The sequence below is a fragment of the Flavobacterium omnivorum genome, from assembly GCF_900099915.1.
Lineage (GTDB): Bacteria > Bacteroidota > Bacteroidia > Flavobacteriales > Flavobacteriaceae > Flavobacterium > Flavobacterium omnivorum.
Window position 1 is genome coordinate 168226 of sequence record NZ_FNDB01000003.1, and the last position, 57671, is coordinate 225896.

General features: G+C 33.9%; 54 protein-coding genes, 3 tRNA genes and 2 pseudogenes (1 of these 59 running past the window's edge). 28 read left to right on the forward strand and 31 right to left on the reverse strand.

Translation table 11 applies throughout. The features are described from left to right. The first annotated feature begins 194 nt into the window (after positions 1-194). Complete coding sequence (locus BLS90_RS04450) at positions 195-1403, forward strand: BaiN/RdsA family NAD(P)/FAD-dependent oxidoreductase (protein ID WP_091255718.1); 1209 nt, start codon at positions 195-197, stop codon at positions 1401-1403. 83 nt (positions 1404-1486) lie between these two features. After that, entirely contained in the window at positions 1487-2227 is a 741-nt protein-coding gene (locus BLS90_RS04455; RefSeq protein ID WP_091255720.1) for a peptidase associated/transthyretin-like domain-containing protein, read from the forward strand. Between the two features lie 53 nt (positions 2228-2280). Here the strand turns inward: BLS90_RS04455 and BLS90_RS04460 are convergent, their stop codons facing one another. From BLS90_RS04460 to BLS90_RS04470, 3 genes are all read right to left on the reverse strand, one after another. Further along, positions 2281-2757, reverse strand: coding sequence for a TspO/MBR family protein (locus BLS90_RS04460; protein ID WP_091255721.1), 477 nt, complete (start codon positions 2755-2757; stop codon positions 2281-2283). Between the two features lie 258 nt (positions 2758-3015). Further along, a complete protein-coding gene (locus tag BLS90_RS04465) occupies positions 3016-3729 on the reverse strand; it encodes a LytR/AlgR family response regulator transcription factor (protein ID WP_091255723.1) in 714 nt (237 codons plus the stop codon). 3 nt (positions 3730-3732) lie between these two features. Continuing rightward, a complete protein-coding gene (locus BLS90_RS04470; RefSeq protein WP_091255726.1) occupies positions 3733-4779 on the reverse strand; it encodes a sensor histidine kinase in 1047 nt (348 codons plus the stop codon). A gap of 203 nt (positions 4780-4982) precedes the next feature. On the opposite strand from BLS90_RS04470, the pseudogene BLS90_RS17060 reads away from it, so the two are divergent. From BLS90_RS17060 to BLS90_RS04510, 7 genes and pseudogenes are all read left to right on the forward strand, one after another. After that, positions 4983-7382: pseudogene (locus tag BLS90_RS17060) on the forward strand (outer membrane beta-barrel protein). Positions 7383-7482: 100 nt separating this feature from the next. Continuing rightward, positions 7483-8586, forward strand: a complete 1104-nt coding sequence (locus BLS90_RS04485; protein ID WP_091255731.1) for a diphosphomevalonate/mevalonate 3,5-bisphosphate decarboxylase family protein — start codon at positions 7483-7485, stop codon at positions 8584-8586. Between the two features lie 41 nt (positions 8587-8627). Continuing rightward, the gene (locus tag BLS90_RS04490; RefSeq protein WP_091255734.1) at positions 8628-8822 is read left to right on the forward strand and encodes a hypothetical protein; all 195 of its coding nucleotides are present in this window, start codon (positions 8628-8630) and stop codon (positions 8820-8822) included. Positions 8823-8878: 56 nt separating this feature from the next. Next, on the forward strand, positions 8879-9817 hold the full coding sequence (locus BLS90_RS04495) for a mevalonate kinase family protein (RefSeq protein ID WP_091255736.1): 939 nt from the start codon (positions 8879-8881) through the stop codon (positions 9815-9817). Between the two features lie 132 nt (positions 9818-9949). After that, positions 9950-10873 carry a geranylgeranylglycerol-phosphate geranylgeranyltransferase gene (locus tag BLS90_RS04500; RefSeq protein ID WP_245705044.1) on the forward strand — a complete coding sequence of 308 codons (924 nt, stop codon included), beginning with the start codon at positions 9950-9952 and terminating at the stop codon, positions 10871-10873. 290 nt (positions 10874-11163) lie between these two features. Further along, positions 11164-12072, forward strand: coding sequence for a pseudouridine synthase (locus tag BLS90_RS04505; RefSeq protein WP_091255741.1), 909 nt, complete (start codon positions 11164-11166; stop codon positions 12070-12072). A gap of 83 nt (positions 12073-12155) precedes the next feature. Continuing rightward, positions 12156-12518 (forward strand): nuclear transport factor 2 family protein, encoded by a 363-nt coding sequence (locus BLS90_RS04510; protein ID WP_091255743.1) that lies wholly within the window; start codon positions 12156-12158, stop codon positions 12516-12518. Positions 12519-12598: 80 nt separating this feature from the next. On the opposite strand, the gene BLS90_RS04515 is transcribed toward BLS90_RS04510, so the two are convergent. Then, complete coding sequence (locus tag BLS90_RS04515; protein WP_091255745.1) at positions 12599-14746, reverse strand: M3 family metallopeptidase; 2148 nt, start codon at positions 14744-14746, stop codon at positions 12599-12601. Positions 14747-14927: 181 nt separating this feature from the next. On the opposite strand from BLS90_RS04515, the gene BLS90_RS04520 reads away from it, so the two are divergent. Beyond that, entirely contained in the window at positions 14928-16691 is a 1764-nt protein-coding gene (locus BLS90_RS04520) for a DUF885 domain-containing protein (protein WP_091255747.1), read from the forward strand. Between the two features lie 448 nt (positions 16692-17139). On the opposite strand, the gene BLS90_RS04525 is transcribed toward BLS90_RS04520, so the two are convergent. After that, positions 17140-18018, reverse strand: coding sequence for a hypothetical protein (locus BLS90_RS04525; protein ID WP_091255749.1), 879 nt, complete (start codon positions 18016-18018; stop codon positions 17140-17142). Positions 18019-18363: 345 nt separating this feature from the next. Here BLS90_RS04525 and BLS90_RS04530 point away from each other — a divergent pair, with 345 nt between their 5' ends. Continuing rightward, a complete protein-coding gene (locus tag BLS90_RS04530) occupies positions 18364-18594 on the forward strand; it encodes a hypothetical protein (protein WP_091255751.1) in 231 nt (76 codons plus the stop codon). Between the two features lie 56 nt (positions 18595-18650). After that, positions 18651-20369 (forward strand): tetratricopeptide repeat-containing sensor histidine kinase, encoded by a 1719-nt coding sequence (locus BLS90_RS04535; RefSeq protein WP_091255754.1) that lies wholly within the window; start codon positions 18651-18653, stop codon positions 20367-20369. A gap of 669 nt (positions 20370-21038) precedes the next feature. Here the strand turns inward: BLS90_RS04535 and BLS90_RS04540 are convergent. The 3 genes from BLS90_RS04540 to istA form a co-directional block, all read right to left on the reverse strand. After that, on the reverse strand, positions 21039-21233 hold the full coding sequence (locus BLS90_RS04540; protein ID WP_091255757.1) for a hypothetical protein: 195 nt from the start codon (positions 21231-21233) through the stop codon (positions 21039-21041). A gap of 196 nt (positions 21234-21429) precedes the next feature. Next, positions 21430-22167 carry an IS21-like element helper ATPase IstB gene (istB, locus tag BLS90_RS04545; RefSeq protein ID WP_091255760.1) on the reverse strand — a complete coding sequence of 246 codons (738 nt, stop codon included), beginning with the start codon at positions 22165-22167 and terminating at the stop codon, positions 21430-21432. Positions 22168-22185: 18 nt separating this feature from the next. Continuing rightward, positions 22186-23733: an IS21 family transposase gene (gene istA, locus BLS90_RS04550; RefSeq protein ID WP_091255762.1), complete on the reverse strand. Its 1548-nt coding sequence runs from the start codon at positions 23731-23733 to the stop codon at positions 22186-22188. Positions 23734-23916: 183 nt separating this feature from the next. On the opposite strand from istA, the pseudogene BLS90_RS04555 reads away from it, so the two are divergent. From BLS90_RS04555 to BLS90_RS04565, 4 genes and pseudogenes are all read left to right on the forward strand, one after another. Continuing rightward, a pseudogene (locus tag BLS90_RS04555) lies at positions 23917-25770 on the forward strand (type I restriction enzyme endonuclease domain-containing protein); the annotation flags it as partial. A gap of 37 nt (positions 25771-25807) precedes the next feature. After that, on the forward strand, positions 25808-26284 hold the full coding sequence (locus BLS90_RS04560) for a hypothetical protein (RefSeq protein ID WP_091255765.1): 477 nt from the start codon (positions 25808-25810) through the stop codon (positions 26282-26284). Between the two features lie 89 nt (positions 26285-26373). Then, a complete protein-coding gene (locus BLS90_RS16775; RefSeq protein ID WP_175455432.1) occupies positions 26374-26529 on the forward strand; it encodes a hypothetical protein in 156 nt (51 codons plus the stop codon). 30 nt (positions 26530-26559) lie between these two features. Beyond that, the gene (locus tag BLS90_RS04565; protein WP_091255767.1) at positions 26560-26757 is read left to right on the forward strand and encodes a hypothetical protein; all 198 of its coding nucleotides are present in this window, start codon (positions 26560-26562) and stop codon (positions 26755-26757) included. A gap of 81 nt (positions 26758-26838) precedes the next feature. Here the strand turns inward: BLS90_RS04565 and BLS90_RS04570 are convergent. Then, a tRNA-Leu gene (locus BLS90_RS04570) sits at positions 26839-26920 on the reverse strand. 108 nt (positions 26921-27028) lie between these two features. On the opposite strand from BLS90_RS04570, the gene BLS90_RS04575 reads away from it, so the two are divergent. From BLS90_RS04575 to BLS90_RS04595, 4 genes are all read left to right on the forward strand, one after another. Next, positions 27029-28417 (forward strand): dipeptidase, encoded by a 1389-nt coding sequence (locus BLS90_RS04575; RefSeq protein WP_091255769.1) that lies wholly within the window; start codon positions 27029-27031, stop codon positions 28415-28417. Between the two features lie 392 nt (positions 28418-28809). Further along, on the forward strand, positions 28810-29235 hold the full coding sequence (locus BLS90_RS04585) for a toxin-antitoxin system YwqK family antitoxin (protein ID WP_091255774.1): 426 nt from the start codon (positions 28810-28812) through the stop codon (positions 29233-29235). Between the two features lie 10 nt (positions 29236-29245). Continuing rightward, complete coding sequence (locus tag BLS90_RS04590) at positions 29246-29620, forward strand: BlaI/MecI/CopY family transcriptional regulator (RefSeq protein WP_091255776.1); 375 nt, start codon at positions 29246-29248, stop codon at positions 29618-29620. Next, positions 29617-31080: a M56 family metallopeptidase gene (locus BLS90_RS04595; RefSeq protein WP_091255779.1), complete on the forward strand. Its 1464-nt coding sequence runs from the start codon at positions 29617-29619 to the stop codon at positions 31078-31080. Before BLS90_RS04590 ends, BLS90_RS04595 begins: the two co-directional genes overlap by 4 nt. 185 nt (positions 31081-31265) lie before the next feature. Here the strand turns inward: BLS90_RS04595 and BLS90_RS04600 are convergent, their stop codons facing one another. The 5 genes from BLS90_RS04600 to BLS90_RS04620 all read right to left on the reverse strand — a co-directional run bounded on the left by BLS90_RS04600 (position 31266) and on the right by BLS90_RS04620 (position 36096). Beyond that, positions 31266-32564 carry a tyrosine-type recombinase/integrase gene (locus tag BLS90_RS04600; RefSeq protein WP_091255781.1) on the reverse strand — a complete coding sequence of 433 codons (1299 nt, stop codon included), beginning with the start codon at positions 32562-32564 and terminating at the stop codon, positions 31266-31268. Positions 32565-33024: 460 nt separating this feature from the next. Then, a complete protein-coding gene (locus tag BLS90_RS04605; RefSeq protein WP_091255783.1) occupies positions 33025-33702 on the reverse strand; it encodes an SDR family NAD(P)-dependent oxidoreductase in 678 nt (225 codons plus the stop codon). Positions 33703-33874: 172 nt separating this feature from the next. After that, entirely contained in the window at positions 33875-34681 is an 807-nt protein-coding gene (locus BLS90_RS04610) for a hypothetical protein (RefSeq protein WP_091255785.1), read from the reverse strand. 153 nt (positions 34682-34834) lie between these two features. Continuing rightward, a complete protein-coding gene (locus tag BLS90_RS04615; protein ID WP_091255787.1) occupies positions 34835-35509 on the reverse strand; it encodes a DUF4304 domain-containing protein in 675 nt (224 codons plus the stop codon). A gap of 329 nt (positions 35510-35838) precedes the next feature. After that, entirely contained in the window at positions 35839-36096 is a 258-nt protein-coding gene (locus BLS90_RS04620; protein ID WP_091255789.1) for a hypothetical protein, read from the reverse strand. 70 nt (positions 36097-36166) lie between these two features. Between BLS90_RS04620 and BLS90_RS16780 the strand changes: the two genes are divergently transcribed. Further along, positions 36167-36331 carry a hypothetical protein gene (locus BLS90_RS16780; protein ID WP_175455433.1) on the forward strand — a complete coding sequence of 55 codons (165 nt, stop codon included), beginning with the start codon at positions 36167-36169 and terminating at the stop codon, positions 36329-36331. Here BLS90_RS16780 and BLS90_RS16785 read toward each other — a convergent pair. The 3 genes from BLS90_RS16785 to BLS90_RS04635 form a co-directional block, all read right to left on the reverse strand. Next, positions 36328-36468 (reverse strand): hypothetical protein, encoded by a 141-nt coding sequence (locus BLS90_RS16785; protein WP_175455434.1) that lies wholly within the window; start codon positions 36466-36468, stop codon positions 36328-36330. The genes BLS90_RS16780 and BLS90_RS16785 overlap by 4 nt on opposite strands. A gap of 1288 nt (positions 36469-37756) precedes the next feature. After that, positions 37757-38572, reverse strand: coding sequence for a CPBP family intramembrane glutamic endopeptidase (locus BLS90_RS04630; protein WP_091255794.1), 816 nt, complete (start codon positions 38570-38572; stop codon positions 37757-37759). A gap of 365 nt (positions 38573-38937) precedes the next feature. Then, complete coding sequence (locus tag BLS90_RS04635) at positions 38938-40308, reverse strand: saccharopine dehydrogenase family protein (protein ID WP_091255795.1); 1371 nt, start codon at positions 40306-40308, stop codon at positions 38938-38940. 187 nt (positions 40309-40495) lie between these two features. Here BLS90_RS04635 and BLS90_RS04640 point away from each other — a divergent pair, with 187 nt between their 5' ends. The 3 genes from BLS90_RS04640 to BLS90_RS04650 all read left to right on the forward strand — a co-directional run bounded on the left by BLS90_RS04640 (position 40496) and on the right by BLS90_RS04650 (position 43850). Continuing rightward, a complete protein-coding gene (locus BLS90_RS04640; protein WP_091255798.1) occupies positions 40496-40882 on the forward strand; it encodes a DUF423 domain-containing protein in 387 nt (128 codons plus the stop codon). A gap of 80 nt (positions 40883-40962) precedes the next feature. Then, positions 40963-42564: a phosphoenolpyruvate carboxykinase (ATP) gene (gene pckA / locus BLS90_RS04645; RefSeq protein ID WP_091255800.1), complete on the forward strand. Its 1602-nt coding sequence runs from the start codon at positions 40963-40965 to the stop codon at positions 42562-42564. 185 nt (positions 42565-42749) lie between these two features. Next, positions 42750-43850, forward strand: a complete 1101-nt coding sequence (locus BLS90_RS04650; RefSeq protein ID WP_091256075.1) for a DUF4407 domain-containing protein — start codon at positions 42750-42752, stop codon at positions 43848-43850. Positions 43851-43933: 83 nt separating this feature from the next. Here BLS90_RS04650 and BLS90_RS04655 read toward each other — a convergent pair whose 3' ends face one another. The 5 genes from BLS90_RS04655 to ruvC form a co-directional block, all read right to left on the reverse strand. After that, entirely contained in the window at positions 43934-44644 is a 711-nt protein-coding gene (locus BLS90_RS04655) for a PH domain-containing protein (protein WP_091255802.1), read from the reverse strand. 67 nt (positions 44645-44711) lie between these two features. Then, positions 44712-45083 (reverse strand): MmcQ/YjbR family DNA-binding protein, encoded by a 372-nt coding sequence (locus tag BLS90_RS04660; protein WP_091255804.1) that lies wholly within the window; start codon positions 45081-45083, stop codon positions 44712-44714. 10 nt (positions 45084-45093) lie between these two features. Then, complete coding sequence (locus BLS90_RS04665; RefSeq protein WP_091255806.1) at positions 45094-45882, reverse strand: cyclase family protein; 789 nt, start codon at positions 45880-45882, stop codon at positions 45094-45096. A gap of 87 nt (positions 45883-45969) precedes the next feature. Further along, a complete protein-coding gene (gene hemW / locus BLS90_RS04670) occupies positions 45970-47148 on the reverse strand; it encodes a radical SAM family heme chaperone HemW (RefSeq protein WP_091255808.1) in 1179 nt (392 codons plus the stop codon). 62 nt (positions 47149-47210) lie between these two features. Continuing rightward, on the reverse strand, positions 47211-47765 hold the full coding sequence (ruvC, locus tag BLS90_RS04675; RefSeq protein WP_091255810.1) for a crossover junction endodeoxyribonuclease RuvC: 555 nt from the start codon (positions 47763-47765) through the stop codon (positions 47211-47213). A gap of 23 nt (positions 47766-47788) precedes the next feature. Between ruvC and BLS90_RS04680 the strand changes: the two genes are divergently transcribed. Together BLS90_RS04680 and BLS90_RS04685 are read left to right on the forward strand one after the other, a co-directional pair. Continuing rightward, the gene (locus BLS90_RS04680) at positions 47789-48763 is read left to right on the forward strand and encodes a lysylphosphatidylglycerol synthase transmembrane domain-containing protein (protein WP_091255812.1); all 975 of its coding nucleotides are present in this window, start codon (positions 47789-47791) and stop codon (positions 48761-48763) included. 7 nt (positions 48764-48770) lie between these two features. Continuing rightward, on the forward strand, positions 48771-49871 hold the full coding sequence (locus BLS90_RS04685) for a glycosyltransferase family 2 protein (protein WP_394331022.1): 1101 nt from the start codon (positions 48771-48773) through the stop codon (positions 49869-49871). A gap of 143 nt (positions 49872-50014) precedes the next feature. On the opposite strand, the gene BLS90_RS04690 is transcribed toward BLS90_RS04685, so the two are convergent. Both BLS90_RS04690 and BLS90_RS04695 read right to left on the reverse strand, forming a co-directional pair. Beyond that, positions 50015-50491, reverse strand: coding sequence for a hypothetical protein (locus BLS90_RS04690; protein ID WP_091256079.1), 477 nt, complete (start codon positions 50489-50491; stop codon positions 50015-50017). A gap of 42 nt (positions 50492-50533) precedes the next feature. After that, a complete protein-coding gene (locus tag BLS90_RS04695; RefSeq protein WP_091255814.1) occupies positions 50534-50926 on the reverse strand; it encodes a hypothetical protein in 393 nt (130 codons plus the stop codon). A gap of 42 nt (positions 50927-50968) precedes the next feature. Between BLS90_RS04695 and BLS90_RS04700 the strand changes: the two genes are divergently transcribed. Beyond that, the gene (locus tag BLS90_RS04700; protein WP_091255816.1) at positions 50969-51469 is read left to right on the forward strand and encodes a DUF456 domain-containing protein; all 501 of its coding nucleotides are present in this window, start codon (positions 50969-50971) and stop codon (positions 51467-51469) included. Positions 51470-51999: 530 nt separating this feature from the next. Next, positions 52000-52857: a class I SAM-dependent methyltransferase gene (locus BLS90_RS04705; RefSeq protein ID WP_245705045.1), complete on the forward strand. Its 858-nt coding sequence runs from the start codon at positions 52000-52002 to the stop codon at positions 52855-52857. Between the two features lie 6 nt (positions 52858-52863). Here BLS90_RS04705 and BLS90_RS04710 read toward each other — a convergent pair whose 3' ends face one another. From BLS90_RS04710 to BLS90_RS04740, 7 genes are all read right to left on the reverse strand, one after another. Beyond that, positions 52864-53565: a DUF3291 domain-containing protein gene (locus BLS90_RS04710; RefSeq protein WP_091255819.1), complete on the reverse strand. Its 702-nt coding sequence runs from the start codon at positions 53563-53565 to the stop codon at positions 52864-52866. Positions 53566-53643: 78 nt separating this feature from the next. After that, positions 53644-54285 carry a carotenoid biosynthesis protein gene (locus BLS90_RS04715; protein WP_091255821.1) on the reverse strand — a complete coding sequence of 214 codons (642 nt, stop codon included), beginning with the start codon at positions 54283-54285 and terminating at the stop codon, positions 53644-53646. After that, positions 54282-55742, reverse strand: coding sequence for a 1-hydroxycarotenoid 3,4-desaturase CrtD (crtD, locus tag BLS90_RS04720; protein ID WP_091255823.1), 1461 nt, complete (start codon positions 55740-55742; stop codon positions 54282-54284). Before crtD ends, BLS90_RS04715 begins: the two co-directional genes overlap by 4 nt. Positions 55743-55893: 151 nt before the next feature. Then, a complete protein-coding gene (locus BLS90_RS04725) occupies positions 55894-56352 on the reverse strand; it encodes a sterol desaturase family protein (protein ID WP_091255824.1) in 459 nt (152 codons plus the stop codon). Positions 56353-56700: 348 nt separating this feature from the next. Next, a tRNA-Asp gene (locus BLS90_RS04730) sits at positions 56701-56774 on the reverse strand. 274 nt (positions 56775-57048) lie between these two features. Next, positions 57049-57122: transfer RNA gene (locus tag BLS90_RS04735), tRNA-Asp, on the reverse strand. Positions 57123-57208: 86 nt separating this feature from the next. After that, positions 57209-57671: the final stretch of a DUF58 domain-containing protein gene (locus BLS90_RS04740; protein WP_091255826.1), read on the reverse strand. Its footprint extends 464 nt past the window's final position; only the last 463 of its 927 coding nucleotides appear in the window; its start codon lies beyond the right edge, outside the window; the stop codon is at positions 57209-57211.

Here is a 57671-nt window from a genome sequence, read left to right on the forward strand (position 1 = left end):
AAGCTCTCAACCATTAAGTGAATTAAGGCTATTAAGAGCAAACGTAAACATATGAATAAACTTAAAAAGCTTAACTCTCTTAATGGTTGAAAAATTAATTAGATTTCAAGATAATTACGTACATTAAGACTATTGAAAATTAGCTAAAACTCAGTAATAAACTTAAAAATCTTAACTCTCTTAATGGTTAAAAAATGAATCAGAATTTCGATATAATGATAGTAGGCGGCGGCGCTGCCGGATTTTTTACAGCGATTAATATTGTAGAGAAAAATCCAAAACTGAAAGTTGCAATTTTAGAACGAGGTGCAGAAGTACTACAAAAAGTTCGCATTTCCGGCGGTGGAAGATGCAACGTGACGCACGCTATTTTTGAACCGAATGAATTGGTAAAATTTTATCCGCGTGGCGAAAAAGAATTACGCGGTCCTTTTCATCAGTTTTGCTCTGGCGACACGATTGAATGGTTTGAGAATCATGGCGTACAACTCAAAATTGAAGCGGACGGACGCATGTTTCCTGTTTCGAATTCCTCACAAACGATTATTGATTGTTTCCTGAATGCTACCCAAAAACTGGGAATTGCAGTACTTACGGGACAAAGTGTACAATCTATTTTCAAGAAAGAAAATGAATGGAAAATCGAAACCCAAACTGAAAATTATCTTGCCGAAAAGCTGATTCTAGCTACCGGAAGCAATCCTAAAATCTGGGAAATGCTGCAGTCTTTTGGGCATGCTGTAATTACTCCAGTCCCTTCCCTATTTACGTTTAATATAAAAGATTCTAGAATAAAAGAATTACCTGGTGTTGCAGCTTTAGCAACCGTAAAAGTAAAAGATACCAAACTTACTTCCACGGGACCTTTATTGATCACGCATTGGGGAATGAGTGGTCCCGCAATTTTGAAACTCTCCGCTTGGGGAGCCCGAATCCTGCATGACAAAAATTATCAGTTTACCATTTTCGTAAATTGGTTGAATGACGCAGACAAAGAAGATGTGGAGAAAAAACTAAAAGCATTAAAGCAAGAACACGCTAAAAAAGCAGTTTCCAAAAAATCCCCTTTCGAATTAACCAATAGATTATGGGAAAATCTGGTGCTCGCTTCAGAAATTGAAGCCGAAACGAAATGGGCTGATTTATCAAAATTACAGCTACAAAACTTAACAAATCAACTCACAAATGGCACTTTTCAAGTCAACGGAAAAAGTACGTTTAAAGAAGAATTTGTAACTGCAGGCGGAATCGATTTAAAGGAAATCAACTTCAAAACTATGGAAAGCAAATTGCATGAAAACCTCTATTTTGCTGGGGAAATTGTTAATATTGACGCCATTACCGGGGGATTCAATTTTCAAAATGCATGGACAAGCGGGTTTATTGTGGCAACTTCAATTTAAATTTAATTAACAAGAGTTTAAAACTTCAGTAAGTTTTATTTAAGAAGATTCTGATAACTTTACCATCGTATTATCAGATCTTTATGAAAACAAAATTACTCGTTTCTATTTGTACATTTATACTTTATCAAAGTGGTTTTGCACAAGCAAGCGAACGCATTCAAGGACAAGTGCACTTTGATAAAACCGCCGCAACCAAAGTTGAGGTAATCAATGCTACCACCAAAACCGTTACTTTGACCGATTCTGAAGGAAATTTTACAATTAATATCGAAATCAATGATGTTTTGGTATTTGTTGCTAAAAATCATGAAATAAAAGAAATAAAAATTTCAGTCGCAGTCTTAAATCAAGATACTCTTAAAGTCACATTATCTTCTAAAATTGAAGAACTAAAAGAAGTAGTCGTGCAAAACATGCCGTCCATAAAGCTTAGTAAAGATGTGAAATGGGAACAAGCAAAATTGGATCAATACGCATTGGAGAAAAATGCAAAAAAATTGAAAAATCTAGGTGTCTACGATGGCACTATTGAAAACGGCATGGATTTAATGAGAATTGGCGGAATGATTTTTAAATTATTTAAAAAGGAGAAAGAGGTAGCTGCTGATAAAGGCCCACTTTTAGCTTTTACTGACGCTGCAAAAACGAGATGTAAAGCTGATTTTTTTACCGAAACCTTACAGCTAAAGCCCGGACAAATTGATAATTTTTTGGCTTTTTGTGCCAAAGACCCAAAAGCCGATAGTATAGCGAGCGAAAGAAATGAACTGACGTTAATGGAATTTATGAGTACAAAAATTTTACACTACAAACCCAATTAACCGTTGCATCCAATTAATATGAAAAACTTTTGCCTGAAACTAAAACCTACCAACTACCTATTCAACCACCAAATACTTCCATTTAAAACTGCGGCAAAACTGACCCACGCCAAATATGGAATGAATAAATAGCCTGCAATTTTATTGATTTTGGAAAACTGAATATATGTTTCAAAAATCATCAACCACAACACAATAATTTCTAATCCGGCTAACATCGGGTTGTGTAATCCAAAGAATAAATACGACCACAACGCATTTAGTGCTAATTGTATAGCAAATAAAATCAACGCTTTTTTCACTGCTTCTTTCTCAACTTCTATTTGGTTCCAAACTAAACCTGCTGCAACACCCATCATCATATACAACATGCTCCAAACGGGTGCAAAAATCCAATTGGGTGGATTAAAACTTGGTTTAATCAGCGTAGGATACCAAGTAGTAATCGCAGAGCGAGTTACGTTTCCTGAGAAATAACCAATAACAAGACACGTAACAACAACTGCTAATATTCGGGTGATTTTATTCATTTTTATATTTCTAATAGGAGCCAAATTTAATCAAATCTTCACTATGATTCAATAAAATGAAAAAAGCTTTCAATAGACCGGCAATATAAGCAAAATTGACACTGATTTTAGGAATTTATTCTAACTAAAAAAGTTTAAAAAAAAACGGTATCGATATACTCCATAAAAAATTTGACAACGAATTAAATTGAGAGTAAAAATTATGAAGAACAAAAAATAGAAAGAAGTCTCTTTTAGCTCAAAAAAACCTTGTAAACTTTACAGTTTTTTTTGTTGAATGATTTCAAATAATTCTTTTTTGTAGGTATCGCCAATAGGTATGCTTTTTCCGTTAATAAAAACACTTAATGAATCCGTTTTCGTGATATGACGTAACGAAACAATAAATGATTTATGCGTTTTGACAAAATCACTAGTTGGTAAAAAATCCTCAATACTTTTTAAGGTATTGTTAGTTATTACTTGTCTGTCCTTTAAATGGATGGCTACATAATTTTTTAGCCCTTCGATATAGCAAATCTCATTGACGTTCACTTTGTCAAAATTATTTTTTCCGTCGGTTTTGACAAAAATAAAATCATCCACCTCTTTTGGAACCTCTTTTACCTCAGCTTTAAAACTATTTTTCACTTTTAAAACAGCCTCGTAAAAACGTTCAAATTCAAATGGTTTTAATAAATAATCAACGGCATCCACTTCGTAGCTTTGTATGGCAAACTGCGGATAAGCAGTTGTAAAGATAATTTTTGTTTTCCCTTTCACGAGTTTAGACAATTGCAAGCCTGTTAAATCTGGCATTTGAATATCCATGAAAACGAGGTCGATACCTCCTTCTTCTATTAGCGAAAGCGCAGTAAGTGCATTTGTGGTAGAAGATATCAATTCCAGAAAAGGAACCCTAATCAAATATTTTTCTATCAATCGGATAGCAGGCGGTTCATCATCAACAATAAGGCATTTTATTACTTTCATAATTTATATTTTAAAGGGCAATTGAAGCAAGGTTGTAAATACATCATTAGAATTAGTGTAAAGTAAAACAAAATCCTCTTTATAAATCGCACTCAATCTACGTTCTAAATTGTCTTTTCCAATGCCAGTATTCGTATACTTTTCTGAAGATGATATCCTATTTGATGTTTCAATAATCACTTCACGCTCTGTAATTTGTATTTTAATTTTAGCTGGAAAGGCCGCACTATTAATCATGCCATGTTTGAAAATATTTTCGACAAAATGTATAAAAACAAGCGACGGCACTCTTTGTTCGCCAACAATTCCCTCAACGGTGTATTCTAAAAATAAAGTATCTTCAAATCTTTTTCGGTGCAAATAAATATAATCTTCTATGAATTTTATCTCTTTGCTGAGGGGCATAAATTCATTTCCAGCTTCATACGTTACATACCGAAGGAGTTGAGATAACCGATAAATATCTTTGGCCACCTTAGGTTGCACATCAATTAGGTCAGTGTAAAAAGTATTTAAGGTATTGAACAAAAAGTGAGGTTCAATTTGTGATTTAAGCAAATTCAATTCTGCTTTGTTGTAGTCGAGTTCTAGCTTGTGCAGTCGACTTTGGTTGGCCGCAAATTCAAAAAAGTAATACACTACGGCACTATACAAAATTGATTTTATAGCAAAAATCGAGTTATCAAAAGTGTAAAACCAAAACTTTCTTGATTCCTCGAAATAATTGTGTTTCCCAGTAAAATGATACAAAATTACTTCCTCAAGCAAGTATCGAACACGTCCAAAAATAATGATCAGGTATAGTACACCAATAGCAAATCTCCAATAGTGTTTCTTTCCTAAAGTGTATGGACATATAATATAATAATTAACAGCATACGTTGTAAATGTTGCCGTGTACATAATGATTTGATTGTAATTTAAGGGGAGTTGAAAATTCCTAAAGAATCCTTTCCCACCCCCATACACATAATCCGAAAAAAGGTCCATCAATACAATAATGAGCACGAGCCCAATATGAAAGTACCATTGTTTTTTATTTACATCCATGAATCGAATTTACGCATTCTTGTTTTACTTATTATTATTTTTTGGATGAACGCCTGATTTCTCTGTACGAACAGGTTTTTTTTGACCAAAACAATAAAAAAATTCTTATTTCAGGTTTCATGTAATAGAAAACCGCGATGGTGTAAATCGACTTTTTGCCTTTGTAATCTCATATACATTTGCTGATAACAAAACCAAACAACATGAAAACTACAATCGCCTTTTTATTATTTTTTAACATTAGTACACTGTTTGCGCAAAGCGCAAAAATTACTGGAATAGTTACCACAAAAAAAAGCACCCAGAAAGTAGCCTTTGCAACTGTTTCCCTTTTTGATGTAAGTAACAATTCTTTTATTTCATACACCACAACTGATGAAAACGGAAAGTATGAAATGCCTCTAACCAATACAGCATTCTACATCAAAATCGAGTTGTTAGGTTTTAAAACGGTACAGTCAAAAACCGTCCCATCGACTACTAAAAATGTAACGCAAAATTTTGATTTAGAGGAAGATTCAGTAGCGCTAAACGAAGTAGTAGTGCTGCAAAAAAAGAGCGTTATAAAACTCAGCAGAGACAAGATGATTGTAGATATTGACAAGGCAGGTTTTGGCAATGGCAATGACGGACTGGAAACGTTGAGTAAATTGCCTGGTGTACAATTAGACAAAGATGAGAATGTAGTTTTTAGAGGCAACGCCAACCTTCAAATTATGATTGATGGCAAACCATCTCTTTTATCAGGTGAGGAGTTAAAACAATATCTTAAATCAGTTGATGGCGCCAACATTAAATCGGTTGAAATAATAGCAAATCCTTCAGCAAAATATGATGCCTCGGGAAGTGCAGGAATTTTTAATATCGTTCTAAAAAAATCAGCCGCTACTGGTTTGACTGGAAATCTAAGAACCTCAGTAGGGTATGCTGAGTTTATCAGAAATAATAACGGATTAAACCTATACAATAATACCGAAAAATGGAATCTAAAATTTGGCATGAATTACGGCTATGTAGAAAGTGTAAATCGCAGAACGATAGACCAAACTGTAGTAACGCCAACAATTACCACTACTTTGCAACAAAAAAATGATTGGCTACCGGTTTCAAACAATTATTCAGGAAATTTTGGAGCAGGATATAAAATAAATAAAAATGCGAGCTTGGGTGCGTCCGCTAATTATTCCTTGTACAAAAGTGATGAATTTACAAAAGGACGAACCAACGAATTTGATGACACGGTGTACAAAAGATACACCATCTTAAACACTCAAAACGACTTGGTGAACAATACACTAACGGGAACTGTATTTTACAATTTTGCATCTGATAGTTTAGATACCAAGATAGATGCTCAAATAAATTATGCTAATTATAAAAATGATAACGACCGCATAACGACCAACTCCTACTTCACATCGGATACGAATGAAATGTACCGCAACACCGAAGATGTTAAATATCAAAACCCTACAAATTTCAATATTATCAGTGCGCGAGTAGACTTCGAAAAAAAGATCAATGACAAATTCAACTTTGAAACCGGTAGCAAACTGAGTTACGTAAACAATGACTACACCATTATTTTAAAAGATAGAAATGATCAAGGAGAATACATTACCAACACGAATAGAAGCAATCAATTAATTTACAAAGAATCCATTCTATCGGGCTATGGCATTACTAATTTCACCAAAGGGAATTTTGACATTTAAGCCGGACTAAGAGCAGAATATATCAATTACAATGCAACCTCATTAACCTCAAATAACACCAACAAAGACAATTATTTATCGCTTTTCCCTTCCTTCAGTATTAACGGAAATTTCAAAAACGATCAATTCAAATTTTCATACAGCCGCCGTATTCAAAGACCACGTTACTTGTACTTAAATCCTTATTTTGAATATATTGACACCTATAATGTATCTGTAGGGAATCCAAATTTAACACCTCAATTTACAGATGCATTTGAAGTGGTGTGGATTAAAAAACAAAAAACGTCACTTTCTCTTTTTGCTAATTTCTCGAAAGATGAAATGTACCAAATCATTGATTATGATACTGATACCAAAATAACTACTTTGTCCTATGACAATATCGGAAAGTCAAAAACTATCGGATTATCACTCAATACCAGCATTACCTTTAAAAAATGGTGGGAAGCACAACTCAGCAGCGAGCTTACATATGGTCAAGCAACTTCTGATTTAGAAAACTACAAATTTAACGATAGCGGCGTCTCCTTTTCGGGAGCGTTAAATCAATCATTTACTTTGGCTAAAGATTGGAGTGCGACTTGGAATAGTTTTTACAGCCAAAATGGCGCTTACGGAAACACGACTTTCAAACCATCCTATGACATGTCATTTACGATGAGAAAAGACTTTTTTGACAAAAAAATTCGCCTAAATTTGAGTGCTCAAAATGTATTGAGAAAAAGCCAGTGGATACAAAGCACCAAACAAGATAACGTAACTACTAATTGGGTCAATTGTTGGGAAACTCGCAAAATAACGGTATCCCTTACGTACAATTTTGGAACAGCAAAAAAGAAAGAAGTAAAAGAGGCCGACCTGAATGAGGAGCAAAACAGATTGTAAGGGTTAATCATTCCGTTTTACTCAAAAAAGGGTGACGATTTCAAAAAACTACGAATCAGTGGTGGCAAAAAAAAGTATCTTTGCGTAAATTTTATCATTCATGATTTCACCAAACGATTTTATTCCATCAAAATATACGCATTCGGTTGAAAGTGGTTTTTTTCAGTGGAGCGCACCCAGCAACATTGCCCTTGTAAAATATTGGGGAAAAAAAGACAATCAAATTCCAGCTAATCCATCGGTGAGTTTTACCTTGAATAATTGCAAGACGATTACTAAATTGGCTTTCGCCAAAAAAGAGATTTCGACTGCGCTCAATGTGGCTGGTAATAATTTCTCTTTTGATTTGCTTTTTGAAGGAAAGCCCAAAGAAGATTTCAAACCTAAAATTCAAAAATTCTTGGAGCGAATAGAAATCTATTTGCCGTTTTTAAAAGACTATCATTTTACGATTGACACGGAAAACACTTTTCCGCACAGTTCTGGGATTGCTTCATCGGCATCTGGAATGGCAGCTTTAGCCATGAATTTGATGAGCTTAGAAAAAGCATTAAATCCGGAAATGACCGATGATTATTTCTTTCAAAAAGCGTCTTTATTAGCGCGACTGGGTTCTGGAAGCGCTTGCAGAAGTGTAAAAGGACAAGTAGTGGTTTGGGGCAATCATGCAAATATCTCTGGAAGTTCTGATTTATTTGGAGTTGAATTTCCAAATGTTATTCATGCTAATTTTAAGAATTTTCAAGATACCATTTTACTGGTTGACAAAGGTGAAAAACAAGTTTCAAGTACCGTTGGTCATGACTTGATGCACAACCATCCTTTTGCCGAAAGGCGATTTGCACAAGCACATGAAAATTTAGACGCACTGATTACTATTTTTATAAGTGGCGATTTAGACGCTTTCATAAAAATAGTTGAAAGCGAAGCCTTGACTTTGCACGCCATGATGATGACTTCAATGCCTTATTTTATATTAATGAAGCCAAACACCTTACAGATCATAAATGCGATCTGGAAATTTAGAAATGAGACTAAAATTCCGGTTTGTTTCACATTAGATGCCGGTGCAAATGTGCATGTTTTATATCCCGAAAATGTTGCCGAAACAGTTTTACAATTTATTAAGAACGAATTAGTTGGCTATTGTCAAAATGGGCAGTACATTTGTGACGAAATTGGAAATGGCGCTGTGTTGATTTAACCTATTTTTTCCCTATCTTTATTTTTTAAAGAGCTAAAATTATGGATATTCAATCAGAGAAATTAGAATTGATTAAAATGCTGTTAGAAACTGACGATACGACTATAATCGAGGCTGTAAAAAATATTTTCAAAGCACAAAAAAAAGATATTTGGAAAGATTTATCTCCTGAACAACAAGAAGAAATTGATCTTAGAATTCAAGAAGCAAATCGCGGAGACCAAGTTGATTTATAAAAATTATAAAATAAATACCTAATTATCAACCCCAAATTGTTAATTTAAAATATCATATGAAAGGACCTTTGTTTTACTCAAAAATATTACTCTTTGGAGAATACGGAATTATTCGTGACTCAAAAGGGCTTTCAATTCCCTATAATTTTTACAATGGCGCGCTTAAGAAAGAAGAAAATCCTTCTGCCGAGGCAATAAAATCAAATGCAAATTTAAGGCGTTTTGTAACTTATTTGGAAACTTTACAAAAAGAGCAACCTAGCTTGGTTACTTTTGATTTGACAACTTTAAACAGTGACATTGAAACAGGAATGTATTTTGACTCCAGCATTCCGCAAGGATATGGCGTAGGAAGCAGTGGTGCACTAGTTGCCGCTATTTATGATAAATACGCACACAATAAAATCACAGTGCTAGAAAATTTAACACGTGAAAAATTATTGCAATTAAAAAATATATTCTCCCAAATGGAGAGTTTTTTCCACGGAAAAAGTTCTGGTTTGGACCCATTGAACAGTTATTTGAGTATTCCAATTCTGATTAATTCGAAAGACAATATTGAAGCAACTGGTATTCCAACACAAAGTTTTGACGGAAAAGGTGCCGTATTTTTGTTAGACTCCGGAATTGTAGGTGAAACGGCTCCGATGGTAAACATATTCATGGAAAATCTAAAAGACAAAGGTTTTCGTGCGATGTTGAAAAATCAATTTGTAAAATATACGGATGCTTGTGTAGAGAATTTCCTTGGCGGAGATATGAAATCTTTGTTCATGAATACCAAGAAATTATCAAAAGTGGTTTTGAATAACTTCAAACCAATGATTCCAGAACAATTCCACGGAATTTGGCAACAAGGAATTGACAGCAATGATTATTATTTAAAATTATGTGGCTCCGGTGGTGGCGGTTACATCTTAGGTTTCACTGAAGATTTAGAAAAAGCCAAAGCATCGTTGAAAGATTATAAACTAGAAGTGGTATATCAATTCTAATTCCTTTTTCTCGAAAAAAGAAGAATACACTCAAATAAACTTTAAAAAATTTACACCTTCCTGCCCTGCCTGCACTAGCCAGGTTCGTGGCTAACCAAAACAGTAATGAACAGAAAGAACAAACTTTTATTGATGAAAATTATAAGTTTGTTCTCGGTGGTTCGCGGATATAATATTCCAATAATTATTCTAGCGCAGTATCTCTCCGCGATCTTTATCCTTGCTCCCGACAAAAGAGCGCTGGATATTCTACTTGATTTCAATTTATTTATACTCGTTTTTGCCTCTTCGCTTACCATTGCTTCGGGATATATTATTAATAATTTTTATGATAGCCAAAAGGATTTAATTAACCGACCTAACAAGTCCATGTTAGATCGATTAGTAAGCCAGAAAACAAAACTAAGTGTGTATTTTACGCTTAATTTTATTGTGGCTTTGATGGCATTATTCGTTTCTTGGCGCGTTTTTTTATTCTTTTCAGGATATATCTTTTTCATCTGGTTTTATTCTCATAAAATAAAAAAATACCCTATTGTAGGAAATCTTACTGCGGCAGTATTGGCAGTTTTGCCTTTTTTTGCCATACTTCTTTACTTTTACACCCGTATTCCCTTTGAAGATATAGAGAATTACAAAAGACAACTTGGAGTTATTTTTTCGCATGCCAGTTTTTTATTTTTATTACTGTTGATTCGGGAAATGATAAAGGACTTAGAAAACCTAAAAGGGGATTTAGCCAATGATTATAAAACGATTCCTATTGTTTACGGCGAAGAGAAATCAAAAATAACCATCACGGTATTGACCATTCTGACTGTTTTACCCGTTTACGCTTTGATTGATATTTATGATGTGGGTTATATGGATATTTATTTTTATTCTTGTCTCATTATCCTAATCTTCTTCTTGCTTTACTTATGGAAATCCAATGCGAAACCACAGTTTTTGCTGCTTCACAACGTATTGAAATTTCTTATTGTTGCCGGAGTATTTTGCATTGTCTTGATTAACCCAAGTGTTTTATGGCACGGAAAAAGACTGTTGATGGTTTAATGTTGCCTTTTCCCAAATTATAAAAAGGATAAAAAACCATTCTCGAAATTCTCCTATATTCCCTGACAGGTTAGCCCCGATTGTAACGGCATCCTTTTTCTTTTTCCTTTAAAAAGAAAAAGATAGCGTGGAAAGCGGGACATCGAAGATTCAGCGCAGCTAAATAGCTCTAAAAAATCAAAAGAATCATATTAATTAGCTTATTAACTAGACAGTTAGCGTTTTTATAATTGGTGGTTATTGATTGTCAAGTATATAAATAGTATCTTTGCACAAATTATTGGAATATTATGAATAACAAGGAAGGCAATAATAAGAAAAGTGGTCCTAGAGCAGCTAGCTCAAGACCAAGTTCGAATAAGCCAAAACCTGCCATGCAGAAGCGCGCTCAAGGGCCGAAAAAAGTTAAAATTACTACTAAAGTTGCCGATATCGCTACTGATAAAGTAGAGAAAAAACCAAATCAAGCACCAAAGAGACCGAAAGTAAAAGACGAAATTCGTTTGAATAAATACATCGCTAATTCTGGTGCGTGCTCGCGTCGTGATGCGGATATTTACATTCAATCCGGGACGGTGAAAGTTAACGGAATTCCTGTTATCGAAATGGGGTACATGGTAAAACCGGGTGATGTTGTGAACTTTGACGGGTCTACTTTGACACCGGAGAAAAAAGTATACATCTTACTGAACAAACCTAAAAACTTCACCACTGCGATGGACGAAGGTCAGGAATATCGTAATGTATTAGAATTGGTTAAAGGTTCTACTACTGCAAAAATTGGCGCAGTCGGAAGAATGGACAAGAATACAACTGGTTTGTTATTGTTCACGAATGACACGGATATGATTCGTAAATTTACGTTACCAAGTCAAAAATCATCAAAAATTTACCAAGTTTCATTAGATAAAAACTTGAAATTTGAGGATTTAGAAAAAATAAATAAAGGTTTGACGCTTGACGGACATCGCGTTTTTGTGGAAGATGTAAGCTATATTGAAGGCGAAGCGAAAAGTGAAATTGGATTGCAATTAAGATCAGCTAATGTGAAAGTGGTTCGTAATATTTTTGAACACTTTAGTTATGACGTATTGCGTATTGACAGGGTAGCTTTTGCTGGTTTGACTAAAAAGAATTTGCCAAGAGGAAACTGGAGATTGCTTACTGACCAAGAAATTATCAATTTGAAGAACGTTTAATATTTCTTTGAAATTATAAAAATGAAATCCCATCCGTTATACGGAATGGAATTTTTTTAATTAAAAATTCAATCCTAATAAGTATGACACCAGAAAAATTACAATCAATTGCTTTTAAATGGTTTGAAACTTTCAATAATAAAGAATTAGAAAAATTATTATCTTTATATGATGAAGATGCCGTTCATTTTAGTCCAAAACTAAAAATATATAAACCGGAAAGTAACGGTTTTGTTACCGGTAAAGAAGCATTACGAGAATGGTGGAAAGATGCTTTTGAGCGTTTACCAAGCTTGAATTACCAAGTAAAATCGCTAACTGCCAATGGCGACCGCGTTTTTATGGAATACACAAGAACAGTTACTGGTGAAGAAGATTTATTGGTAGCGGAAGTATTGGACATTAGAGAAGACAAAATAATTGCTTCCCGAGTGTATCACGGATAAAAACCGATTTTGATTAAAAACAAAAAACCCTACGACAATCTATATATGTCGTAGGGTTTTTATTTTAGAAGAAAATATACTTATCCTTTTATTTTTTTAAGGGGTTCTTCTTTTTTGTCCAAGCCACGTTTTCTCAACAACGGCTCGATACTTGGCTCGGCGCCACGGAAACGTTTGTACAAAACCATAGGATCTTCGGTTCCTCCTTTTTCCAAAACATTCTCACGGAATAATTTTGCTTTTTCAGGATTGAACAAAGTAGTTGTTTTGAACGCTTCAAAAGCATCGGTATCTAGAACTCCTGACCAGATGTAACTATAATATCCTGAAGAATATCCTCCAGAGAATATATGGCTGAAATACGTGCTGCGGTATCTTGGAATAATAGATGAAATCAAACCAATTTTTGTCATTGCTGCTTTTTCGAAAGCGTTTGCATCAACAGTTATGTCTTTGGTTTGAGAATGGTATTCTAAATCCAATAAAGAAGCTGCAAGATATTCCGTTGTGGCAAAACCTTGATCAAAAGTCCCTGCTTTTTTCAATTTATTCACTAGCGTTTCTGGAATCACTTCGCCAGTTTTATAATGCTTTGCATACATTTTTAAAACCTCGGGTTCAGCCGCCCAGTTTTCCATAATTTGAGAAGGAAGTTCTACGAAATCTCTTGGAACACTTGTTCCTGCTAAACTTTTGTACGTCACATTCGATAATAATCCGTGTAAGGAATGTCCGAATTCATGAAAGAAAGTCGTCACTTCATCAAAAGTTAAAAGTGCCGGAGCAGTTGCTGATGGTTTTGTGAAATTACAAACAATAGAAACTACTGGAGCCACACGCTTTCCGTCAACAGTTTTTTGAGTTCTATACGAGGTCATCCAAGCGCCGCCACGTTTCGATTCACGCGGATGAAAATCCATGAACAAAACACCCAGATGCGTACCATCTTTTTCTAAAACCTCCCAAACGGTCGCGTCTTCGTGGTATTTTGGAACATTAGTTAATGCTTTGAATTGAATTCCATATAATTTTTCGGTTACCTGAAAAACACCTTTTCTAACATTATCTAAACTGAAATACGGTTTCAATTCCTCTTCGTCAAGATCAAAACGTTCTTTTCTAATTTTCTCCGTGTAATATCTCCAATCATACGGTTTTACCGCACCTTTAATTCCTTCTTTAGCCATCATTTTCTGAATGTCGGCGGCTTCTGTTTTGGCTATTTCCAAAGCTGGTTTCCACAAATCATTCAACAATTTGTTCACATTCTCGGGTGTTTTAGCCATCGACTCTTCTAAAATATAATTGGAATGCGATTTATAGCCTAACAATCTCGCTTTTTGTCCACGAAGATTTGCTAAATCCACTGCATTCTTCTTATTATCAAATTCATTATCTTGATTCCCTCTCGTTTGGTAGGCATTCCAAATCTGCTTGCGCAATTCTCTGTTAGAACTGTATTGCAAAAACGGCATTACACTGGAATTCGAAAGGGTAAAAACCCATTTTCCATCTTTGCCTTTTGCTTTAGCATCAACAGCCGCAGCGTCAATTAATCCTTGTGGCAATCCGGCCAAATCTTTTTTATTATCAATAACTAACTCATATGAATTGGTCTCCGCCAAAATATTCTGACCGTATTTTAAACTGGTCAACGAAAGATCTCCGTTTAATTTACGCAATATTTCTTTGTCAGCATTTGATAAATTGGCTCCACTTCGAACAAAATCTTTGTACGCATTATCTAAAATTTTAGCTTGTTCTAAATTTAAGCCTAATGCTTCTTTTTTGTCCCAAAGCAATTTTACTTTCGCAAATAATTTCTCATTCAAGTAGATATTATCTCTGTGAGCCGAAAGATTTGGCGCTGTTTCTTTGGCAATATTCTGAATTTCTTTATTGGTATTAGCCGAATTCAAATTAGAAAAAACCGTATTCACATTCGACAATAATTCCCCTGCATTTTCCATGGCAAGAATCGTATTTTCAAAAGTGGCAGGCTGCGTAGTATTTGCAATAGCATTAATCTCCGCTTGATGTTTACTAATTCCTTCTAAAATAGCAGGTTTAAAATGTTCATTTTTAATTTTGTCGAAAGGCGGCACATTAAACGGCGTGTCGTAAGCTTGAAAAAATGGGTTCATAGTCGTGTTTTCTTTTTTCTCTTGTGCTTCAATTGTTAGCATATTCCCAATGACTAACAAAATGAAAAAGGATTTTTTTCTCATTTGAGTTTAATTAATTAGAATCGTAAATTTAGCCGAAATCTATTCAAACCAAGAACTATAGCGGCGCCTTAACTTAATTTTATGAAAAAGAAATAGTACTTTACTAAACCTATACCTAGTCTACTATAGAAAATTAAAAAAAAAAGAATAAATTAGCTAAATCTATAATCAAACATTCATTATGAGAAAAATAACCATTCTTTTCTTTACAATAACAGCTTCTTTGCTGCTAGTTAATTGCAAATCCGAAGATAAAAAAGAAGATTTTACAAGTTTAACAAAAAACTATTTTGACGACAAAAATGCATTAGATCCTTTGGGAGCAACACAAAGTGGTCAAAACCAATACAACGATCAGTTGCAATTTGAGATGACGGATAGTTTTAGAAACTCGCAAGAAGCTTTTTTTGACAAATACCAATCTGCGTTAAATCACATTGATCAAGAAAACTTATCCGAGGAAGAAAAAAACAGTTACGAAATCATCAAATGGGAAGTTGAAATTGGTACAGATTTATTAAAACAACCTACCAATTTGCTTCCAGTTCATCAATTTTGGGGTACACACCTCACTATGGGTCAGTTTGCGGGAGGAACCAGCGCACAACCTTTTAAAACAGAAAAAGACTATACCAATTTCCTGAAAAGAATGGATAAATACGCTGTTTGGATCGATTCAGCTATGGTTTACATGAAAAAAGGATTAGACAAAGGCGTTGTGTTACCAAAATCATTAACGGTGAAACTGATTCCACAATTTGCAGAAATGGCTACGCCAAATATTGAAGACAATTTATTTTATTCGGCAATAAAATTAATGCCTGCTTCTTTCCCTGACAGCATCAAAGAAGATTTAACAGCAAAATACACGGCGACAATCAATACCAAACTGATTCCGCAATACAAGAAAATGGCTGATTTTCTGAATAAAGAATATCTTCCTGCCTCTAGAACAACCAGCGGAATAGGAAGTTTACCTTTTGGAAAAGAGCTATATGCAGCTTATGTAAAACAATGGACTACTACTAATATGACTCCAGAAGCCATTCACGAATTAGGACTAAAAGAAGTAGCACGACTGACTGCCGAAATGGAAAAGGTAAAAACGCAAGTAGGCTTCAAAGGCACATTATTGGAATTCTTTGAGGAAGTTCGAAATAAAAAGGAGTTAAAACCTTTCACCAAACCAGAAGAAGTTATTGCTAATTTCCAAAGCATTTACACCCGCATCAAACCGAATGTAGATAAATTATTCGCCTTGCAACCTAAAACGAAATTTGAAATCAGACGCACCGAAGCTTTTAGAGAGCAAACGGCTAGTGCGGAATACAACCAAGGAACGGCTGATGGCACGCGTCCCGGTATTTTCTATGTTCCAATTCCCGATGTAGCGAATTATAACATGTATGGTGATGAAGATTTGTTTTTGCATGAAGCGATTCCGGGACATCACTTTCAAATATCCTTACAACAAGAAAACGAAAGTCTTCCTGATTTCAGAAAATTCAATTGGTTTGGAGCTTACGGCGAAGGTTGGGCTTTATACACAGAAAGTTTAGGAAAAGAACTGGGATTGTATCAAGATCCGTATCAGTATTTTGGAATGCTGGGCAATGAAATGCACCGTGCGGTTCGATTAGTTGTTGACACCGGATTACATTCCAAGGGTTGGACCAGAGAGCAAGCTATTAAATATTCATTAGCAAACGAAGCCGAAAGTGAAGCGAGTATTATACCTGAAATAGAGCGTTACATGGCGATTCCAGGACAAGCCTTGTCTTATAAGATTGGCCAGTTAAAAATCATGGAGCTTCGCAAAAAAGCAGAAACTAAAATGGGAACTAAATTTGATATTAAAAAATTCCATGAAAAAGTATTGGAATCTGGAGTCATGCCTTTAGCATTATTGGAAAAGAAAATTAATGCATGGATAGAAAACAAATAATTCTTGTAAGTAGATACAAACAGAGCTTCTCAATTGAGAAGCTTTTTTTATGTGCGGATCACAGATCTTAAAAATTCCTTAAGGTATCCAAAAAGCTCAGGCCACCTTCTGAATACTGTATTTTCACTCTTATTGGATATACAATTACATCCATTAGTTCAATTACAGAAGAAATCGATTTATCTTGATGAATTTCTTCGAAAAATTTTCAATACTGTTTAGTTTCTCAAATATAATTTCAAAGGAAATTTCAATTTTAATCGTAAAGTGAAGAAAGAGACATTATTTAAAAGCTGATTTTTAACTCTTTTAAACCTAATAAAAACTTTTAATGCCATTGAATTTTACTTTGCTAAAGATATCCGATAAGACAAACGACAATTTCGTTCCATCGGACAAAAAATAAACAACCATACAGAGAGCGTTTGAATATTTCATTAGTGCAGACTTACTTCACGTACTTATCTATCATATATTGGGTAATCGGTTTTAACGTTTTATCATTTTCAGGATGAAAACCTGGGCCATTAAAAAAATCAAGATGGTCTCCATTTTTACAATACCATAAAACGGGTTTGTTATGCTTAAAAAAAGTTGTTGTGTCCGTTACCGCAATTTTTTTAAAACCTAGCATATTTTCATTTATCGGTAGTTTGGAGTACACGTTTACAATCCCGACTTCTTCAGTTTCACACTCCACCACTTCATAATGGTCTTTTTGCCATTGCATACATGTTTTTTTTAAAAAAACCCAATATCCGAAACCAACTAGGACTAAAATCAGAAGCATTGCTGGAATCATTTGCTGCGTCTGTAAAAATCGCATTTGCTTTTTCACCAAGAACGATGGTTGAATTATTCCATCATTCTCCCTGTTGTCATTTATAGCCCTTTTACCTTCTACGGTAACTTGGTGCACAACACTATTTTCATAATTATCTATAAGACTAAACTCTTTTTTTGAAGATTCGGTTTTTGAAAATTTAAGATAAGGTCTAGGATTAAAACCAACCAATATTGCCGCAATATTCACTGCTTCAATATCAGTTAAATCTGTTTCTCCTTTAAAAAAGGTTTCAATAGGCCTGAATCTATCTGTTTGATCTTTTAATTTGTTGGAGCAATTTGGAAGAAAATCAAATTGAAAAAAAACAGAAAAGCTTTTTAAATCGTCAGCGCTTGCCTCATTTTTAAATAACTCGGCACACAATTTCCTCAATTTAGCGCGAGAAGGATTTAGCAAAAAACTGGAATGACTTCCCCTTTTTTCTGTCTCATACTTCAATTTAATAGCTGCTTTATAATCTTCTAAAGTATTTTTCACCATAAGCTTAAAGGAATTTTTAGGAATTTTTAGGAATCCTTCGTCATACTGGGAATCATAGGAATTTCATATCAATTTTACTTCAGAAGCATCAGTACTTTGCCTCAGAATTAGTTGTTGTTCTATTTCGCGATACGAACAAATGTACAAAACTACTTCTATAAAAGTGACGCCATACCGAACAGAATTTTTATTCCGGGAAGTATAATCAAACGGTTCTGTACTAGCTCACTTTACTTCCCGAAACCAAAACAAACTGCTCTCATTTTACTGGTTTGGCCACTGCTAATTATTCGATTACAGTTATCGAACGGCCAAACCTATGTCTAATTTTTAACAATTACAATCATGAAAAAAATATTTTTTACAGCTGCTTTTGCAGTATCGGGCTTAGTTATGGTATCCTGTGATGCTGATGCTATTGATAGTACAACATCTCAAGCAAAGGAATACGCAATTCAAAAAGAAAATCCAAAATCAATGGGAAATGGCAGTATTTCTATTCTTAACACAAGCACGGCTAGCGCAAATGGCGGCCCCGGTGATGACGTAATTATTATACATCCGCCAAAAAATTAATAATAAAAAGTTTTTGTTTTATAATTAAATACTAATTTCGGGGAAAGTTACTTTATATGGTGCGTTCCCCGATCTTTATTTTACTACTCTTATTTTCAATTGTCTCTTGCCAAGAGGGTACAGAAACAATTTCTTCCAATCTTAAAAAGAATGAAACTGCAAATAGTGTCTTAGCTAAGAAGTTATCCGGTTTAGGCGACACTTATTACATGGATAAAAAATTTGATAAGGCATTCTATCATTATATGAAATCGAAAGATTTGTTTGAAATAGAAAAAAACGATGCTTTTGCCGCTTATAATTTAATTCAATTAGCGAGGATTCAACAAACATTTGGTGATTATAATGATAGTGAAGAAACCTTAACAGAGGCTTTACCCTTTATAAAGAATAATATTGAATATCAAATAGCAGCAAATAATCTATTTGGAATCTCTTCAAAAGAACTAAAAAATTATGAAGACGCCATTTTCTTTTATAATAAAATTTTAAAAACGGTAAACGATCCATTATTGAGAGTGACTCCTGTTAATAATATTGCAACGGTTTATATAGAACAAGAAAAGTATAGAGAAGCAGTAGCATTTTTAGAGCCCATTTCAAAATCTACTATTTTAGATACTATCCCTCATAAAAAAGCTATAATTATTGACAATCTGGGATTTGCTTATTATAAAGACAATGCTCTAGCAAAAGGACTAGCCCTAATGAATCAGGGATTAGCAATTAGGAAAAAAATTAACGATTCTTATGGAAGTATAGAAAGCTATTTGCATTTAGCGGATTTTTATAAAGATCGAGATCATCAAAAATCGAAGGAGAATGCATTGCAGGCTTATGAGGTAGCCACAAAGTATCAAAGTATCGACGAACGATTGGAGGCATTGGAATTTTTAATGTCCTATAATATGGAAAAAGGGGTGAATAGTTATGCCGCAGTGTTTGTAAATCTCAATGATAGCATTAAAACCATACGAAACAATGCTAAAAATCAGTTTGCTAAAATTAAGTATGATTCCAGAGAAGCGACTTTGGAAAATATAAAATACAAGGGACTAAGAGCTGAAACCCTTTTGCAACTTGAAACGCAAAAAAACGAAAAGTACTTGCTTAGTTTTGGATTAGTTGTACTACTTGGCGGAATCGGTTTTCTTATCCACTATTTTAAAAATAAAAGTAAACGAGAGCTATTAATCGCAAGTTACAATACTGAAACTCGGATTTCAAAACAACTCCATGATGAACTCGCTAATGATGTTTTTTATGCTATGACTTTTGCCCAAACGCAAGATTTATTAAACCCTATAAAAAAAGAAACGCTGTTAGACAATCTTGATAAAATATATGTTAGAACACGAGATTTCTCTAAGGAGAATAGCACTATAGAAACAGGAGAAAGTTTTGAACGCAATCTAAAACAAATGCTTAGTAATTATAAATGTGACAGCGTTGAAGTTATTATAAAAAATGGAAATTCAATAGATTGGTCAAAAATCGAAAACGAAAAAAAGATCGCATTGCAAAGAGTATTGCAAGAGCTCATGGTTAATATGAAAAAATACAGCCAAGCCAATTTTGTGATCATTGGGTTTGATAGCGATCAGAATAATGTGATAATTGACTATTCAGATAATGGGCTAGGCTTCACGGAAAAATTAATTTTAAAAAATGGACTGCAAAATGCAGAAAACCGCATTCAGGCAGTAAAAGGAATACTTATGTTTGATTCTCAAATCAATAAAGGATTCAAAGCTAAAATTTTACTTCCTAAATAATACAACACAAATAGGTTCACAAAAGTTTTAAATACTGATGAAATCGCTTTTAATGATGTGGGTTCAGCTCAAATACTCCAAGAACTTGATGTTCCCGCAATTCAATATGCAAAATATTGTGATGAAGCTTTGTTAAAAATTAAAAGAGCACATATCGAGGTACTCCTTTTCAACTGCGATGTAAAAATGCTGATAAATTAACCTTTTGCCGTTTGCAATTTTTTTCCTGCTTCTTTTTATTTACTACGTTTATTCTTCATACCCTGTTCAATTTCCTTAACTTGTGTATCAAAGTCGGCAGACGACAAAGTCTATTCATTATATCGAAAGTTGTGTCGATTCTGAAAACACGACCTTTGAAATCTAACTTTATAAGCCCGAAATCATATAACCTAAAAGTTCTCCTTTCTAGAATAATTTAAATTTAAATAGGTGTTCTAGGGCACAGGTTTAAGAAAGAGTGTTGTTTTTAGGAAAACATCCAAAACAAAAAAGACTTAAAAAACTGAATACCAGCTTATTAAGTCTTAATGTTTGTGCGGATAATAGGTTTTCAATTGCTCATTTTTATTAATCTTAATTTATTAGTAATAGTTATTGTTTGAATTTCCTTTTTTAATTGAACAATTAGGTTGTGGAGGACTTCTTGTTCTTTGATTACCAATCATCTTATGCTATTTTTAATTTTGATCTTTCCCAAGTATAGTTACCACCTCGTTCATCAAATTTTAAAGCATCATAATTCATTTGTTGAATAGCCGCATCACAACCAACTTCTAAAATAGGTTCACTGTAAAAATGTTTTCCAGTTGTATTGTCAAAAAAACGACCTGCCGGATCAACCATTACATAACTTCCCTTCATTTGATGATTAGTTTCGGATACTATTTTAGTAATATTTGCAAATTCCAGTGATATTGACCACCCAATTCCAATTTAAAGTGAGCACCTGATTCCAATTCAAAGTGACCACCCAATTCCGGAGCAAAATGACCACCCCATTTTTCATTAAAAACTACTCTTTTTCATCTGTTAATTAGTATTCAAATATAGTTAAATATTAGCCTTTGTTTAACCCTCTTTTTTTTCTCATAGATTCTCCATGTAATTCGAGTCGATGGGATTGATGTATGAGTCTATCCAAAATGGCATCGGCAATAGTTTTTTCGCCAATTATATCATACCAACCCTGCACTGGGATTTGTGAGGTTACAATAATGGAACCATTATTATGCCTGTCTTCAATGATCTCCAAAAGGGTAATTCGGTTGTGACTATCCAATGCTTGGAGTCCAAAATCGTCTAGTATAATAACATCTTGCCTTTCTATTTTAGCCAATTCTCGTAGGTAAGAACCATCTGCTTTGGCCATTTTTAATTTAGCAAACAACTTAGATGTATTAAAATAACTCACTTTAAAACCCTGTATACAGGCTTGATAGCCTAATGCAGTGCCTAAATAACTTTTGCCTACACCAGTACTTCCAGTGATTAAAATATTTTCGTTTTTTTCTACAAATTCACATTCTGCTAAACGCAGAACCATGTTACGATCTAGATTACGGGTTTGGTCAAAATTGATGTTTTCAATATTTGATTTGTAATGGAATCGGGCATTAGTGATACTGCGAGCAATACGCCGATTGTGCCTTTCATCCCATTCGGCATCAATTAGCATCGATACAAACTGATCGAGTGTGTAATGGTCTGTTTTTCCGCTTTCAATAGCTGTTTTAAAAGCATTGAACATGCCATAAAGCTTCATTTGTTTCATTTTTGTTACTGTGGATTCATTCATGATTACTTGGTTTTTAATTTAATTATAATACTGTTTTCCTCTTATGTTACCGTGAACCGGGAGTTCTTGCTCGGGTTCTTGTTCAAAATCAATATGGTCTAAGTTGTTTTCTAATATATTTTGTATGGTCTTAAAATTGTAAATTTTAAAATCAAGTGCCCGCCTGCAAGCATTTATTAATCGCTGCTTCCCCACCTTTTTCTCGAAATTTAGTATTCCTAAACAACTTTTATAGGCTTGTTCAGGATGGTTTCTACTTTCAATAATCTGTAAAATATATTCCCCTACAAAGGCATCAATGCTATTTGCCCAATCAATGAAGCGAGCAGCACTCCACTGGGCTACAAATTGATGCGTACTGGCCAAATGTTCTGGAGTTGTATTATAGATGTAAGGCTTGTAATTTCGCGCGTGAACAGCTATTCGGTTGTATTTGTAATAGATCTCTACGGTTGATTTGGTATATAATAGTTTCGCTTTTTTCTTTATATATTGATAGGGAACGCTGTAGTAATTTTTGTCCTGACTCAATTGAACATGTCCATTTTGCATCACTGTTGCAAAGGATTGGTATTTGATTTCAAAGCGTTCTTGTGGTAGTGGACGTAGTTTTTGTTGCTCGTCTTCTAAAAATAATTCTATACGAGAGTAAGGACGTCCTGTGAGTTTTCGGCTATTGTGAGCATCCAATAAATCCCATATCTGCTGGTTTAATTCTTCCAGAGAAAAGAATTTGGTTTCTTTTAGATTTACATAAATCCTTCGGTACAATATCTTAACGGCTCCTTCAACCAATGACTTATCTCGTGGTTTATACGCCCTAGCAGGCAAGATTGTGGTTTGGTAATGTTCGGCTAAATCAGCCAAGGTCTCATTAATTGTGGGTTCAAAACGACTGCTTTTTATTACTGCAGATTTTAGATTGTCGGGGACAATAGCCTCAGGAGTACCCTCGAAAAAGCACATAGCATTCTCAACAGAACTAACAAAATCTTCCTTTTGTTGGCTCATAGAAGCCTCTGCATAGGTGTATTGACTGGCTCCCAATATGGCTACAAAAAACTGTACTTCTTTGATTTCTCCTGTGTCTTTATCAATGATAGAGAGTGTTTTTCCAGCATAATCTACATACATTTTATCACCAGCTTTGTGATTCATATGCATTACCGGATTGACCCGTTTGCCCCATATTTTGTAGTGATGGCTAAATTGTGAACTCTTGTAGCCTTCAGGGTTTAGGGCAATATATTGCTCCCAAAGGTGCTGAATGGTAACGCCCACTTTTTTAAGTTCCCGTTCCATTTTAGGGAAAAAAGCATAAAGAATCTGCATCTTGGTACTTATTGATTCCACGGTAGTATGTGAAAACAAAAGTTCTAGTTCTGCATCTGTTTTTTCATTAAGGACTTCTAAACTTAATCCAAGGACTTCAAATAAAGAAATATACTTCTTTACTGTATTCCTAGAAAGGGATAAGTAGCTACTTATGAATAACTTACTCTTGCCGTTACAATAGAATTTAATTACTTTTCTAATTTTACTCATGTCTATTAATTTGTTTGCCATAATCCGTATTTTTTTAACGAATGTATGGTGCTAACAACATGAAAAAGTAAGTAGTTTTTAATGCTCAATTTTACCCCAAAATTAGGTGGTCATTTTGAACTGGAATAGGGTGGTCAGTTTACTCTGGAACTGGTGGTCAATTTGCACTGGAATTGGGTGGTCAATTTGACCGGTTTTTCCACCAATGCAACTTATGTAGGTTTCACCGGAACACCCATTGATGCCACTATTGATGTATTTGGAGAAGTTGTTGATGCTTATACCATGACCGAATCGGTAGCAGATGAAATCACGGTACGCATTGTTTATGAAGGACGTGCTGCCAAAGTTTTATTGAATAACCGTAAACTTCAAGAAATTGAAGAGTATTATAATCGCTGTGCAGAAGAAGGCAGTAATGAACATCAAATAGAAGAAAGTAAAAAAGTGATGGCGCAAATGAATGCGATCATCGGAGATCCAAAACGATTACAGGATTTGGCTGAGGATTTTGTAACACATTACGAGAATCGAATTGCCGAAGGAGCTACAATAAAAGCAAAAGCCATGTTTGTTTGCAGCAGCAGACCCATTGCTTATGCGTTATATAAAAACGTTTTAGAACTAAGACCAGAATGGGGAGAAATAAAAGTAGCTGATGATGGTGTAATCCTGACGGATAAAGAGAGAAAAGAGATCAAACCGATGGAGCGCATGAAAATGGTCATGACTCGAGGAAAAGATGATCCTGAAGACATGTATTATTTATTGGGTACAAAAGAGGATCGAAAAGAAATGGACCGTCAATTTAAAAACGAAAAATCTAATTTTAAAATAGCTATTGTTGTTGATATGTGGCTAACTGGTTTTGATGTTCCGTTTTTAGACACTATGTATATTGATAAACCAATACAACGACACAATCTAATCCAAACCATTTCACGGGTTAACCGTAAATTCGGAGAAAAAAATAAAGGTTTGATCGTGGATTATATCGGCATCAAAAAACAGATGAACTTGGCTTTAGCCCATTATAACAAAAAGGATTCTGATGTTTTTGAAGACATCGAGCAATCTATTGTAGTAGTAAAAGACCAATTAGATTTATTACACAAACTATTTCATAAATTTGACAATAGTAGGTATTTTAACGGCACACCGCTCGAACAACTCAATACTTTGAATAAAGGTGCTGAATTTGCACAAATAACACAAGAAATAGAAAAGCGTTTTATGTATATCGTAAAACGTTTAAAAGCCGCCTATGACATTTGTTCCGGAAGCGATGCTTTTACCCACGCTGTTAGAGATGAGATTCATTTCTTCCTCGCTGTCAGATCCATTGTATTCAAACTAACCAAAGGAGTTGCTCCTGATACTGCCCAAATGAATAATAAGGTTCGGAATATGATTCAGGAAGCAATTGAGAGTGAAGGAATAGAAGAAATCTTTAAGTTGGGAGAAACAGGTGAGAAAGAAGTTGATATATTTTCGGAGGATTATTTAGCCAAATTGGACAAAATTAAACTCCCGAACACCAAAATTAAATTACTGCAAAAACTGTTAGCAAAAGCCATTGAAGACGTTCAGAAAATCAATAAAATAATGGGGATCGATTTCACAAAGCGACTTCAATTTATTGTTGACAAATACAACGAAAGAAAAGAAAGCGATGTATTAAACAGTATCGTATTGGAAGATTTCACCGATGAGATTATTGATTTGTATTTTGCCTTAAAAAAAGAGAAAGACTCTTTCAAAGATTTAGGAATTGACATTGAAGAAAAAGCATTTTACGATATTTTAAAAGCCTTGGCAATTAAATATGATTTTGTATATCCTGAAGACAAACTCATTATACTTGCTCAAAAAGTAAAAGAGGTCGTAGACGACAAAGCTAAATACACCGACTGGAGTAAACGTGATGATATCAAAGCTGAATTAAAAGTAGGCTTAATTATTTTATTGGCTGATAATGGGTATCCGCCGGTTGATCGAGATGAAGTTTACAAAGAGATTTTTGAACAGGCAGAGAATTTTAAGAAGTATAGAGCGTAGAATAACATTAGACTTTTAAAGCAAAAAATTGAGAAAAATGAGCAAATTGAGTGACAATCAAAAATTAATTTTAAAAAAGTTTATAACTCACTTTCTTCCAAAAAGAGGTAACAACAGAAAATATACGACAAATGAAATTGGGTATGTTCAAAGAACATTGGACAAAGTATTTATTCAAAATTTTGGATTTAATTTATCCAGCAAAGATATTCTGGACGAATTTGAAGAGTTAGGTTATACTATATTTACAAAAAAGGGACTTTGGGACAATGAAACTAAAATAGTCAAGCCTTACAAAAAAGGTTCGCTAATCAATTCAATTGACTGCTATTCAGGATATGATGCTTCATTTGTTTATATTGATATTGATCAAGCAAAAATAAAGCAACTAATGATTTCAACAACTAGTTCCAAACTTAATACAAGTGAAATCAAACTCGAGAAAGAAGAAGAAATGAAAAAAGAATTACATTTTTTTAAAAAAACTACTTTATTAATTGCTGGATTCAATTGAAAAAATAAACATTATTTCTGTTGACAATAAAGAATTTATGAATCTTGATCAAACTGCAATTTTTACCGGTCTTTGTAAATCTGTGGTTTATGAATAAACGCATTATCTCTAATTTTAAAATTACAAAACGATTATTTTTTAAAAAATCTGATATTGTTAAATGGATAACTTCATCAAAAGTGACGACAAAAGAAGAACTAAACCAACTGGCAGATGGATATATTTTTAAAAATCCTTTGAGTTAAATCTTAGAGTCACATTTAAAAATAGAAGAAATGAAAGCAGAAGACGTATTTAATATTGCCATTCATCTTTCGGATTATGAACTTCAAAGATTGAATAATTTAATCGTGGATAAGTTAAAATTGAAAACTGAAAAAGTATTAAAGAAACTCTTTAAAACACAAGAACAAGAAGAAATGATGATTCATTTAATAAAACTTTGTTTTTCAAAAGTAAAAAATAAAAAATAATATTCCCGGCATTATTTCGGCAAAAAAAGAAACAAAAAATCCCTAAAACGTTGATTATAAACGTTATAGGGATTTTTAAAGTGCGGATAATAGGACTCGAACCTACACGCCTTGCGGCACCAGATCCTAAGTCTGGCATGTCTACCAATTTCACCATATCCGCGAAATTCTGAGTGCAAATATAAGCATTACTTCTTAAGTTCAAAGGAATTTCTTCAAAAATTATTCACTCAGTTTTTCGTACTTTTGAGATATAAATAAAATTCAAATAATGGAAAATATTAAAGCATACGTTCAAGAACACAAAGATCGCTTTATCAACGAGTTAATCGAATTATTAAAAATCCCATCCGTGAGCGCAGATCCTGCATTCTCGAAAGATATCATCAATACTGCTGATGCCGTAAAGGCCAGTTTAGAGAAAGCGGGCTGTGATTTTGTCGAAATTTGTGATACTCCAGGCAACCCAATCGTTTATGGCGAGAAAATTATTGATCCCTCCTTACCTACCGTTTTGGTTTACGGACATTATGACGTACAACCGGCTGACCCAATCGAATTATGGACTTCTCCCCCTTTTGAACCCGTAATAAAGAAAACCGAAATTCATCCCGAAGGCGCCATTTTTGCAAGAGGTTCTTGCGATGACAAAGGCCAAATGTACATGCATGTCAAAGCATTAGAATACATGATTCAATCCAACACTCTGCCTTGCAACGTGAAATTCATGATTGAAGGTGAAGAAGAAATTGGATCCAAAAGCTTGAGCTGGTTCGTAGAACGCAATCAGGAAAAACTAAAAAACGATGTGATTTTAATTTCAGATACCGGAATGATTTCGAATCAACAACCGTCTATCACCACTGGTTTACGTGGCTTAAGCTATGTAGAAGTTGAAGTTACGGGACCAAACCGCGACTTGCATTCTGGATTATACGGAGGAGCCGTTGCCAATCCAATCAATGTGTTGGCTAAAATGATTGCCTCGCTTCATGATGAAAACAACCACATTACCATTCCTGGTTTCTATGATAATGTCGAAGAATTATCCTTAGATGAAAGAGCTGAAATGGCCAAAGCGCCTTTCAATCTTGAAAATTATAAAAAAGCATTGGACCTTAATGACGTTTATGGAGAAAAAGGCTACGTAACAAACGAAAGAAACTCCATTCGTCCTACATTGGATGTCAACGGAATCTGGGGTGGTTACACCGGAGAAGGTGCTAAAACCGTTATTGCGAGTAAGGCTTTCGCTAAAATCTCGATGCGTTTGGTTCCAAATCAAGATTGGGAACAAATCACTGAATTGTTTACCAAGCACTTCACCAGCATCGCTCCTGCTGGCGTAACTGTACTTGTAAAACCACACCATGGCGGACAAGGTTACGTAACCCCAATAGACAGCATTGGCTACAAAGCCGCAAACATGGCGTATACGGAAACCTTTGGCGTTCCCGCCATTCCAGTGCGTTCTGGAGGAAGTATTCCAATCGTGGCGTTATTCGAAAAAGAGTTAAAATCAAAAACGATTCTTATGGGATTTGGATTGGATAGCGATGCTATTCACTCACCAAACGAACACTTCGGAATATTCAATTACTTAAAAGGGATTGAAACCATTCCGTTGTTTTACAAATATTTCGTGGAGTTGTCAAAATAAATTCCTTTCCTTAAATACTAAATCCGCTCTAATAGGGCGGATTTTTTTTGGGCGTTCCCCGCTGAAAATAGTGGGTCAGGCTGTCCGTTCTCAATCTTTTTATTTTTTGAAATAAAAAAATAAAAAGGATTTCCACTTCCATCCTTAACGCAAATTCGAAAATTATCCCATTGGTATCTATTTTAAAATCTGCGAATCTGCGGTTATAATCTTTTAAAATTAAACCAAAACAGGCAGATAGTGCACAATCCCGTAAGCTATTTGAAACCAAAAAAAAGGAATTTCACTAGAATCACTAACGCAAGCCACTGAATGACACTATATTTTTTATAAAAACTTGTTTATTTCAATTTTTATTCTACATTTGTAGAGCAATGTTTTAATCTGTAGAAATGAAAATTCAAAACCAGTATTCAATCATCATCATTCTTTTGTGTATAAATCTCACTAGCTGCAAAATTAATCAAACCAAAAACGGATTAAAAACAGGAAAATGGATTCAGACGGAAAAATTCATGAACACCGAATCCATTGCAACAGGAAGATACAAAAAAGGAGATAAAACAGGAATTTGGAAAGAATTCCTCAGCGATAAATTACTTTCAAAAGAAAAGTATAAAAAAAACAGTTGCCACGTCATCAAATATCACAATACTGGTAAAATTCAACAAATAGGTATTTCACATAAAGCCATTGTAAATTCAAAAATAGAATGGCTGCCCACAGGAGAATGGACATTTTATGACTCCGAAGGCGTTTTACTAGGAACAAAAATCTATGAAAAAGGAATACCCATTCAAGAAATTTACACCAAATAAAAAATAAAACATGCAACAACTCACGAACGCCGAAGAACAAGTAATGGAACACCTTTGGAAACTCGAGAAAGGCTTCATGAAAGACTTGCTTGAAGCCTATCCAAAACCAAAACCCGCAACCACAACCATTGCTACATTATTGAAAAGAATGATCGACAAGCAATTTGTAGCCTACACTGAATTTGGGAACTCACGGGAATATTATCCTTTGGTCAAAAAAACGGATTATTTCTCGAAACACGTCAACGGATTGATTAGTAATTTTTTCAACAATTCGGCATCACAATTCGCCTCTTTCTTTACCAAAGAAACCAATTTATCGCAAACGGAACTGGAAGAACTCAAGAAAATAATAGACAGTGAAATTCTAAAAAAGAAAAAATGAGCGACTTTCTAATCAAATCGACAATTACTTTATTTGTGCTACTGGCAGTGTATTATTTGTTTTTGGAAAAAGAAAAAATACACGTTTTCAATAGGTTTTACTTGCTATTCAGCCTTGTTTTTTCAATGGTGATTCCATTCATAACTATTGAAGTGATTCAGGAAATAGCACAACCTACAGTCAATCCGGGAACTATCCGAATACTGCAAGGAAGCGCTGTAATCATGGAGGAAACAAACTATCTGGCAATAGGATTATGGAGTTTGTATGCTGTAGTAACACTCGTTTTGGCGGTACGTTTTTTCAGTAATATCATCAAGATTTCGTCTAAAATGAAGTCGAATACACCAATTGATTATAAGAATGCTAAACTGATTTTGGTTCCAGAAAAAACGCTGCCTCACACTTTCCTGAATACTATTTTCATCAACGAAACGGAGTACAACAATCGTGAAATTGAAGCTGAATTGTACACGCACGAACTCACGCATGTAACCCAAAAACACACGTTGGATATTTTATTCATCGAACTATTGAAAACCGTTTTTTGGTTCAACCCTATTTTTATTTTTTACAAAAAAGCCATACAACTCAACCACGAATTTCTTGCTGACGAGAAAGTAGTGACCTCCTATAACAATGTTCCGTTCTACCAATCTTTATTACTATCGAAAGCAAACGAGAACCAAACTTTTTACTTGGCCAGTAATTTGAATTATTTAATAACTAAAAAACGATTAATTATGATGACAAAAACCACATCAAAAACAGAAGCTTTATTAAAAAAAGCAATGCTAATTCCTGTAGTAACTGCCTTATTGTTTTTACTGTGTACGAAAGTCGTTGCGCAAGAAACCAATGTAAAAAAAGAAACTACTCCTGCGAAACCAGGAAATTTATTTAAAACGTATTACGACAAAACTACTTTTAAGATCAAAGATGAAAAAGGAAAGATTGCCAGCGAAAAAAAATACAATGAACTAACTCCTGTAGAAAAGAGAGCGATACCTTCTATCCTATCCAAGCAAAAAGAATTACCTACAAACGAGGAACTTCTGGCAACATTAAGTAAAGGAGCTCCTGAAGTGATTGAAATTGATACGTATGATTCTAAAAATCAGTTTGTCCAAAAAGGTGAAAATGAAGTCTATAATACTGCTGGAATAACCGAAAAACCAGATTTTCCGGGAGGAATAATGGAATTTTACAAATTTGTCGGCAATAATTTTAAAACACCAGAACAACCTAACTTAAAAGGAAAAGTATACATCACCTTTATCATAGAAAAAGACGGCAGTTTAAGCGACATAAAAAACATACGAGATATTGGTTTTGGAACCGGTGAAGAAGCCATCCGTGTTTTGAAAATATGCCCAAAATGGATTCCCGGTAAAATGAACGGCGTTCCTGTTAGAGTAATGTATAGCTTACCAATAACTATCCAATCTGGAAAATCGTAATTGTAAAAAAAGAAATCCGCTTCTACTTTTGAAGCGGATTTATTAAATTAACGTCTTGGCGATTTGCGTGGTAGCAAACTTAGTAACCGATTACTTACCGTTACAGATAATATTTCTTGCGAAAAGCAAACGTGTATTTAACAGAAAATTCGCAGTATCGCAAAACTGCTACTATGCAAAACACTTTAATACAACATTCCAATTATATCTTCTACAAATGCTTTGATTTTTTGGCCTTTCGGCTTGTATTTTCCTGGATGTCCACATTTATTCCTTAAATCTAAACAAGTATTTTTAAGTTCTTCTTTTTTTGTTTTGTCTAATAATTTTAATTTACAAGCAAGTTCTAATAAATACTCATCTTTTATATAACCAAAATCATCAATTACTTTAATTTCTTTTGCTTTAGGGTATATTTTCTTTAATTCGGTATTTATGAAACCTAAAGATTGTGTTAAACACATTTTTTGAATTTTATAAACGGAAGCTGTCCATAGAAAAATGACTCCTGCACGTAAAGCATTAGCTTTGAAACATCGCAAACCCTCTTTTAAATAATCTCGCTCTTCTTCATCCGTTACTTTAGAAAGTATATATTCTAAATCTGTTGTGTCTAAAAAATCAGAATTATTTTTCTGTTCCATTTGTAGAGTATCAAATGGACTTGAGTTATATTTTTTAGTTGGAAAACATACGTCATTAAATAATTTTAATGTTTCAGTGCTTTTTATGTTTAACTCTTCTAAAATATTATTTAAAGGAATTCCGTCTTCAGTTAAATGCTTAATGTGTGAATTTTTTATTGAACGAGTTGTTAAAACTTTATTGAAGTTATTCTTTTCTACACTAATTCTAAAAGTATGTTGTATTGTTCTGTCTGATAGTTGACTTCCTTCATTTTGTCCTTCAAATAAGTATAGCGTAGGTTTGTATATTTTATAATAATCTCTCAAGTTTTCTAAAATTGATGCAGGTAAAAATGCTACTCTTTTTATTTTTGTGGTGTTATCTCTTATGGTAACAGTTCTTTTTTTACTGTTCAAATCTGTTATTCGTAGATTAATGACTTCACTTGTGTCTATACCTAAAGCGTACATGATTTCAAAAATTGCTTTATGCTTTTTGTTTGATATAGATTGAAAAAAATGTGCAATCTCTTGTTTAGTAAAATATTCTTTTGGTATTGAAATTGATTTAGGAATTGGTATTAAATTCACGTCTAAATTTTTGTTCAGAATAGTATTAAAGCCATAATTAATACCATATTTTATTGGGCGTAACGTTCCATTTTTTAATGATTTGTTTTTGAATAATGATTTAGAAAATTTAGCAAGATCATTATTGTCAATTTCATTAACATCATTTTTTTTTGTAAATATTGTAAAACGTTTTATTCCAGAAACATATAGCTTAATAGTTGACTCGGAAAAATTATCATTTCGTAGTCTACTTTCTATTGTGTCGTAAAATAATTCTGTATTCATATTTATGTGTTTGAATATTGTGCATAAGTAGTATACAACCAAAACAAACCTTCATACGTACCCATAAAACTAAGTATATTGACAAAAGTCTGTTTCGCTTTATGCTTTTCAAATATATTAAAATTTTCTTACAATTTAGTAAAATAAACGGCGCGTTATTAGAATGCGTTGCGTGAGGGATGGCAGCGAAAATCCTTTATGTTTTTTCTTTAAAAACATAAAGATTGCAGCGAACAGCCCGACCCGAAGTTGCTAGGAGGAACGACGAAGCAATTTGCAGGGTCACGCCAAAAAAACAGTTCTCAAAAAAAGAGGACACTAAATCCTCTTCGTGTTTTGGCTGAACTTTTTACGAAAACTCCCTAGTGTTAACGGACTTGCAATCGGTTCAGTTCAACCGGAGTCTCATTGTTCGTGCTGCGCAAGTAAAGAAACTCTAGCTTTTGTGGGAAGTGCTTGTTTACCACAGCATTTCTTCTTGCAATTCAGCATTCCAAAAGGTTCCTGTTTTCATTTCGGTTTCTATTAGTTTAAATATTCCGTTTGCAGAAAATTCAGTTGATAATGGTGCACCTTTAGTTGATAATTTTGTATTTACCCAACCTGGATGAATTGAATTCACATCAATATTTCTATCTTTCAATCTTGCAGATAAAGTTTTAGTGTACATATTTAATGCAGCTTTAGACATTCTGTAAGCAGTTGAATCGATTTTTGCTGTTCTATTCAGCGTTGCCATGATAGAAGAAATATTTAAAATTTTTCCGTTTTGATTTACTAAATCTAAAACAGTTTCGGTAAAATTCACAAGTCCAAAAACATTCGTTTCAAAAGTTGCTCTCAAACTTTCTAAATCTGGCTCCGTTTTATCTAAATCGGGCCCAATTCCAGCATTGTTAACTAAAATATCAATCCCGTTGAATTTATTTCTAATTAATTTGTTCGCATTTTCAATTGACTTTTGATTTGTCACATCTAATGCTACAACAAATAAGTTTTTAGATTTAATATTCTCAATTTTCCCATTTCTGGAAGTTCCAATTACATAATATTTTTCAGCAATTAGTTTCTCTGCTAGTGCATTTCCAATTCCTGAATTTGCTCCTGTGATTAGGACAATCTTATTTTTAAAATTCATTTTTCTTTTTTAGTTTTTTTTGGGCAATATAGTAGACAACTTTATACCACTTTAAGATGGCTGAAAATGCGTAACCTTTCAGTTTTCGGCTTAACGAAAACGTGATGCGAAACGGGAATTCCGGTAAATTCCAATAAGTTCAAAGCTGTTAGTCATAGTACTTTCTCAATAATTAATTCACCAAAATATCGCCATTTGAATCATACAAAAATATCCAACTTATATCATTTGTTGACATTAACATATCATTATCGTAATACATTTCGGTGTGTTTTCGGTAATTATTTTTTGAGATTGAACGATAGAAATACTCATCTGATAAATATAATCTTTTCCATGGATTTATAGAGTTATCATAATTTTCAAATATTCGAACAATTTTTTCACCTTTATTTATCCCGTATTCTTGCCTAAAATATTCCGTTCTTGTTAAATTACCATTAGAATTATAATAAAAATTTTCTATATAACTTAAATATTCATTTGGACCTGTAGCGCCATAAGCCATATCTGGAAGAGTAGTTTTTATCTGCACGAGTTTATTGTTGGAATAATTGTAAAGAAGTGTTTTAGAAAAATGGTTATTGGTTATAGCGGGGATTTCTTTTTTCTCAATTTGCATTGAGTTATTTAGCGTAAAGTATATTGAATTGTAAGGGACTACAAATAAATTTGTGCTTGAGAAGCTTTCTACAGTAACTCTATTATTATCGTATAATAATGAAGTATAGTTTTCAGAGAAAAAACGTAATGGACCAGAGTAGGTTAATGGCATAAACTCTCCTGTTTTTTTAACAAGTCGTTTACTGTTATCATATTCAAAATAAGTGTATAATTCAGTGGGATCTCCTGGCCTAAAACCCCGACTCATTTTACTTACTAAATAAGCATTATTTTGATATTTATCAATTTCTTCTTCATCACGAGAACAAGAAAAAAGTAAAATTCCTAGAGTTAAAAATGTTAAAATTTGTTTCATTTATTATTTATTTGGTATTATGCCCAACGTTTTGCTGCTTTGAGATGGCTGGAAGTTCGTAAACGCTCAGTTTTCGGCTTAACGAAAACGTGATGCGAAACGGAAATTCCACTAAATTCCAGCTAGCTCAAAACAGCTGTTATGTGACGTATTTCATTCTATATTAATTTGGTAAAGCTTCGCAATACTTCTTAAACGGTTAATTGCTTCTTCATTTATTTTTGGTGTCGATTCGTATGTTTTACTTTGTCCATTAGGATAATTAAAAGTTGTAGTACTTTGTTTTGGTTTTAATGTTTCTATGTAATGTTTTTTCAACAATTTTATTCCATCTTCAGCATTATTTGTTTTCATCAAAAATGTAAACATATTTAAAATTCCCATTGTGTTTTCTGTGATATTCTTTTTTTTAATTAAGCCACTTAATGATTTTAGTGATTCATAATCCGTAAAAATTTCAACTGCATTTGTCTCTATTTCACTTTGAATTTCATTCTTTAAACTTTCGTATGATATACTTTTATTCATTTTATACCATTTTGCAAATCCAACATTTAAAAAACAATCATATTCTTTTGGATAGTTTGGTAACGACCTAGATTGTGTTTCAAAAAATATTTCAGAATTAAAAAAACCAATATTAAAAGTAAATGTAATTTCGTCTGCTGAATTCCATTGGCTTTTTTGAATGTTAAATACTTGTACAATGTCATTGACACTCTTTTTATAATTCCGAGCATTTTTCTTAAACCCTAAATTTTTTAAAGTTGGATTTATAATTTCTTTTATTAAATTATCAAATTCAGTTTGAAAATCTCTTGTTGTCATTGTATCTGCGATTTTTTTTAATATGTCACATAACGTCTCGTGGTTTTGCTGATGGCGTGGACTTCGTAAATTTTAATTTTCTGCTTTGCAGAGTTATGATGCGAAACGGTAATTCCACTAAACCCACGCTATCGCAAAACCACTGTTGTCATGTCGGTTTTCTCTCCATTTTGGATTCGTAATCGATTAACACTTCCGCACAATGCAAACTACACAAGATATTTTAGATGAATTAATTTTTCATTTCGACAAGGTTACAGCTTTAATGGATAAATACCCAAACGCTATTCAAATTCTTAATAACGAAGAATATGGACTTTCTTTAGATGTTAATCTAAGTTTGATAGAAATTTATCCAAGGGAAGAATATTAAGTTCTGAAATAACTATTTCTAAATCTTTTGACATAGTTTTATTCATGTATTTTGATAAGCATTTTACTAAATATCCTTCTTCAGCCTTTGTTGTTTTTAATGATGAAATTGGGTAAGGATTAGAGTTTCCTGGAGGCATAATAGGTTTTCCAATCAGGATTTCTGAATAGTATTTAGTTACCGATTCGGCTTCATCTTTAGTGAATATTCTCATAATGTTATTAAAGGTTAAAAATTAAATTACTAATCATCGGTTCTTCGAAACCGTACTAAAACAAAAACAAATGCAAATTCCAGGAAACCCAGATTACTCGTATGTGTATTTAAGTAAAGCACAACAAGAAATTGCTTCTAAAGTAGAAGTAATGCTAATTGGATTAACAGTAAAAGAAGCACAAGAGTTACTTCATTGTGTACGTAAGGCTGTAGAACATACTAAAATCAGTTAATTTCTATTTACCGCAGACCATATTCTTTTTAAAAGAGTATTGTTTTCTGCATTATCGCCTTTTATTTCGTCGATTTCGCCACGTAATGATTGAATTTCTTCTCGTAGTCTTCTGATTTCGTCTTTTAATTCTTCCATAATTTGGTTATTTACCTTTCGGCTTTTGGTTACTATTTTCAGAGTTTTAAGATTGAGAGGGAGGTTAATCCCTCTCAGCAGTCTACGACTTGGCTTTAGAATACGATTTGATTTTATTTAAATACAGATTTTAATGTGTCTTAACACTTACACCAAAGCGATGCGACCACTTTAATCAGTTTCACCAAGGAAGTTAATAAATCAACCCACTTGGAAATCTTTTCGAGTTTCCACATAATTTTCTTTAGCTTTTGTACAGTCGCTGGACTGAAACAGGAAATAAGCTTCCTGTTCTTCTTAAAAACTTTGAGCATTAAACCCTATCATATTTGGTAGGGTTTTCTGTTTTGGTTCTCTAAACTGTATGACAACGTCCCCGCGCTACAAGCAGTTTGGGACTAAATTAAGCCTATTCTTCGGATTTGCCAAATCATCCAAATACAAAACCATATTTAAATTAAGCCTAATCCCCAAATTGCTTGTAGCGTGTGTTACTGGCTGGTTATTTTGTCGAAATTACAATTAAACCGCAATTTTTCACGCTTCAGCTGGCAGAATCCAACTTTCACATTTCTGCTTTTCTGCTCATAATTTTCAACGTTTTATTTCAATTATTTACTTTTCGATTTATAATTTCTGCGCAAAAAATTTCAAGTTTAGGCTTTTTAAGTTTCTGCTTGCAGATTCCGACTTTCACGTTTCTGCTTTTCAAATTCCAATTTTCACGCTTCTGCTTTCAGGTTTCAACTTTTCAAGTTTCTACAGGCAAGTTCCAATTTCACGCTTCTGTTTTGTAAACATTTTTGCGGAAACAAATGTTTTTTCCAAATCGAAATTACCTGCGTAATTTCGGCATAACTAGCCAGTAACTAGTATATAGACGAAACAAACCTTCGCATATACACCACAATCGGGTAGATTGGCGAAGGTCTGTTTCGCTTTGCGTTTTCCAAATATACTAAAATTTTCCTACAATTTAATAAAAAAAACGTCTCGTCAGTAGAGGCGTTGCGTGAGGGATGGCAGCGAAAATCCTTTATGTTTTTTCTTTAAAAACATAAAGATTGCAGCGAACAGCCCGACCCGAAGTTGTGAGGAGTAACGACGAAGCAATTTGCAGGGTCACACCAAAAAACAGTTCTCAAAAAAAGAGGACATTAAATCCTCTTCATACTCTGGCTAAACTTTATACGAAAACTCCTTAGTATTAACGGACCTGCAATCTGTTCAGTTCAACCGGAGTTTCATTGTTCGCTGCGCAAGTAACTCTAGCTGTTGGTGACAGTATTCATTCTATTTCTAATTTTTGCATAATATTATTTTCATTGCAGTTTAAAATCATATACACTCCTCCAGCCATAATAAATGCAAAAAAGATTGTGGTCGGTATTCCTGTACTCCAATCAACACCCATACCTTCCTTTACTGCAGATATTTCTGCTGTAACGGTCTTTAGTTCTCCAGAGCCAAAGCTAAAATTTACTAAAGCGTGAATAAAAGCTGGAATAACAATATTTTCGGTTCGAACCATTAGTCCGCTAAAAAAAACTCCAATAGATAAAGCAAAAAAAACTTGTGAGGTGATACCTATTAAGTTGGCTGGCTGACCAAATAAGTTAACGAAATGAACAATTCCGAACAAAGAACTTGATAGTATTGCTCCAATAAGAATTGGACGTTGAGAGTTTTTAAGAGCCTTTATACATAATGGAAAAATTGCTCCTCTAAAAATAAATTCTTCTACAACACCAACTGCTAATACTGACAACCCAAATAAAAGAAGTGTATGAAATTCAGAATTATAATAAATTTTCCAGTTAGTGAATAATCCCATTAAAATAAACATTAGAGGGATGAATAAGGCTTGGATATTTGTAAACTTACCTAGAGAATCCAAGCCAGTAAATTTTTCAAATTTTAACTTTTTAATTAAAAAATAAGCTACAAATATTAATATTACTCGAACTACTAAACCTGAACTGTTTTTAGCAGTAAGGTCATCAATTTGAAAAGATGATAATAGTTCTCTTAGTGGTTTTTCAATCCATAAGAAGGATAAAAATCCAATAAAAATTAATGTCGCTATTTTGAATTCTTTTTTCATTTTTATTGTCACCAACTATTATATATGCGCTACAGACTTTCGCATACACCTAAATCAAGATAGATTGGTAAAAGTCTGTTTCGTTTCGCACTTTCCAAATATACTAAAATTTTCTTCCAATTTAGTAAAAACGATTCGTCATTGCAATGCGTTGCGTGAGGGATGGCAGCGAAAATCCTTTATGTTTTTTCTTTAAAAACATAAAGATTGCAGCGAACAGCCCGACCCGAAGTTGCCAGGAGGAACGACGAAGCAATTTGCAGGGTCACGCCCATACTTCGGCTACGCTCAGCATAAAGAATTTAAAAAAACAAATCCGCTTCAAGAGGAGCGGATTTATCAAACTAAAAATCTAAAAAAAACTACTAACTAAACTCTTTATCCGGATTGTATCCTAAATACGGCATGGATTGTTCCTTGAAAACAACACCGTATTCCTCTAATTCTTTCAAAATAGGCTCATAAACTTCCTTACGAATGGGCAATTGCACTCCCGGAGTCGTGATTTTACCATTCAAAATTAATAAGGTCGCCATTGCAACGGGTAAACCCACTGTTTTTGCCATGGCTGTATAGGTTTGATCGTCACCAATGCAAACCATTTTGGAATCTATTTGTTCTTTTTTGCCATGTATTTTGTATCCAAATTTGTGATACATGACAATCATATCTTTATCATCTTGCTGAAGCGTCCAGCTGTCAGTCAATATTTTTTCCAGAATTTGTGCCGGAGTCGCGTTTTTCAAACCTACTTTTTTGTTTGGGTTGAACAAATCGAGTTCCAATAATTTGTCCCACATGATATCGTCCTGATCAATTTTTAGAATCAAACGGGTTTTAATTTCTACTGAATCCGTGGGATGATATGGCAGGAAAGAATTCACAAATTCTCTGTAACTCATATTCTCCGAATCCTCCATAACGTAACTGTCATCCGTCATTCCTAATTGCACAAACATATTCCAAGCTTTCGAGAAACCCACTCTTCTAATCGTTCCTCTGTATAACGTAAGCACATTATCTAAACCATACACACTGCGGTATTTCAATGAATCCCGATTCGAATAGCCTTCGAATCGACCATATCCTTCCACTTGCAAAAACTCAGTTCTGCGAAACAAATTACAATACGGAATGTATTTATATGTTCCTTCCTGAATAAACTTGGCAGCGCCACCTTGACCCGCAAGAACTACATTGCGTGGTGCCCAAGTAAATTTGTAATTCCAAAGATTCGTATCGGACTCTGGCGCTACAAGCCCGCCACAAAAGGATTCAAATAAAATCATCTCACCGCCTTTTTCCTTAATCTCATCAATCACTTTCATGGCACTCATGTGGTCAATGCCTGGATCAAGTCCAATTTCATTCATGAAAATAAGATTATTTTCCTTTGCGGCAGCATCTAATTCCTGCATCGCATCACTCACGTATGAGGCGGTAACCAAATGTTTTTTATAAATAATACAATCTTTGGCCACCTGAATATGCAAATAAGCTGGTAACATTGAGATCACAATATTGGCATTCTCAATCGCCGCTTTTCTTTGATTTTCATCAAAAATATCCAAAGCAATTGCAGTAGCATTGGAGTGATTGTTTGTCTTTTTTTGGGCCAATTCCAATGACAAATCACCAATAACAAGATGCAGATTCTCTTTTTCAGATTTACTTAAAAGATACTGAATTAAAGAGGATGCGGATCTTCCTGCCCCAATGATTAAAATTGTTCTCATTTTTATACATTTATAACACAAACATACAAAAATGTTTAATTTATAACAAACTAGCACTAGATAATTTAGAAAATTAAAATCGAAAAGGGAAACTTTCGCGATTCTACCATGCAAATTAAAAGTATCGGTCAAATTACTTTTAAATTGAGGTGGTATGAAATACTTTTGTAATAAAATCACTAATCTCATGGACAAAAAGATACTTTCAACAGGAGCAATTTTAGGAATGATTGCTATAATTCTGGGTGCTTTTGGCGCGCATGCCCTAAAAAAAGTACTGACAATTGAACAATTAGCCACTTTTGAAACCGGTGTACGCTACCAAATGTATCATGCCATTTTTTTATTATTTATTGGTCTAACGCAAGACCTCTCCCTAAAAACTAAAAAAACAATCTACTTATTGGTCGTATTTGGTGTTCTTTTATTCTCCGGTTCTATTTATTTATTAGCCACAAATGACCTTACTGCTTTTGATTTTAAAATTATTGGATTCGTAACTCCCATTGGTGGACTCCTGCTAATTGTGGCTTGGGGCATTTTATTACTGCGCATATTAAATAAAAAATCATAAAACTAGCAGAATGAAACGCTAACTGAAAATTAATTTCTACTTTTGCAGTCTATAAAAAGAAACCACACAACAACACATTTATGGACAATAACACACTTTTCACGCAATCGATTTCGTTAAAAGAATTAGGAATTGAAAATGCAAAAATTCATTACCAGTTATCCCCTGAAGAATTACACGACATTACAATACAATCAGGTCAAGGAATAGAGGTTTCATCAGAATCATTAGCGGTAAACACAGGGGAATACACAGGACGCTCTCCAAAGGATCGTTTCATTGTAAAAGACAGCATTACCGACGACAAAGTTTGGTGGGGAAATGTAAACATCCCTTTTGCGCCAGAGGCCTTTGATGCCTTGTATAACAAAGTGACTGCTTATTTATCAAACAAAGAAGTTTTCGTTAGAGATGCTTATGCATGTGCAGATCCCAATTACAGATTAAATATTAGAGCTGTTACTGAAAACGCATGGTCTAATTTATTTTGTTACAACATGTTTTTAAGACCTGAAGTACAAGAATTAGCTGATTTTACGCCAGAATGGACTTTAATATCTGCGCCAGGTTTCTTCGCAGACCCTGAATTAGATGAAACACGTCAAAGCAACTTTGCGATTTTAAATTTTACTAGAAAAATAGTCCTTATTGGTGGCACTGGCTACACTGGAGAAATAAAAAAAGGAATTTTTTCTGCTTTGAACTTTATAATGCCTGTTTTTAGAAATACAATGCCAATGCATTGCAGCGCAAACGTAGGGGAAAATGAAGATACTGCAATTTTCTTTGGATTATCAGGAACTGGAAAAACTACCTTATCTGCAGACCCTAACCGTAAACTAATAGGTGATGATGAACATGGATGGACGAATGAAAATACTATCTTTAATTTTGAGGGAGGATGTTATGCAAAAGTGATCAATCTTTCGGAAGAAAATGAACCAGATATTTTCAGAGCAATAAAAAAAGGGTCGCTTTTAGAAAATGTAATTGTCAATGCAGACACCAAAGAAGTTGATTTTGAAGATGTTTCTATAACAGAAAACACTAGGGTAAGTTATCCAATATTCCACATCGACAATATCCAACCAGGATCTATTGGGAAAAATCCAAAAAATATCTTTTTCCTAACAGCCGATTCTTTTGGTATTTTGCCTCCAATTTCTAAACTAACTCCTGGACAGGCTGCTTACCACTTTATTTCTGGATATACAGCTAAAGTAGCAGGAACCGAAGCAGGAATTACCGAGCCTCAACCTAACTTTTCTGCTTGTTTTGGCGCCCCTTTTATGCCTTTACATCCCACTAAATATGCTGAGATGTTAAGTAAAAAAATCAAAGATGCTAACGTAAAAGTTTGGCTAATAAATACTGGATGGACTGGAGGTCCTTACGGAATAGGGAGTAGAATGAAATTAAAGTACACGCGTGCTATGATTACAGCCGCTCTCAATGGAGACTTAGACGAAGTGGGGTATGAGAATCATAAAGTTTTTGGAATAGCCAAACCACAAACCTGTCCCAATGTACCTAGTGAAATATTAAATCCTAGAAATACTTGGGAAGATCCTGAGTTGTACGACAAAAAAGCCATTGAATTAGCACAGAAATTTAAAGCTAATTTCGCCAAATTTGAAGAATTTGCAAATGACGAAATTATGGCGGGAGCTCCAAAAGCGTAAGCCACTACTAATCTATAAACTATAGAGCCGTTCGTAAAGAACGGCTCTTTTTTTGTCTGTACAAAACAGTAATCAAAAACAAATCAACTATTTATACCAAGATTCATTTTTTGGCGTTAAATTTGAATCAATCAATCACCCGAGCTGGAATAGCAAACCGGCGAAGCAATCAAAAATCATCAATCATGTTAAAACAATTTTTCATCCTTTGTTCCGGAGCTGATAAAGACTTAATTGAAGGCTGTTCCGAAGGCGAACAAACTAAATATATAGGCATTGGAGCTACCGTTTTCTTTACCGCCGTAATGGCTTTTATTGCCAGTTCTTATGCGCTGTTCACTGTGTTTGACAATGTGTTTCCCGCATTACTCTTTGGATTAGTCTGGAGTTTACTTATTTTTAATTTAGATCGTTTTATTGTATCCACCATTCGAAAAAGAGATCGCTTTGGAAGTGAATTTCTACAGGCAACTCCCCGAATTATTTTGGCAGTAATTATCGCTATTGTAATTTCAAAACCATTGGAAATTAAAATCTTCGAGAAAGAGATTAATACCGTTTTACTAAAGGAGAAAAACGCCATGGCTTTGAGTAACAAAAAGGAAGTAGCTACTTATTTCAAATCGGATTTAGATAAAAATAAAACAGAAATCGACAATTTGAAATCAGAAATCACAAACAAGGAGAAAGAAGTCAATACGCTCTATGAAACGTACATCACTGAAGCTGAAGGAACAGCTGGCACCAAAAAGTTAGGCAAAGGCCCCGTTTTTAAAGAAAAAATTGCCAAACATAATTTGGCTTCTGCCCAATTGGATTCGATCAAAAAAGCCAACCTAGCTAAGATTATCACCATAGAAAAAAATTCTCAGACACTGCAAACTGATTTAGATAAAAAAGTTACCGAAAGCCAACCTATAATAGATAGTTTTGACGGTTTAATGGCTCGAATCAATGCCTTGGATAAGTTACCTTGGCTGCCTTCTTTTTTTATCATGCTCTTGTTTCTAGCCATTGAAACGTCTCCTATTATTGCTAAACTTTTATCTCCAAAAGGCGAATACGATTATAAATTAGAAGATCTGGAAACAGCATTAAAAGCAACAATTGAACAAGACAAATACCAACGTACTTTGTTGGTTAAAACTAGTGCAACCATGCACGATAAAATCTACGGAGACCTAGTAGACGACAAACATTTGTATGATTTACAACGCAAAAACGCTTCTGATTTAATAGAATTACAATCTAATAATTTTGTAGAAAAGCAGAAAAGAACACTTTAGTCTTAATGTTAGAAAGTCGAAAGTCCTAAAGTCAAAAGATAACGTATTACTTTTGACTTTAGGACTTTCGACTTTAAGACTAATTACATATAGCTCAAAATTTCTTTTTTGAAAGCATCGTACTCTCCTTGCAAAATCAAACCGTTGTCTAGTAATTTTTTATAATTCTGTAGTTTTTCAAAAAGTGCATCCTGCGACAAGTTGTGCAAACCATTTTCTTTTTGAAGATCAGCAGGTGCATTGAACTCCTCGGATTTCAAATTAAAAGGTGGAGGTGTAATGGTCATTATTTCAGCAAAGCTAGTCACTTCTTCCGTCTCCATTTCTTCAATAATTTCCTCTTCTTGTACCACAACCATTGGATCTTCATCAAATGTTGATGCATTAAAAACGGCACCATTTTTTAGTAGATCCAATTGTTCTTTAGCATAAGTAAAAATCTTTCTCGCTTGAATTTTTGGAATATAATCAATCGAAACCTCCATATTAGTTCGAGTTGTAAATGAAAACTCGGAACCTAAAATATTTTCTTTTACAAAAGTGCCTTCAATCTCATCCCAAGTGTAATCAATAAAATTCATGGAAAGTCCCAGATTTTTAGGCTGACAAATAATAATTCTTTTATTCGTCATCACAATACTATCTGGCAAAACAGTAATCGCTGGTTTTTTTTGAACAGCGATATATCCTATTTCCTCATTCTTCATCAATAAATCACTCAATTTTGAAGCTATTTTTTCAATGGCTTTTGGATCTTGTTCTTCGTTTAAAAACTTCTTAAATTGTTCTTTCATTTTTATGCTGAATTTATTTCAGTACCTGTTTATTATTTATATCTAAATTCCCTCGCAAAAGTAATACCTAATTTTCTGATTCTAGAATTTCGTTTTGCAATTTATTTGTTAAACTTTTGAAAACCAAATCATAGGAATGGTTGATCAACTCTTTGACCAAAGCATCCGAAACTGACTCATTTATAGCTATAGTGTTCCAATGGGTTTTACTCATGTGAAAGCCAGGCTGAATCGCATCATAATCAGCACGTAATTCCTCAGCACGCTCTGGATCACATTTTAAATTAACAGAGGGTTTTCCTTTTTCCCACTGACTTAAGGATGTCAATGCAAACATCTTGCCGCCCACTTTAAAAACTAAAGTATCTTCATCAAAAGGAAAATGCGCTGTGACTCCTTTTTTTGCAAGACAATATTCGTAATAGCTTTCTAAATTCATTAGATCCAAATTAGATATTTAGCATGGAGAACAAAACTGGTTTGCTCGGACTTGCATCATTTTCGAAAGAAGCAATTTGCAGGTTCAACAAATAACTCCCGTCTGGAATAGCATCTGGCACGTAAATCATTTCGGTAATCGTCGCCTCTACTCGGGCATCCGAATTTAAAGTATTCACGTCAGTCACATTCCAAAAAGCTTTGTGTGCCAAAAGTTTTCCTTCGTCCTTTTCTTTATCTACGCTTGGAAGATCAATTAGCAAGTGTTGGATCCCGCTTTCGCGAATGAAACGCGCAGCATCTTCCTCCAAATATGGCGGATTGGTATTCGAATATTTTAATGATTTTTTTATATTAAAATTAGGAAGCGTTCTAATGATTAGAGCTTCTTTTGGAACACCTAATTTCAGTGCCACATCGAGCGTAGTCGAAATACTATCCAAAGTAATCACCAAATCCTCTCCTTGCAATTCCGGCACAACCGAAATCAATTCAGCCAAAAAGAAAAACTGTTTCAACGATTGATTAATGCTGTAAAATTCTCGTGTAATATGCCCCAAACATTCCGTGTGAGTTCCATGTCCGTGAGGATTGAAGAAAATGTTATTGAAATTAGTGGATGATTTCCCTTCCGAAACTTTCCCTATCCAATCTCCAAAAACCACGGGTTCAATAACTGGTTTATCAATGTACCAAGCAATTGGATTGTCATCGGTATTTGTTAACGGAATCGAAATATCAATGGGTTTTGATAGATCGACTTTAATTGTTTGATTGTTATGTTGAACTGTTGCTAACACAAGTTGTTTTTTTATGCTACTCAGACGCGACTACACAAAATTCCTTTCAACTTTGCGTAAAACTTTGCGACCTTTGCGGTTACGTTACTATTCCAAATTTAAGTAAAATAAGTCTGATGCAATTCCATCCGTCAAAAACTTTCCTTTTACTGTTGGTTTCAAAATATTGTTTTCGACAAAAACTAAATCATCATCAAGGAATTTCTGAGTCTGTTTATTCAAATATTCCAAATACTCACTCCCAAATTCAGTTTTGATTCTATCCAAAGAAACGCCCCAAATCGTTCGTAATCCGGTCATAATATATTCGTTATAACGGTCCGCTTTTGATAGCGTTTCCATTTCGTTTGGTAATTTATCCTCTTGAATGGATTTTAAATAAAGGGAATTATTCGCAATATTCCAGCTTCTAGAAACACCGTCATAACTGTGCGCCGAAGGGCCAATGCCCATGTATTTTTTTCCCAACCAATAAGCCGAATTGTTTTTTGAAAAATAATTCTCTTTTCCAAAATTTGATAACTCATAGTGAATAAACCCTTTCGATTCAAGCATCTCAACCAATATCATAAAATGTTCCTGAGCCACTTCGTCTTTGGGCGCTTCCATTTTTCCGGTTTGAATCATTTTATTCATTGCTGTTTTGGGCTCAACCGTTAAAGCATAACTCGAAATGTGTGGCACCCCAACAGAAAGGGCCTTTTCGATATTCTGCTTCCATTTTTCATTGCTCATCCCCGGAACGCCATAGATCAAATCAAGCGAAATATTATCAAAATATTTGGTGGCTTCTTCTAAACATTTTTGGGCTTCCTCTGAATTATGCGCGCGATTCATCAACTTCAAATCGTCTTCAAAAAACGATTGAATCCCGATGGAAAGTCGATTGATTCCGATAGAACGATACTCTTCAAAAATTGTTCTCGACTGCGCTCCTACTGACAAAGTAGTCAAATCATCAGGATTGGCTTCAAGTGTGATTTCGGGATTTGGAGCAACAGTATAATTTTTATAAATCGTATCAATCAGAAGTTTCAAATCAGAAATCTGCAAAACAGAGGGTGTTCCGCCTCCAAAATAAATAGTTTCAATTTGGGTGTCACTTCGAGCGCCCTCGAGAAGCTCAAATTCGCTTTTGCGCATTTGGATTTCTTTAGCCAAAGCCAAAACCATCTCTTCTTTCTTATTCATCGAAGTCGAAAAATGAAAGTCACAGTAATGACACGCTTGCTTGCAAAAAGGTATATGTATGTAGATTCCGCTCATTTATTAGTATTCAGTCGCAGTCGTAGTTTCCAGTTGCTGAGACTGAAAACTGCGACTGAAAATTATTTTTTTACTCGTTCTTCATTTTGTTTGACAAAAGCATCCCAACCGGTATAGCTTTTCGTTCCAACGACCTTTCCAGAATTGAAAAAGTGACAAACAGCAGCTGCCAAACCATCAGTACTATCCAGGTTCTTAGGTAATTCCTTCAGCCCTAAAAGTTGTTGTAGCATCTTAGCGACTTGTTCCTTACTGGCATTTCCGTTTCCGGTAATAGCCATTTTTATTTTCTTGGGTTCGTACTCGGTTATGGGAATATCTCTCGAAAGGCCTGCTGCCATTGCTACACCTTGTGCGCGTCCTAACTTTAACATCGATTGCACATTTTTACCAAAAAAAGGCGCTTCAATTGCGATTTCATCTGGATTGTGTGTATCGATTAACTCAATCGTACGTTCGAAAATGATTTTCAGCTTTTGATAATGATTATCGTATTTGGACAATTGCAATTCGTTCAATTGCAAAAACTCCATTTTTTTGTTGACAATTTTTATCAATCCAAAACCCATAATCGTCGTTCCTGGGTCAATTCCTAATATGATGCGTTCGTTTGCCAATTTTAATTTGTTATTTTGCAGTAATGATTCCAATTCCACACAAAACTAAGCAATTCCTCGTACTTCTAATCAAAGTTTTGATTGTGGGCGGTGCGTTTTATTTTATTTACAATCAATTGGCCAATAACGACAAACTCGATTGGCAGAAATTCATTGTTTTATTCCAAAAAAATCAATCTATTGGCCCCATCGCGTTTATTTTGTTTTTGAGTGTTTTAAATCGCTTTTTTGAAATTTTAAAATGGCAAAACTTAGCATCTATTGTTAAACCTATTACTGCAGCTGAAGCTACAAAACAAGTTCTTGCAGCACAAACAGCAGGGATTTTTACTCCAAATGGCATAGGCGAATATGCCGGAAAAGCACTTTTTTTTGATAAATCAGAAACTAAAAAAGTAATTTTCCTAAACTTAATTTGCAACGAAATCCAAATGATTTTAACCGTTTTCATTGGGATCGTTGGTTTGTTGTATTTTAACACGCAATTCCAAGTAATTATGACGAAAACAGTTACAATCCTCTTTGCAATTCTGACGCTTGCTTTTATTGTTTTATTTTCGGTAAAAAAAGTAAAAATCAAAGGCTATTCTATTGAAAAACTACTTCATAAAATCAATGAAATTCCAAAACAAATCCATCAAAAAAATAGCTGTCTAGGAGTTTGTCGCTATTTGGTTTTTTCACATCAATACTATTTTTTGTTCCTCGTTTTTGATGTTGATTTGCCCTATCTATTAGTAATGTCGGCAATAACTAGCGTTTATTTTATTGCATCCTCCATACCTACTTTTCAATTTTTAGACTTTGCCGTAAAAGGAAGTGTTGCCGTTTATTTCTTTGGAATCCTTGGAGTAAATGAGTGGATTGTAATTTTTATTTCTACGTTGATGTGGTTTTTAAATGTAGTTTTACCCGCTATAATTGGTAGCTATTATGTACTAAATTTTCAAATTCTCATCCCATCCGTCTTCGATGGAGAGAGAGAAGCCACTTTATAAAGTACTTATGATTACAGTTATTTTATTTATGATTCTTGCTATTTATTCCATTTTAATTGGACTTTTAATTTATGGCTTTACCAAAGTAAATACAATTAATTTTACTGGCTTAAAGCCAAAAACAAAATTCTCGATTGTTGTTCCTTTTCGGAATGAAGCCGAAAATTTACCTATTTTATTGAACAGTATATCACAATTAGATTATCCAACAGAATTGTTTAAAGTGATTTTAGTCGATGATGAATCTGAGGAATCGTTTAAAATTCCAAGTTTAAAGTTTAAAGTTTCGGTCATAAATAACATTCGGGTTACTAATTCACCCAAAAAAGCTGCGATTGTAACTGCGATGCAAATTGTTAATACGGATTGGATTATCACCACCGATGCCGATTGTGTAGTTGATAAACACTGGTTATTAACCTTAGACAATCACATTCAACTTCATGATGTTGCCATGATTGCCGGCGCAGTAACGTATGATTGCGGTAATTCATTTTTGCATCATTTTCAGCAATTGGATTTAGCAAGTTTACAGGGTGCGACCATCGGTAGTTTTGGCATTAAGAAAGGATTTATGTGCAATGGCGCTAATTTTGCTTATACCAAATCTTTTTTTCAAAAACTAAATGGCTTTCAAGGAAATGATTCAATCGCTAGTGGAGATGATGTTTTCTTGTTGCAAAAAGCGATAGCACAATTTCCTGAAAAAGTACATTATTTGAAGTCGGAAAACACCATTGTTCATACAAAACCGCTGGATAATTGGAACTCTTTATTTCAGCAAAGAGTACGTTGGGCTTCAAAAACAAGTTCGTATCAAAGTAGTTTTGGGAAAGCTTTGGGATTAATTGTTTTTGCTGGGAATTTGAGTTGGCTCTTGGTTCTTGTTTCTTGGTCCTTAGGCTTAAATACTTTTCAAAACTTCTTTTTAGTATGTGTTTTAAAGTTCTCTGTTGATACCATTTTGATATACAAAACTAATTATTTTTTGAATAACAGTAAAATGCGCTATTTGATTTTAAGCAGTTTGTTCTATCCTTTTTTTAGTACAAGTGTGGCTTTGTATTCGTTATTTGGAAAATACGAATGGAAAGGAAGAAGATTTTAAATTGCAAGTTTTTGATTACAAATGTATTAAAAACTAAACTCATAGTTGTATACTAAAACCCTAGCCCAGATGGAAACGGCATCCTTTTTCTTTTTTTTAAAGAAAAAGATACAGTGAACAGCTGGAAATAGCTCCAAAAAAACCTACTCCACTTTGAGAATCACTGGAAGAATAAATTGCGTTTTTACAGGAATTCCGCGCTTAATGGCTGGATTAATTTTAGGAAAATCAATCAAACGTGCCTTCAAGATACTATCAATTTTTATCGTGTCATAAGCCACCGAATCTTTGGGGAATTGTGGTTCAAATTGCATAGTAGCATTAGGGAAAATTGTGACCTTCACTTCAATGGTATCTAATTCCGGATAAAGAACTGAAAGGGTGTCAACGCTTAGTTTTTCTTGAATTAGTTGCGTTAAAACTTCAAAAAAGCATTGCTGACGTTGCGCTTTATTGTCTATTTTTTCACAATCTACTACCGATGGATATTCATCAACTTCTTTCCAGTTGATGGATTTCAGTTCCTTTTGCAGCAATTCCTTTTCGGAAGGAATTTGCTTGTCAAAGTATTGACAGGAATTAAAAAATATAAATACTAAAAAGAGGTAATAGTGCTTCAAGGTTTTATTTTTCAATGGAACTAATATTTTATAAAAATACAATTATTTTTTTTGAGATGCTTTGTAAATTAAATAATCTTCGTAGGATTCAGCGAACCATTTCTTTTTGTTTGTATCGGCAATTTCCTTTTGATCAGGATACAAAGCTGCCAATCGGTCTGAGAAAATAGCAATTTGAATGGTATATTTAAAGTACTCCTGCTTTGTCAAAACTACATCAGTACTGGCTTTTTTGTCAAAAAATTCAAAAAAAAGTGCATCAAAGTCTTTCAATGAAAAATTTAATACTTTTACCCTATTTTCATTGTAGATAGTCTCTTTCAAGACCATGTCGGCATCCGCTTCCTTTTTTTCCTGAGCCTTTAGTGAAGAAATAGAAAAGAAAAGCGATAATGTCAATAATTGTATTAATTTAATTCCATTTATTTGATACATCCGTGTTGCTTTTATGTTGTCAAAATTACTAAAAATAAATTTATGGACATCTTACTTTTAACTCTTGGTTTCGTATGCATTATGGTAGGCTTATTAGGGAGTTTTTTACCAGTTTTGCCGGGGCCAAGTATGAGCTGGATTGGTTTAGCACTACTCTATTTTACAAATGCTGTTCCTGCTAATTATTGGATTCTTGGGATTACTTTGGTTATTACTGTAATTGTATCCGTTTTGGATTACGTGATTCCGGCTAAAGGCACTAAAAAATTTGGAGGCAGTTCTTACGGTATTTGGGGGACAAACATTGGCTTAGTTGTTGGGATTATTACTCCCATTCCTTTTGGCTTCCTTATAGGTCCGTTTGTGGGTGCTTTGATAGGAGAACTTATTTTTGATTACAAAGACCACAACAGAGCGTTGAAAGCAGCCGCAGGGTCTTTTGTTGGGTTTCTAGCGTCTACTTTTATGAAGTTTTTGATTTGCGTACTTTTTCTGGGATTATACAGCTCGATTGTTTGGCATTATAAATCTGAACTATTTTAACAGCTTCAAAAAAGGGAGGTGTCACTATTTACAAGGCGGCAAAAGTTTCCTTACATACTTTATTGTTAATCCACTCGTGATAAAAACAAATTGAAGATTACTATTTTAATCATGCTAAATATTATTTTATCAGAAAAATAGCTGTCGGAATCACCAACTGCGATAGAATGCTTTCCTTTTTAGTAATCAAGATAAAATTTTTTGCTAATTTAGATGAATATTAAATTGGCTTTAATAACTAAAATAACGAAGTTAAAGTTTGAACTTTGACCAATGTAAGGCGCTATGCTTTTTGAAATTTCAACATTAAAAAAAAGAAACATTAATTTATCTGTAAAATGATATTTTTAACAAGCTAAGATAAAATTTTTTTATTCTAAAAATTTAAATTATCGTGCGATACCATTTTTAATTTTCAAAAATATCAATTAAACCTATAAAAAATTACGGACTATATCATGCACCAACTTCACAATTGCCCCATTTGCAACTCGCAGACTATTAATCCTTTTATTCAAACGACAGCTCAAATGCATTCAAGCAAAGAGTTATTTAATTTTGATCAGTGTGCCGAATGTCAACTGGTTTTTTTAAACCCAAGAGTAGAATTAGACGTGTTAAAAAACTATTACACTTCTCATTACCTGCCTTACAGAGGTTCTGAAGCGTGGGGGAAATTTGAAAAATTAGTTGAAGGAAGCCAGCAAAAGTTAGATTTAAAACGGGTGCAGCGGGTAAGAGATGCTCATTTCATTTCATTAGAGTCTTTAATTTTGGATGTTGGTTGTGGTAAACCCTCTTTTTTGAAAGCGTGTCAACAAAAGTTACATTGCCAAACAATGGGGATTGACTTTAGCGACGAAGGATGGAAAGAGCAAGAGGCCAGCTTTGAAGGATTAGATTTGCGAGTAGCAGAAATTAAAGAGTTACCAAGTAATTTGCAGCCCGATGTTATCACGATGTGGCATTATCTGGAGCACGACTACACCCCATTAGAAAATCTCACCTATTTAAAATCTATTGCGAAACCATCAACAACACTTGTTATTGAAGTTCCCAATTTCGATTCTGCTAGTCGAAAAAAATACAACGAAAATTGGGCTGGTTGGCACACACCGCGTCATATTTCATTATTTTCTCCTAACAACATCGAAATATTACTTAATAAAAGCGGATGGAAAGTCACCAACCTATTAACTCATGGCACCATGGATCCTTACCTGCTCTATTGGATGAGCGAAATGGAAAAAAAGGGAATACAGTGGGATAAAAATATGGAAGACGAATTTTGGAACTTTATGGTTGGAATGGTACAATTCATGCCCAAAAAATGGATGGAAAAGAAATCATCTCTCGGCATTATGACCGTAATTGCAACACCAAATTAACGAATTTTATAAACTTAACAAATCTTTACCTTCCCAAGTTCCGGATGATTTATAGGGTTGAAACCTAGAAAAAAGTTCTTCTGAATACCATTCATATTGGCGTGTTTTCTTAATGGCTTCTTGATGTTGCTTGCTTTTATATGCAAATTGTTTTACCGATTCAAAATCCTTCCACAAACTGAAAGTTGCCATCTGAATAATGGGAACCTCACCTACACCTTTAGTGTAGATCAAGCCTTCATTTCCGTCTAAACCTTTTTCAGAAGTGGGAACGTATTTCCAAAACTTTACAAGCCAATTCCATTTTATGGTTGCTCGAGTAATAATTGCAATTGGTAAATTTTGCTCTAGTTCCGCCCCTTTTTCAAAAGGATTTTTACCAACCCAAGTCCCAACTGCTGAAATATTTTTCATGTAAAGTGTACATATTTCCTCTGTATGTTTCTCATACTGTTTAATCAAATCAGAAGAAGTAAAAAAGGTTTGGGCTGCTGCTTCTGATTCCCAAACTTGTAGTAAACAATAAACTGACCAATCAGGCATAGGGTTAAAACCTCTTCCTTTTCCACTACCCATCAATCTGTAGAAAGTCAAACCCTTTACTTTTTTTAAATCTTTATTAGCGAATTGCATCATACCAAAACCCCAAGCTTTATCGCTAAAAGAAGCATATCTAAAAAAGGTAATTGTACTAATTTGTTTGCTCATGATCAAATAATTTCTAATTAATTATAGTTGGAAGTTAGGAATATAGGTTGCAAATACTTTTTTATTCGACACTTAGATTTAAGTGATTAAAAAATACAATGCAACAAAAAAGACAAATTGTGCAAGTAGAATAACCACGCTAATTTTAGGATTTATTTTAGGACGAAAAAAGTAAATCAACCCATGAATAAAACTACTGGTTGCAAACCACATCACGTAGTTTTGAAATGGAACTACACTATTTTCCCAACCCCAAAAGCCCAATTTCATAGCAACCGGTTCAATGAAAAAGTCCAAGGCAGTCATCATAATAGAAGGGAAAATGACTAATAAAAATGGCTTTTTAGTAAAATATTGAACGAAACCATAAGAACTTAATGATAAAAATAACCAATTGACACCAATCACTAAGGGAGTTTCAAAAACTTTAAATCCAAATAAATTACCATACGAATAGCTCCCAAATAATACACCTGTCGCAACTCCAACTGCCTCAACTGTAAATCCTATCAAAAAAATTAGCAACGATAGGTTTAAAAACTTTTTACTAAAATCATTATTAACTTTGTAAAAAACAAATAGTGTTAGCAATAAATTAAGAGGTGTAAGTGGCAAAAATAAATTTTTAAATTCATGCAGCGCTATTCCGAGTGTTCCAAAAAAATAGAACAACAGCAAAATCCCAATCCAACGATTTTCTATTGATATGGTTTTTATCATTTTACGAGTTTATCAATAATTTTTGCAGATAATAAAGCTAAAGGAATTCCACCACCTGGATGCACACTACCACCACAAAAAAATAGATTCTTGTACTGCGAAGAAAAATTCTTGTGGCGAAAGAAAGCGGCAAACCTATTGTTGCTAGATGTCCCGTATAGAGAACCTTTATACGAATATGTTTTATCTTGTATGAGTTGTGGAGTTAATTGTTGCTCAAATTGGATCAGTTCCTCTATACTTTCACCTAAATTTCTTGAAATTTTGCTTAAAATATTTTTTCTAGCTTCGGCAATTAAACTATCCCAATCTTGACCGTAAACGGACGGGACATTAATCATTACAAACCAGTTTTCTTTTCCTTTGGGAGCGTCTCCTTCATTTTTTTTACTGGTAATATTGATATAAATAGTGGGATCTTCGTAGATTGTTTTGGCTTCAAAAATATGATCAAATTCCGATTTATAATCCTCTGTAAACATAATGTTATGCACATCTAATTGCGGAAATTCTTTATTAACTCCCCAATAAAAAATAAGTGCAGAACTCGATCGTTCTTGTTTATCTACCTCTTTTAATTTTTTTGCAGAAGGAATTAATTTTTCATAAACAGTATGAATGTCAGCATTACATACAACAAGATCAGCAGCGTAAATACAAGAAGCTGTAGTAACACTTTTTGCCAAATTATTTTCAGTTCCAATCGCAATAACTTCTTGATTATAATGAAATTCAACACCAATTTCTATGGCTAGTTTTACTAAGCTATTAGTAATCTCGTGCATACCGCCTCGAGGTAAGTAAGCACCAAGACCAAACTCCAAATGCGGAATTATATTCAATATCCCTGGCGCTTTATATGGATTTGATCCATTATAGGTGGCATATCTGTTAAACAACCGAATCGTTTTCGAATCGGTAAAGGTATTTTCATTGACCTGATTCATTGTATTAAAAATATTCAAAAACGGCATCTTGACTATAGCAACTAAAGTCGAAAAAGAAAGAAATGAATTTATTTTATGAAGTGATTTGTTTAGAAATTGATCTTTAGTAGCACCATAAATAAAAGCACTTTTATTTAAATGCTTCTTCACCTTTTCGGCAGAATCAGTTGTTTTTCGTTCCATTTCTGCTGCAAAAGCATCGATATCTGAACTTGCTATAATCTGTGTTCCATCCTCATAAAAATAATTACATAAAACATCAAGTTGATCAAAATTGAAATAATCAGACGATTTTTTTCCAGAGAGATCAAAAAGTTCAGTAACTAAATTAGGCATAGTAAAAAGCGAGGGTCCAGCATCAAACCTAAAATCATTCCCACTAATTTGGGTTAGCTTTCCACCAGGATAAGAGTTTTTTTCAAGAACTTGAACAGCGTAACCCTTGTTTTGCAATCGAATTGCCGCGGCTAGTCCCGAAATTCCAGAACCAACAATGATTGCCTGCTTCATAAAGGTTTTACTATTAAAAAAATGTCGATGAAAAATATAGTTTTGACGATGAGTTTTCCAGACTAGAAACTGCGGTTCTGTTGAAAATATTCATGATTAAAAAGATAAGCTAAGAAAAAATTGTTGAGCACTATTTTATAAACTTCCCATTTTAAACATTTACTTTTTTAAGCTCTTGTTTTAAAAACTTCCAGGGAACAATCAACATTCCAAAACACTCGCCTTCCTCTTTCCCCCTATGTTTATGATGCACTTTGTGCGCTCTACGAATCGCTTTTAAATAAACATTTTCAGTGTTTCTAAACCATTTAAATCTTTGATGTATAAAGACTTCGTGAACTAAAAAATAAGCTAATCCATACGCTAATATACCAAAACCAATATACATCACTGTCCAATAACCGTACATTGAACCCAACATAATGCACAACCAAGATGGAATTGCATAAATTAGGAAAAAAGCATCGTTTTTTTCAAAAAAGACTTCCTTGTTGGGGGTATGATGATCAAAATGTAAATTCCATAAAAAACCATGCATTACATATTTGTGTGTAAGCCAAGCCATAAATTCCATTCCCCAAAAAGTTAAAAAAATAATTATAAAACCCATACCTATTAATTTTAAAATCAAATAAAGATTACATGCATTTTTTAGATTGAACAATCAACAAAACAGGAACTATTGTAATGATTGTCCTTTTTTTATGACAAATCTGCAAGTATAAAAATGATTTATAAAGGTATGAATTTAAAAAGATAATTTTCGCCTATTTAATCCAGTATATTTGGATTAGTACTAAAAGTTTTGGGGAAATAGTAAAACATTGGTTTTTGCATTTTAGATTGATATCCAAATCAGAAAGTTTTGTACTTGATGCATTTTCGTTACCATTCCTGTTTACTAAAGTTATCAAAAGCAAAAAAGCCTTTCGGTTACGAAAGACTTTTTTCTTACTAGCGGTCTGGACGGGACTCGAACCCGCGACCCCATGCGTGACAGGCATGTATTCTAACCAACTGAACTACCAAACCAGTAATTTTTTTTTAATCTGCAATGCTCTACTGCTCTTTTCCAAGAATTCTTCAGAAACTGCCTCCTCCCAAACATCGAGATGACAGACATGTTTACTAACCAACATCCTTTATTTTAAATCAAAAAAGCTATTCGCCGAGGCGAAAAGCTTTTCATTGGTCTAACTACTAAACCCGCTACGAGTTACAAATTCGTAGCAAACAACACAACTAACGTTAAAAACCTTAAGGGGCAAAAAAGCCTTTCTGTTACGAAAGGCTTTCCCCAATATTGCGGTCTGGACGGGACTCGAACCCGCGACCCCATGCGTGACAGGCATGTATTCTAACCAACTGAACTACCAAACCTCTGCGTTATTGCGGTGGCAAAGATACAATAGATTTCCGTTTGCACAAGCGTTTTTTGAAAAAATATTTGATAAATATTCCTCGTTTTATCCAAAGTTTTGTTTTTCAACCAAGTATGTCATTAATATTTTTTCAAAACTTTCATGCACACTCACCGGAATGTACTTTATTCTGTTCTGAGAACAAGTCAGGGCCAACTTTTTAAAGTAACTTTCTATCTGTTTTTCATATTCTTCTTTTATATTATCTGCAAAAACAGCTACTACCTCACCTGTTTCAACATCGACAAACTTCCTTGGAGCGTTATCAAAATCAAAATTTAACTCTGTTTTATTATCCACGACGTGAAATAAGACTACTTTGTGTTTATTGTGTTTCAAATGTTGCAATGCATTAAACAGTGCTTCTTCATTTCCAGATTGAAACATATCCGTAAATAAGATAATCATAGAGCGTCGATGAATCTTTTCCGCTATTTGATGTAAAAATGTAATCGTATCGGTACTTTTTTGAACCACAGGTTTTATTAGCAGTCCTTCAAGAGCATTT

Bases quoted from the DNA above. Each gene is read 5' to 3' on its own strand.
- BLS90_RS04450 (WP_091255718.1), top strand. From the start codon at position 195: ATGAATCAGAATTTCGATATAATGATAGTAGGCGGCGGCGCTGCCGGA.
- BLS90_RS04455 (WP_091255720.1), top strand. From the start codon at position 1,487: ATGAAAACAAAATTACTCGTTTCTATTTGTACATTTATACTTTATCAA.
- BLS90_RS04460 (WP_091255721.1), bottom strand. From the start codon at position 2,757: ATGAATAAAATCACCCGAATATTAGCAGTTGTTGTTACGTGTCTTGTT.
- BLS90_RS04465 (WP_091255723.1), bottom strand. From the start codon at position 3,729: ATGAAAGTAATAAAATGCCTTATTGTTGATGATGAACCGCCTGCTATC.
- BLS90_RS04470 (WP_091255726.1), bottom strand. From the start codon at position 4,779: ATGGATGTAAATAAAAAACAATGGTACTTTCATATTGGGCTCGTGCTC.
- BLS90_RS04485 (WP_091255731.1), top strand. From the start codon at position 7,483: ATGATTTCACCAAACGATTTTATTCCATCAAAATATACGCATTCGGTT.
- BLS90_RS04490 (WP_091255734.1), top strand. From the start codon at position 8,628: ATGGATATTCAATCAGAGAAATTAGAATTGATTAAAATGCTGTTAGAA.
- BLS90_RS04495 (WP_091255736.1), top strand. From the start codon at position 8,879: ATGAAAGGACCTTTGTTTTACTCAAAAATATTACTCTTTGGAGAATAC.
- BLS90_RS04500 (WP_245705044.1), top strand. From the start codon at position 9,950: ATGAAAATTATAAGTTTGTTCTCGGTGGTTCGCGGATATAATATTCCA.
- BLS90_RS04505 (WP_091255741.1), top strand. From the start codon at position 11,164: ATGAATAACAAGGAAGGCAATAATAAGAAAAGTGGTCCTAGAGCAGCT.
- BLS90_RS04510 (WP_091255743.1), top strand. From the start codon at position 12,156: ATGACACCAGAAAAATTACAATCAATTGCTTTTAAATGGTTTGAAACT.
- BLS90_RS04515 (WP_091255745.1), bottom strand. From the start codon at position 14,746: ATGAGAAAAAAATCCTTTTTCATTTTGTTAGTCATTGGGAATATGCTA.
- BLS90_RS04520 (WP_091255747.1), top strand. From the start codon at position 14,928: ATGAGAAAAATAACCATTCTTTTCTTTACAATAACAGCTTCTTTGCTG.
- BLS90_RS04525 (WP_091255749.1), bottom strand. From the start codon at position 18,018: ATGGTGAAAAATACTTTAGAAGATTATAAAGCAGCTATTAAATTGAAG.
- BLS90_RS04530 (WP_091255751.1), top strand. From the start codon at position 18,364: ATGAAAAAAATATTTTTTACAGCTGCTTTTGCAGTATCGGGCTTAGTT.
- BLS90_RS04535 (WP_091255754.1), top strand. From the start codon at position 18,651: ATGGTGCGTTCCCCGATCTTTATTTTACTACTCTTATTTTCAATTGTC.
- BLS90_RS04540 (WP_091255757.1), bottom strand. From the start codon at position 21,233: ATGAAGGGAAGTTATGTAATGGTTGATCCGGCAGGTCGTTTTTTTGAC.
- istB (WP_091255760.1), bottom strand. From the start codon at position 22,167: ATGAATGAATCCACAGTAACAAAAATGAAACAAATGAAGCTTTATGGC.
- istA (WP_091255762.1), bottom strand. From the start codon at position 23,733: ATGGCAAACAAATTAATAGACATGAGTAAAATTAGAAAAGTAATTAAA.
- BLS90_RS04560 (WP_091255765.1), top strand. From the start codon at position 25,808: ATGAGCAAATTGAGTGACAATCAAAAATTAATTTTAAAAAAGTTTATA.
- BLS90_RS16775 (WP_175455432.1), top strand. From the start codon at position 26,374: ATGAATAAACGCATTATCTCTAATTTTAAAATTACAAAACGATTATTT.
- BLS90_RS04565 (WP_091255767.1), top strand. From the start codon at position 26,560: ATGAAAGCAGAAGACGTATTTAATATTGCCATTCATCTTTCGGATTAT.
- BLS90_RS04575 (WP_091255769.1), top strand. From the start codon at position 27,029: ATGGAAAATATTAAAGCATACGTTCAAGAACACAAAGATCGCTTTATC.
- BLS90_RS04585 (WP_091255774.1), top strand. From the start codon at position 28,810: ATGAAAATTCAAAACCAGTATTCAATCATCATCATTCTTTTGTGTATA.
- BLS90_RS04590 (WP_091255776.1), top strand. From the start codon at position 29,246: ATGCAACAACTCACGAACGCCGAAGAACAAGTAATGGAACACCTTTGG.
- BLS90_RS04595 (WP_091255779.1), top strand. From the start codon at position 29,617: ATGAGCGACTTTCTAATCAAATCGACAATTACTTTATTTGTGCTACTG.
- BLS90_RS04600 (WP_091255781.1), bottom strand. From the start codon at position 32,564: ATGAATACAGAATTATTTTACGACACAATAGAAAGTAGACTACGAAAT.
- BLS90_RS04605 (WP_091255783.1), bottom strand. From the start codon at position 33,702: ATGAATTTTAAAAATAAGATTGTCCTAATCACAGGAGCAAATTCAGGA.
- BLS90_RS04610 (WP_091255785.1), bottom strand. From the start codon at position 34,681: ATGAAACAAATTTTAACATTTTTAACTCTAGGAATTTTACTTTTTTCT.
- BLS90_RS04615 (WP_091255787.1), bottom strand. From the start codon at position 35,509: ATGACAACAAGAGATTTTCAAACTGAATTTGATAATTTAATAAAAGAA.
- BLS90_RS04620 (WP_091255789.1), bottom strand. From the start codon at position 36,096: ATGAGAATATTCACTAAAGATGAAGCCGAATCGGTAACTAAATACTAT.
- BLS90_RS16780 (WP_175455433.1), top strand. From the start codon at position 36,167: ATGCAAATTCCAGGAAACCCAGATTACTCGTATGTGTATTTAAGTAAA.
- BLS90_RS16785 (WP_175455434.1), bottom strand. From the start codon at position 36,468: ATGGAAGAATTAAAAGACGAAATCAGAAGACTACGAGAAGAAATTCAA.
- BLS90_RS04630 (WP_091255794.1), bottom strand. From the start codon at position 38,572: ATGAAAAAAGAATTCAAAATAGCGACATTAATTTTTATTGGATTTTTA.
- BLS90_RS04635 (WP_091255795.1), bottom strand. From the start codon at position 40,308: ATGAGAACAATTTTAATCATTGGGGCAGGAAGATCCGCATCCTCTTTA.
- BLS90_RS04640 (WP_091255798.1), top strand. From the start codon at position 40,496: ATGGACAAAAAGATACTTTCAACAGGAGCAATTTTAGGAATGATTGCT.
- pckA (WP_091255800.1), top strand. From the start codon at position 40,963: ATGGACAATAACACACTTTTCACGCAATCGATTTCGTTAAAAGAATTA.
- BLS90_RS04650 (WP_091256075.1), top strand. From the start codon at position 42,750: ATGTTAAAACAATTTTTCATCCTTTGTTCCGGAGCTGATAAAGACTTA.
- BLS90_RS04655 (WP_091255802.1), bottom strand. From the start codon at position 44,644: ATGAAAGAACAATTTAAGAAGTTTTTAAACGAAGAACAAGATCCAAAA.
- BLS90_RS04660 (WP_091255804.1), bottom strand. From the start codon at position 45,083: ATGAATTTAGAAAGCTATTACGAATATTGTCTTGCAAAAAAAGGAGTC.
- hemW (WP_091255808.1), bottom strand. From the start codon at position 47,148: ATGAGCGGAATCTACATACATATACCTTTTTGCAAGCAAGCGTGTCAT.
- BLS90_RS04680 (WP_091255812.1), top strand. From the start codon at position 47,789: ATGATTCCAATTCCACACAAAACTAAGCAATTCCTCGTACTTCTAATC.
- BLS90_RS04685 (WP_394331022.1), top strand. From the start codon at position 48,771: ATGATTACAGTTATTTTATTTATGATTCTTGCTATTTATTCCATTTTA.
- BLS90_RS04695 (WP_091255814.1), bottom strand. From the start codon at position 50,926: ATGTATCAAATAAATGGAATTAAATTAATACAATTATTGACATTATCG.
- BLS90_RS04700 (WP_091255816.1), top strand. From the start codon at position 50,969: ATGGACATCTTACTTTTAACTCTTGGTTTCGTATGCATTATGGTAGGC.
- BLS90_RS04705 (WP_245705045.1), top strand. From the start codon at position 52,000: ATGCATTCAAGCAAAGAGTTATTTAATTTTGATCAGTGTGCCGAATGT.
- BLS90_RS04710 (WP_091255819.1), bottom strand. From the start codon at position 53,565: ATGAGCAAACAAATTAGTACAATTACCTTTTTTAGATATGCTTCTTTT.
- BLS90_RS04715 (WP_091255821.1), bottom strand. From the start codon at position 54,285: ATGATAAAAACCATATCAATAGAAAATCGTTGGATTGGGATTTTGCTG.
- crtD (WP_091255823.1), bottom strand. From the start codon at position 55,742: ATGAAGCAGGCAATCATTGTTGGTTCTGGAATTTCGGGACTAGCCGCG.
- BLS90_RS04725 (WP_091255824.1), bottom strand. From the start codon at position 56,352: ATGGGTTTTATAATTATTTTTTTAACTTTTTGGGGAATGGAATTTATG.